Here is a 57,409-nt window from a genome sequence, read left to right as displayed (position 1 = left end):
GCTGATCTTCTTCTGGCTCTCGCCTATCACCTACGCGTGGTCCTTCGTCGTCCAGACCGTGCCGGGCTGGCTCGAGCAGATCTACCTGCTCAACCCGATGACCAACGCGATGCTCGCCTTCCAGCGGGCGATCTGGGGCCCCGGCTCGCGGGAGACCCAGGTCGAGCAGGCCGACGGCAGCTTCAACACCGTCGCCGGTCAGCCGTGGCCGGCCGACATGGCCCTCCACCTCTTCATCGTCTTCCTGGTCGGGGTCGTGCTCGTGTGGCTCGCCCACCGCGTCTTCCGCCGCCTCGAGGGCAACTTCGCACAGGAGATCTGATCCCATGACGCTCGAGTCCGAGGTCGCCCTTCCCGAGTCGACCGAGATGCCGACCATCATCCGCGTCCAGAACGCCTCCAAGCGCTTCGTGATCCGCAAGGACAAGAGCGTCAAGGAGCGCATCGTCAACTTCGGCCGCGGCAAGCAGCACCGCGACGACTTCTGGGCGCTGCGCGACATCGACCTCGAGATCCCGCTCGGCTCCACGGTCGGCCTGATCGGCGCGAACGGCTCCGGCAAGAGCACGCTGCTCAAGCTCATCGGCGGCATCATCCAGCCCACCACCGGGACCGTCGAGCGCCGCGGGCGCCTCGCGGCGCTGCTCGAGCTCGGCGCGGGCTTCCACCCCGACCTCACCGGCCGCGAGAACGTCTTCCTCAACGGCGCGATCCTCGGGCTCTCCCGCCGGGAGCTCGAGGAGAAGTTCGACTCGATCGTCGAGTTCTCCGAGATCGTCGACTTCATCGACACGCAGGTGAAGTTCTACTCCTCCGGCATGTACGTGCGGCTCGCCTTCGCGATCGCCATCCACACCGACCCCGACCTCCTGCTGGTCGACGAGGTCCTCGCGGTCGGCGACGAGCCGTTCCAGCGCAAGTGCATGGACCGCATCCGCGCCTTCCAGCGCGCGGGCAAGACCATCGTGCTGGTCACCCACTCGCTCGAGCAGGTCGGCGAGCTCTGCGACCGCACGGTCGTCCTGCAGCACGGCAACGTCATCTACGACGGCGAGACCGCCCGCGGCCTCGAGGTCCTGCGCAACGGCTTCGAGAACTCCCGCCAGGAGCGCGTCGAGCGCGAGACCGCCGAGGCGATCGTCGAGGCGGAGGAGGCCGGCGAGGAGCCCGAGCCGCTGCCCGCCGCCGAGATCGTCAGCGTCGAGCTCCAGGGCGGCACGGTCGAGGAGGGCAACCGCACCCTGCGCCCCGGCGACGACCTGACGGTGTCGGTGACCCTGCGCCCGCTCAGCGGCGCCCCGGTCGAGAACTGGTTCGTCGGCATGGGCGTGGACACTCCGCTCGGCCAGGTGGTCTTCGGCACCAACACCATGCGCCTCGGCTTCGAGCACCCGCCGCTCACGGAGCAGACGACCATCACGTTCTCCCTCCCGGACATCCGCTTCGGCGGCGGCACCTACGCCGTGCACGCGTCGGCCTCCACGCTCGGCAACGGCGAGTTCGTCCGCGTGCCGGTCGGCGCCCGCTTCACCGTCGAGCGCAGCGACAAGCGCGTCGGCCTCGTGAGCGTGGCCGCCTCGGCCACCGTCGACGGCGTCACCCGGGCGTGACCGCACGCCCGGTGCGGCTGCTCGTCGACGCGAGCCCCCTCGCGGCCGAGCGGCTCACCGGGGTCGGGCACGTGCTGCTGGAGACGCTGCGCGCCCTCGGCGAGGAGCGCTTCCGCCGCGAGGTCGAGGTGGTCCTCTTCGCCCCCGCGTCCGAGACCGCCGCGATCACCCGGCACGGGCTCGGCTTCCGCGTGCGCGGCATCCCGCTCCCCCGGCGCCTGGTCGGCCTGCTGACCCGGACGCCGCTGCCGATCGACCCGCTGGTCGGCCGCGGGGTCTATTTCTTCCCCAACTACCGCAACTGGGCGCTCAGCCGCCGCTCGCGGGCGATCACCTTCGTGCACGACGCCTGCTTCGCCGTCGCGCCCGAGCTCGTCCCGGCGGCCCGCCGCGCCCTCCTGCAGGCCCGGATGCCCGGCTGGCTGGCCCGCTCCGACCTGGTCGCCACCGGCACCGCCTCCGCGGCCGGCGAGATCGAGCGGCACCTCGGCGTCGCGGGCGAGCGGCTGCGGATCCTGCCGACGACGGTCGACGCGGCGGACTTCCGTCCCCGACAGGCCGACGAGGTCGCCGCCGTCACCGCGCGCGTCGGCGTCGAGCGCTACCTGCTCTACGTGGGCGCCGTCGAGCCGCGGAAGAACGTCGCGGCGCTCGTCCGCGCCTTCGCGGCCGCCGACCGCCCGGCCGGCTGCACCCTGCTGATCGTCGGCGCGACGGCCTGGGACGACGAGGACGTCCGCGAGGCCGTCGCCCGGGCCGCCGCGGCGGGCGCCGACGTCCGGCTCTCGCCGGTCTTCGTCGAGGACGCGGAGATGCCCGCCCTGATGACCGGGGCCGACGCGCTCGCGCTCGTCTCGCTGCACGAGGGCTTCGGCCTGCCCGCCCTGGAGGCGGTCGCCACCGGCACGCCCGTCATCGTCTCCGACATCCCGGGGATCCACGACGCGCTCCGCGGGCACGAGGCGGCGGCGACGTTCGTCCCGGTCGGCGACGAGGACGCGCTGCGGAGCGCGATCGAGACCGCTCTCGCGCGCCCCCGACGGGTCGAGCCCGGGCGGATCGCCCCGTGGGGCGACGCCGCCGAGGCGCTCGTGCGCGCCGCGCGGGAGCTCGCGGACCGCTGAGCCCGCGGACGGCGAGCGCCCGCGGGCCCGAACTCAGAGCGTCGAGACGCCCGCCGGTGCGACGGCCGTGACGTAGGTCCAGACCTCGTCGGCGTACTCGGTCCAGGTGCGGTTGACCCGGGCGCGCGCCTCGGCGGTGAGCCGGGCGTGCACCTCGTCGTCGGTCAGCAGCGTCACGAGCGCGTCGCGGATCGAGTGGTCGTCTCTCGGGTCGACGAGCAGCGCACCGCCCTGCTCCGCGATGTCCCTCATGCTGCCGAAGCCCGAGGTGATCACCGGCGTGCCGACCGCGAGCGACTCGGCCACGGGCAGCCCGAAGCCCTCGTTCAGCGAGGGGAAGATCGTGCAGGTCGCGCTGCGGTAGGCACTCCAGAGCAGCTCGTCGGTGATCGCCGAGAAGGAGTCGACGTGACGGCCCTCGTCCTGGAGCGCGTGCATCCGCCCCTGGAACTCCTCGCTGCTCCAGGCGTTGCCGCCGATGAAGGCCAGCGTGAACTCGACGCCGGAGCGCCAGGCCAGCTCGGCCGCGTGCAGCACCGCGAGGTGGTTCTTGCGCGGCTCGTGGCTGCCGATGCAGACCACCAGCGGCTCGTCGCCCACGGCGCCGAGGGTCAGCCGGGTCGCGGCCTCGTCGAAGTCGTCGTCGCCGCCGGCCGAGGCGGGCAGCGGGATCGCGTCGATCTCCGGCCCCTTCTCGCCCTCGAGCATGCCGCGCCAGCCGCGGTACTCGGTCTCGGAGGCACGGGAGACCGTGGTCACCCGGTCCATGTGCGAGACGGCGACGAGCGTCCGCGGGAACTGGCCGCTGATCCCGCCGTGCGCGGTCTCCGCGGTCGTCAGCGGTACGCAGTCGTGGCCGATCATCGTCGTCGCGTTGCCGCTGAACTCGGTGAAGGCGGCGAGGCGTCCGCTGCGCTCGTCCTCGATCGCGAGCTCGGGGAGCACGTAGAGCGACTCCCACGGGACGACCACGGGCGCGTGCGCGTCGAGCTTGGCGTCCGGCGCGGAGCCGTAGAGCGCGTTCGTCCGCAGCTCGTTGCCGACCTCGCGGAAGCCCGTCATCGCGTCGTCCCAGACGATCAGGCCGATGTCGTGCCGGCTGTTCCACTCGACGATCGTGGTGCGGACGACCCGCTGGATCCCGGTCGCGAGGCCCGTGCGCGCGGTGTGGTGCACGTCGACCAGGACGGCGTGCCGGGCGATCACGACGGTGCTCGGCGCGCGGACGGCGTCGAGCACGCGGGAGGCCGGGGTCGGCCGGAGCAGCCCGGTCAGCAGCGCGGCGACGCCGTCGAGACGGGCGCTGCGGCGCGACTCGACGACCTGCTCGCGCACCGGCAGCTCGGCGTTCACCACCGCGAGCATGAGCCAGGTCTGCTCGAAGCTCGGCTCGCCGACCGCGTCGGCGACCTGCTGCACGAGCGCCGGCACCTCGCGCGAGGGCGCGGTGGTGGGCTCGAGGGTCTCGAGCAGCAGCGTCAGGCGCTCGAGGGCGGTGGACTCACGCATCGTTCTCCTCCTGCTCGCTCGAGGCGGAGGGCACGAGGGCCGCCCACAGCTCGGCGGAGTAGTCGTTCCAGGTCCGCTTCGGGCGCGCGTGCGCCTCGGCGGTGAGCTCGGCGACCCGCTCGTCGGAGTCGAGCAGCTCGCGCATCGCGGCGGTGAGCTGGTCGTCGTCGTACGGGTCGACCGTGATGCAGCCGCCGTCGGCCGCGATCTCGGCGAGCGAGCCGCGGTCCGAGGTGATCGCGGGGATGCCGAGCGCGAGCGCCTCGGCGACCGGGAGCCCGTAGCCCTCGTGGGTGGAGGGGAAGACGAAGAAGCGCGCGTTGCGATAGGACGAGAGCAGCACGTCGTCGCCGGCCCCGCGGACGACCTCCACGGTGCGACCGCGGCGCTGGGCCTCGCGGATCCGGACGTCGAAGACCTGCGTGGCCCACGGGTTGCCGCCGCCGATGAAGCGCAGGCGGAACCGCTTGCCCTCGCGCCAGAGCACCTCGGCGGCGAACAGGATCGCGAGGTGGTTCTTCCGCGGCTCGTGGCTGCCGACCGAGAGCACCAGCGGGAGGTCGTCCTCCTCCTCGAGGTGCTCGCCGTCCAGCGGCGGCGCCTCGACCGGGAGGGAGACCGTGGAGAGCTCGGGGCCCTCGAGGCCCTGCGCGGGGAGCGCGGCGTTGAAGCCCGCGAACTCCTGGGTCGCGGCCTCGCTGATGCCGGCCACCCGGCTGGAGTGCTTGACGACGGTGAGGTAGTTGACGAAGCGCAGGCTCTCCTGCGGCGGAACGGTGTCGGCGCTCACGACCGGGATCGCGTCGTAGCCGATCAGGCTCACCGTGTTGCCGGAGAACTCCGCGAGCGCGGCGAGCGGCGCGCAGATCCCCATCACCGGGACCTCGGGCAGGACGAGGGTGGAGCGGAACGGCACGATGAAGTCGACGCTCTCCGGGCGGCCCGGATCCCACTCCCGGGTGCTGCTCGTCTCGAAGTCGATCACGCGCTCGAGCTCGCCCTCGCCGAGGCGGCGCAGGGCCATCGAGCCGTGCTCCCAGGCGGTGAGGATCGGGTCGTGGTCGCGGTGCCAGCGCTTCATCGTCTGACGGACGACGCGCTGGATGCCGGTGGCGTGCGAGTTCCGCGCGCAGAAGTCGACGTCCACGACGACGGCGCCGGTGACGACGGAGAGCGTGGTCGAGAGGTCGTGGTAGCCGGTCGAGGCGCGCGTGCCGGCGACGAGGAAGACCCGCATCGCCTCGTGCGGCTTCGCGAGCTGCAGCGAGCGCTTGAACCAGCTGAACAGGTGCGGCACCGGGTAGACGCCGAGGAACGCGGTGAGCGACAGCCAGGTCAGGTCGTCGGCGTCGCGCCGCTGGACGGTGCGCGCGATCTCGTCGAGGAACGGGCCGGGACCGCGGAGCGCGAGATCGGCGGTCTGCTCGGGGTCGTCGAGGACGAAGGGGGCGATCTGCTCGAGTCGCTGCACCACGAAGGCGCGGCGGGCGTCACGGCCCGCGAGGTCGGCGGCGTTCACCGGCTGCGACCGCCGAAGCGGCGCTGCGCGTAGCGGATCGAGTGCTGCACCGCTCCCGGCAGGCCGAGCTGGCCGACCCGGATCTGGAAGGTGCGCGCCGCGCGGAGCGGGCGGGTGACCCGCCACGAGAGCGTGCTCTCGAAGTCGGCGACGTAGTGGGCGCCACCGCCGAAGTGCATGTTCGCGGCCCACTCGTCGAGCGGGTCGTTCAGCAGCTCGTCGAGGCGGGCGCGGAGCTCCTCGACGGTCTCCGGCGTCCGCGACTCGGACGTCGGAGCGTCCGGAGTCGTGGCGGTCGGAGCCGCGGTCATCGGAACCGAGGCGTCCGGAGCCGTGGCGTCCGGGCCGTCTCCGGCGGGCGTGAGGGCAGTCGTCTCTTCAGGCACCCCGCCATTGTAGGCGGGCACGTCAGCGGAGCTTGATCGACGCGGTGTCGTTCGCCGCCGCGGCGTCGTCCTCGAACAGCGCCGCCGCCGCCATCTGCGCCTCGCGCTTCTCGACGACGCCGCCGGAGCGGTGGTGGCCGAAGACCCAGAAGCGGTAGAGCACGAACCGGAAGGCGGTCGCGAGCAGGAGGCCGATCACGTTCGCGGAGATGTTGTCGGCGACGAGGTTGTCGAAGCCGAGCACGTAGTGCGAGATGTAGAGCGGCAGCAGGTTCACCAGCATGCCGGCGACCGCGACGACGCTGAACTCGGCGAGCTCGAGCAGGTAGTTGGCGCGGCGGTGCTCACGGAAGGTCCAGTAGCGGTTGCCGAACCAGGTCACGACCGTCGCGGCGGCCACCGCGACGACCTTCGCACCGATGGGCCCGGAGAGGAGGTGCTCGCCACCGATTCCGCCGACGCGCAGCAGGTTGAAGACGGTGACGTCGACGACGAGGCCGAGGATCCCGACGACGCCGAACTTCAGCACGTACGAGATCAGGCCGCTGTACAGCGCCTTCGCGAGCGCGACGGGACCCCTCCTGGCCATCGGCTCAGATCCCCGCGGTCTGCGGCGGACGGGTGCGCGAGCCCTCGCGGACGCGGATCTTGAGGAGGATCCAGAGCGCCTCGAAGCCGTCCTTGACGGTGATCTTCTTGCCCTCCTCGCGGGTGCGGGCCTTATAGCTGATCCCGACCTCGTAGGGGCGGTAGCCGCGGGCGAGCAGCTTCGCGGTGACCTCCGCCTCCATGCCGAAGCCCTTCTCCTTGATCTCCAGCGAGCGGTACAGGCTCAGGGGCATCAGCTTGAAGCAGGTCTCGACGTCGGAGACGTAGGCGTTGAAGAGCACATTCGTGATCAGGTTCACGCCCTTGTTGCCGATGACGTACCAGTAGGAGAACGAGGTGTGGCTGCCGAAGGTGCGGCTGCCGTAGACCAGCTGCGCCTCGCCGTCGAGGACGGGCTGCAGAAGCGAGGGGATCTCGCTGGGCCGGTACTCCTCGTCGGCGTCGCAGATGATGACGTAGTCGCCGGTCGCCTCCTGCACGGCCCGGCTGATCGCCGCGCCCTTGCCCTGGTTCACCGGCTGGTGGAAGACGCGGATGCGGGGATCGTCGAGCGCGTCGAGGATCTGCTTCGTGCGGTCGCGGCTGCCGTCGTTCACGATGACGAACTCGATCTCGACGCCGTCCTGGAACCGGATCGCGAGGACGCGGTCGACGGCCTTCTGGAGGGTCGCCTGCTCGTTGTAGACGGGCATGAGGATGGAAAGCTTCACGTCGGGATTCTCTCTCGTACGGCGCCGGGCGGGCTGCGGCGCGCGGTGGGGTCAGGGCGCGAGGGGTTCGGGGCGCGAGGGGTTCGTGGCGCGGTGGAGGGCAGGGTGCGGCGGCCTACGGCGCGGCGACGACGGTCGCCTGGAACCAGGCGATGGTCCGCGCCAGTCCGTCCTCGAGCGGGATCGTCGGCTGCCAGCCGAGGATCTCGCGCGCCTTCGTGATGTCGGGCTTGCGGCGCTCCGGGTCGTCGATCGGGCGCGGCTCGTAGTGGATCTCCGAGTCGCTGCCGACGAGCGCGACGATGCGGCGGGCGATCTCGCCCAACTCCAGCTCGTCGACGCTGCCGAGGTTGATCGGACCCGAGTCCTTCGAGTCGGCCATCCGCAGGATCCCGTCGACGAGGTCGTCGACGAAGAGCAGCGAGCGGGTCTGGGTGCCGTCGCCGTGCATCGGGATCGAGGTGCCGGCCAGCGCCGCCTTCACGAACGCCGGGACGGCGCGGCCGTCGTCGATGTCCATGTTCGGGCCGTAGGTGTTGAAGATGCGCACCACGCCGGTGTCGACGTCGAAGTACCGGCGGTAGGCGAAGGTGATCGCCTCGGCGTAGCGCTTGGCCTCGTCGTAGACGCTGCGCGGCCCGTTCGGGTTGACGTTGCCCCAGTAGTCCTCGTGCTGCGGGTGCACGTGCGGGTCGCCGTAGACCTCCGAGGTGGAGGAGACGACGAAGCGGGCGCCGTCGCGCTTGGCGACCTCGAGCAGCGCCTCGGTCACGGTCGAGCCGGCGTGCAGCGTCTCGATCGGGTGCGCCAGGTATCGCGGCGGCGACGCCGGCGAGGCGAAGTGCAGCACGACGTCGAACGGACCGGGCACCGCGAGCGCGTTCGCCGCGTCGTCCTGGACGAAGCTGAAGCACGGGTGGGCCAGCAGCGGACCGATGTTGCGGGTGGACCCGGTGATCAGGTCGTCGATCACGACGACCTCGTCCCCCCGGCGGAGGATCTCAGCGGCGAGGTTCGAGCCGAGGAAGCCCGCCCCGCCGGCCAGGAGGAAGCGACGCGATGCGGTCACGGCTGCCTTTCGATGGAGGGGAGGGAGGGGTCGCCCGTCGGACGGGCAATCGGAGAGATTAGCACGGGGCCGATCCAGGGCCCGGAGGCCGGCGCGCGACGACGGTGCCTGTCACCCGCATGCACTAGATTCTCTGCGGCTGCGATCCGTCGGCCCGGGCGCCCAGGGAGCTGACGATGACGACCGAGGACGCGCCGGCTCCCGGTCGCGGCACCCGCACGCTGCGCCGGCTCGGCGCCCACTCCGCGGGTCTCGTGTTCTGGATCCTCGCGGCCGTCGGCCTGGCTCTGCGGGTCCTCTTCATCGTCAGTCCCGCGCACACCTTCGACGCCGATCACGCGGTCGTCTACCTGATGGCCAAGCACGTCGCGGACGGCGAGCTCCCCGCCTTCTTCTGGGGCCAGTCCTACGGCGGCACGCTGCTGCAGACCACGGCCGGGCTGGCGATGCTCGTCTTCGGCGCGCACATCGAGGTGCTCGCGATCGTCTCCTCGCTCTGGTTCCTCGGGGCGGCCGTCCTCCTGCGCGTGATCGCCCGGCGCCTCGCCGGTCCGGTGGCGGGCGCGACGGCCGGCCTGCTGTTCTGGTTCCCCGGCGTCGTCCTGCTCCAGGTGTCGACCAGGGACCCGGGCTTCTACGGGCCGAGCATCGTGGTCGCGCTCGGCGTGATCGCGGTCGCCACCGCGTCGCTGCGGCGACCGCTGCTCTCCTGGATCGCCGCGGGCGCGCTCAGCGGTCTCGCGCTCTGGACCTCGCCGATGAGCGTCGCGCTGGCGGCCCCGGCCGTCCTCGCGCTGGTGATCCGCGACATCCGGCGCCCGCTGCACTGGCTGCTGGGCATCGGCACGGCGGTCGTCGCCGGCTCGCCGTGGCTCCTGGAGGCGCTGCGCAGCTCGAGCGCGACCGCGCCGCTCGGCGCCGGCACCACCGACTGGGAGCCGACGATCGACAGCGTCACCGCGCTCTTCCACGACATGCTCCCCGTCGCGTTCACCGTCGCCCCGGGCGAGCCGGCCGACTCGATCGTCGGCTGGACCGCGGTCGTCCTGCTGGCCGGGCTGGTCCTCGTCGGCGCGGTCCGGCGGCGTCTCGCCCCGGTGCTGGTCGGCACCGGCACGCTGCTGCTCTGCGCCGTGCTGATCCTCGGCGCCGGGCTCGACCTCGACTACGACTCGGTGCGGTACAGCGTCTTCCTGATGCCCGCGTTCGCCCTGGCGGGCGCGTGGCTGCTCGCGCGCTGGCGACCGGTCGCCCTGGTCGCGGTGCTCGTCGCGGCGGCGCTGACCGTCTCGGGAGTGTGGGACCGCTCGGAGGGGTTCCGGAGCGACACCTCGAACCGCTTCGACGGCGGCTACCGCGCGGTGGTCGAGCTGCTCGAGCGCCGCGGCGCCGAGCACGTCTGGGGCGACTACTGGCTCAGCTACGCGATGACCGCGTCCACGAACGAGGAGGTCACGGTCGCCGCCCTCGTCACCCGCCGCTACCCCGGCTACGACGCCCTGGCGCAGGCCGACGGCCCGCCCGTGATCGTCGTCACGACCGGCGACTACAACGACCAGGAGCTGCGGACCTCCACCCTTCTGCCCCCGCACGAGCGCATCGTCCGCGGCGGCTACACCGTCTACTTCTACGACGAGCCGTTCGCCGTCACCTCGCAGCCCTGGGGCCTGTACTGACGCGACCGGTCATGCCGGTAGAAGCTCGCAGGGCCCCCATGCTGGTCGAGTAGCCGCGCAGCGGCGTATCGAGACGCACCCACCGGACGACGGTGGATCTCGATACGCCCGCTCCGCGGGCTACTCGATCAGCATGGAGTGCAGCCCGCTCCCCGAAAACAGCGAGGCCCCGCAGGGCCCTTTCATGCCGGCAGCCCCGCAGGGTCCCCTCCATGCTGGTCGAGTAGCCGCGCAGCGGCGTATCGAGACCCGCCCCGTCAGCCCTCGACGGGGAAGACCAGCCAGCGTCCGGACGAGGACTGCGCGATCGGGGTGAGCGAGCCGCTCGCCGCGAGCACGTCGCCGTACCAGGCGCCCTCGCGGCCGACGTAGGCCGCCGTGTCGACGTACACGGCGCACGCGCCGCTCGCCTCGACCGCGGCGGCGAAGTCCTCGGGCGTGCTCGCCCCGCCAAAGACGTCGAACCCGGTGGTGCCGCGGACCGCGCCGTAGCTCCACTCCAGGTTCGCGCCCTCCGTGTAGAGGTAGGGCAGCGCCTCGTCGTAGTCGGCCATCCGCCCGACCGACCCGCTGTCGGGGAAGCTCTTGATCGGCAGCTGCACGACGCCGCAGCCGTCCGGCAGCGCCGCGTCGGCCTGCGCGACGAAGGCTGTCATCTCGGCGTCCTCGGTCGGCGCGATCGGCACCATCCGGGCGACCCCGGCGAGCTGGTCGAGCACGCCGACGACCACGACGAGCGCGACCACCGCGATCCGGATCCAGCGCCGGCCGATCCGCGCGAGTCCGATCGCCACGACACCGAGCGCCAGCAGCGCCAGCACGATCGACAGCCGCGACCAGGCCCGGATGGTCGACCCCGCGATCAGCGCGACCGCCATCCCGAGGCCGGTCACCACGTAGAACAGCAGCGTCCACAGCGCCGCCACGGCGAGCACCCGCACGTGCTCGTCCGAGACGAAGCGGCCGAAGGCGGTGACCCGGAGCGCGCGCCCGCCGACCAGCCCGAGCAGCGGCAGGCTGACCAGCAGCAGGCACAGCCCCGCGATCGCGATCAGCGGCAGCCCGGGCGGCTCGGTGTTGACCGCGACCGCCGTGGTCACCTGGTAGATGTTCGTCAGCGCGCCGATCTTGGGCACCTCGGTGCCCTGCCACGGCAGGAAGAGCGAGAGGATCTTGCCGGCGAAGTCCTCCGACTCCCCCACCCCGCGGCTCTCGAAGTACGGCGCGTAGCGCTCCCCCCAGTCGCCGCCGAGCAGCACCAGCTCGATCGCCACCAGGACGCCGAGCACGCCCAGCGGCAGGACCCGCGCCAGCACCGCGCGCAGCGGCACCCGGGTCGCGAGCCCGGCCAGTGCGCCGAGCAGCCAGACGCCGCCGAGCACCAGCACGCTGAAGACGTAGTAGTAGCCGCCCGTCGTCGCGATGAGCAGCGGCAGCACCACCACCGGGACGGCGCCGCGCAGCAGCCGCGCCCGGCGGGTCGCCCCGCGCAGCCGCCAGGCCCGGAACGGATCGGTGCGCTCCCCCGCCACCACCAGGATCAGGATGCCCAGCAGCGGGATCGCCCAGTAGTTGGCGAGGAAGGCGTGCCCCGCCCCGATCCGCTGGAAGTGGTACGGCGCGAGGCTGAAGACGACGGCGACGAGCGCGCTCGTCCAGGCCGGCACGCGCAGGCAGCGGAAGAAGGCGTAGCCGGTCAGCGCGACGAAGGCGAAGGTGAGCAGGTAGAAGACGTTGAGCAGCAGGAAGCCGTCGTGGATCACCAGCGCGAGGGCCGAGGCGGTCAGCGCGGACGCGACGTCGAACTGCGCCGTGTAGAACGAGTTGTAGCCCGAGGGGAAGGCGAGCGCGCCGTTCTCGGCGAACGGGAAGGCCTGGGTGGCGCTGCGGAACAGCAGGTAGTGCAGGATCTGGTCGTCGCCGCCCGCCCGCCAGCGCTCGGCGAGCGAGCCCGGGGTCGCGCCGAGGGCGATCATCGCCGCCAGCACGCTCACCAGCGCGGCGGCGGCGGCCCAGCCGAGCTCGCGCCCGATCCGCCGCAGGCGGGGGCGGGGGGCGGCCCGCGTCTCAGAAGCCACGCTCGGCGCTCGCCTTCTCGATGCTGGCGCCGACGATCGCGTTCAGCGCGGCCTCCCCGGGGGTGCCCGCGTAGTCGTAGACGTCGAAGGTCGGGCAGGCGGTGATGGCAGCGGGCTCGCCCAGGTGGCCGAGCGCGAGCTCCGCCCAGTCCGGCTCCCGGTCGGCGAGGACGTAGCTGAAGTCCTTGCCGCGGTAGGACGCGGCGTTGTTCATCCAGAGCTGCGCCGTGAAGTCGAAGTTCACCTGCTGCACGTCGACCGACGCGTCCCCGTAGAGCTCCAGCGGACGCGTGCTCCAGAACGAGCCGACGCCGGAGAGCTCGCGACCGTCGAGCCACTGCTCGAGGCAAGCGCGCTCCGGCGTGCTGCCGGCCTGCTCCGCCGCCGCCCGCACCGCGGGCCCGGCGACGACGCCCGCTGCGACGACCACGAGCGCCACGGCACCGGCGAGCGCCGCGCGCACGCCGGTGGAGAAGCTGCGCGGCCGGAGCAGCGGGACGCGCGCGGCGAGACGGCGCGGGATCCAGTCCTGGGAGGCGGGCAGCAGCATCAGCGCGGGGAAGACCGCGAGCGGCAGCAGATAGCGGCTGACCAGGCTGCCGGTGACGATCTGCCCGAGGACGAGGGAGGCGGAGGCGACGAGCACGAAGGTCGCCAGGACCACGCTCGAGTCCGCGACCGCCCACGGCGTCTCGGGCCGCACCTGGGTCGCGACGGCGAGGACCAGGGTGACCAGCGCGGCCAGCAGCAGCACGCCGACGATCAGGATCTCGAGCTTCCCGGTGGGAGCCGACCCCACGTCGCGCAGCTGCAGGAGGAAGCCGTCGACCGCGGCACCCGCGCGCTCGAGGTGCACGTACGTCCCGGCGTCGACGGCGACGAACCGGGCGACCGCGTCCCGGGCCGCGTAGCCGATCCCCGCGCCCGCGACCAGCGCGGCGGAGATCAGCAGCGCGCGCCGCCACGACATCCGCCGGAGCACGAGCACCGCCAGCAGCGAGACGACGGCCGGCGCGGTGAACTGGAGGGCGAAGAGCGGATTCGAGAGCGTCGTCGCCGCGGACACCAGGACCGCCCCGATCAGCGCCCACGTCGTGCGGACCCGCGACGGCGGCCGCGCGGGATCGAAGCCGCCGCTCGCCTCGGCCATCAGGGCGAGGGCGAGCACGGCGGCCAGCGCGACCCCGGAGTAGTAGGTGGTCAGCAGGATGCCGCTCGCGAAGGCGCCCGAGTTGATCAGCCCCCGGCCCTCGGTGGCGGCGAGCACGACGACGGTCCCGGTCGCCAGCGCGGCGGCGCTCACCCGCCACGGCCGGGTGCGCCCGGCCAGCACCCGCGCGGCCAGCCAGCGCACGCAGCCGTAGAGCGCGGCGGCGTTGACGAAGGCGTTCACCACGAGCGCGCCGACGACCGATCCGCCGGCGAGCGCGAGGCTCACCAGGTAGAGCGGCAGCTCCGGGAACAGCAGGAGCTGACTCGTCATCACCCACTGGAACGGCTCGCCCTCGGCGACCGAGCGCACCAGGAGCGGGAGCGCCAGCGAGTCGCCGTCCGACAGCAGGTACTCCCACCACGGCGTCGACGACAGGCGGCCGAGCACGAGCAGCGTCGCCGCGAGGACGAGGAGCAGGCCGGCCGCCTCGAGGACGACGGCCCAGCGGCGGGAGGGAGCGGTGGCGACCGCCGTCATCGCGACCCGTCGCGTCCGAGGCGGATGCGCAGGACGAGCAGGAGGCTGCGGAGCAGGGTGTTGCCGGGGATCTTCGAGGTCCCCTCCGTGCGATCGAGGAAGACGATGGGGATCTCGCGCACCCGCCGCGCGGCGGTGAGCGCGCGGTGCTTGAGCGCGATCTGGAAGCCGTAGCCGGTGGCGTCGACGGTCTCGAAGTGGATCCGCTCGAGCAGCTCGCGGCTGAAGAGGTTGAAGCCGCCGGTCCAGTCGGTGAGGCGGGAGCCCAGGATCGCGCGGGCGTAGATGTTGCCGCCGCGGCTGAGGATCTTGCGGTCGAGCGTCCAGTCCGGGGTGCCGCCGCCGGGGATGTAGCGGGACGCGACGACGAGGTCGGCGCCCGCGCGCACCTCGCGGAGGAAGTCGGCGAGGTACTTCGGGTCGTGCGAGAGGTCGGCGTCCATCTGCAGGATGCAGTCCGGGGCGTCGTCGGCCTCGAGGATCCGCTCGAACGCCCAGAGGTAGGCCGCGCCGAGCCCCTCCTTGGTCGCGCGCTCGAGCACCTGCACCGAGTACGACGGGGTCTCGAGCTCGGCCGCCAGGGCACGCGCCTTCTCCGCCGTCCCGTCCGGCGAGGAGTCGTCGACGACGACCGAGCGGACGACGACGTCGGTCTCGCGGGCCACAGCGGCGGCGACCCGGCGCAGCAGCTCGGCGATGTTGTCCGCTTCGTTGTACGTGGGGGTGACGATGGTGAGCGAGAGCATCTGGTTCCGATTCGGGCGGGGACGTGGACGGTCCGCCGGGGCGGAGGCGGTGGAACAGTATCAGCGTGCACCATGCCGTCCTGTGTGAGAGGAAGCAGGACGTCGCGTCGCGGTTCTCAGGTTCAGTTCCCCCTACGGAGGGTTCCAGTACAGATCGGCCGCGTACTCTCGCCCTCATCGCTCCCGCCCGGGTCGCGAGGACCCCGAGGAGCACCGTGTCGCGTCAGTCGAGTCCGTCTGCGGGGAGAGCGGCGCGCCTGCTGGAATCGCAGAAGGTGCGGTTCCTCGTCGCCGGCTCGCTCAACACCGCCCTCGACTTCCTCATCCTCAACGCGCTCGCGCTGCTGGTCGGCCTGCCGACCCTGGTCGCGAACGTCGCCTCGGTGACCGTCGGCATCTCGATCTCGTACTTCCTCAACCACTTCTTCGTCTTCCGGCACCCCGACCGGCCGACCGTGCGCACCTTCGCGCAGTTCTTCCTGGTCACCGGCTTCAGCTCGCTCGTGCTCCAGTCGCTGATCATCTACGGCTTCGAGGTCTTCTTCGACACCCGGTTCGGCACCTCGCTCCTCTTCCTTCCCAGCGCGGGCGAGAAGGCCTTCCTCGCGATCAACGTCGCGAAGGCCGTCGCGGTGATGGTCGGCCTGGTCTGGAACTTCTGCCTCTACAAGTTCGTCGTGTTCCGCGCGCCGTCCGCGGCCGTCGCCCCCGAGCTGGGCGAGGTCGTCGACGAGGTGGAGTCCGCCGCGCGCTGAGCGCCGGAGCCCCGCTCGGGGCCCGTGCTAGCCTCGTCGAGTTCTTCCGACGGTGCCCCCGCCCGTCGACGCCGCTCCCCCGGAGGCTCTCATCGCCCGCTCGACGTTGCCCATCGCGGTCGTCGTCGTCACCCACTTCTCGGGTGAGGTCCTCCGCGCCTGCCTGGAGTCGATCCCGGAGGCGACCGAGCACGACGTGCGCGTCGTCGTCGTCGACAACGCGACCACCGACGACTCCGTCCGCCGCGTCGTCGAGCGCCGCCCCGAGGTGCTCTTCCACGAGACCGGCGAGAACCTCGGCTACGGCAGGGCGATCAACTACGCGGTCGACCGGCTCGGCCCGGAGATCGAGTGGATCCTGGTCACGAACCCGGACACGGTCTTCCTCCCCGGCTCGATCGACGCCCTCTACGCGGCGGCGACCGCCGACCCCGGGATCGGCTCGATCGGCCCGCGCATCCTGGACTCGGACGGCACGATCTACCCCTCGGCCCGCGCACTGCCCTCGCTCGGCACGGGCGTCGGCCATGCGCTGCTCGCGCACGTCTGGCCGGGCAACCCCTGGTCGCGCCGGTACCGCCGCTCGCGCGCGGTCGAGACGATGCAGCACGGCAGCATGACGGCCGGCTGGCTGTCTGGCGCCTGCGTGATGGTGCGGCGCACCGCGTTCGAGCAGATCGGCGGCTTCGACGAGCGCTACTTCATGTACTTCGAGGACGTGCAGCTCGGCGACTCGCTCGGGCAGCGCGGCTGGTCGAACGTCTACCTCGCCGACGCGGTCGTGTCGCATCTGGGCGGGCACTCGACGCGACTGGCCTCGGCGCGGATGCTCGCGGTGCACCACCGCAGCGCCTACCTCTACCTCGCGCAGAAGTACGACGCCTGGTACCAGGCGCCCGTCCGCCTGGCGGTCCGCCTCGGCCTCGGCGTGCGCGTCGCGCTGATGCGCCTGCGGCCCAGCCGCTGACGCCGGGATCTCGATACGCCCGCTCCGCGGGCTGCTCGATCAGCATGAGAGCCATGCTGGTCGAGTAGCCGCGCAGCGGCGCATCGAGGCCCGCCGCGTCAGCGACCGAGCTCGAGCAGGCGCTGCAGGTACGCGCCGTAGCCGCTCTTCACCAGCGGGGCGGCGAGGTCCGCCAGCGCCGCGTCGTCGATCCAGCCGTGGCGCCAGGCGATCTCCTCGATGCAGCCGATCTTGAAGCCCTGGCGCTGCTCGATCACGCGGACGAACTCCGTGGCCTCGATCATCGAGTCGAACGTCCCGGTGTCGAGCCAGGCGGTGCCGCGGTCCAGCACCTGCACGTTCAGCGTTCCGGCCTCGAGGTAGCGCTCGTTGACCGTCGAGATCTCGAGCTCGCCGCGGGCGGAGGGCTCGATCGTCTTGGCGATGCCGACGACGGAGTTGTCGTAGAAGTACAGTCCCGGCACCGCGTAGTTGCTCTTGGGCTTCGCCGGCTTCTCCTCGATCGAGAGCGCGTGGAACGCGTCGTCGAACTCGACGACGCCGTAGGCCCGCGGATCCGCCACCTGATAGGCGAAGATCACCGCGCCCTCGATGTCGGTGTTCGCCGCGAGTGCCGTGCCGAGCGCCGTGCCGTGGAAGATGTTGTCGCCGAGCACCAGAGCGACGGAGTCGTCGCCGATGAAGTCCTCGCCGATCAGGAACGCCTGCGCGAGGCCGTCGGGCGACTCCTGCACCGCGTAGGAGAGGGTCATGCCCAGGCTCGAGCCGTCGCCGAGCAGCGCGCGGAACTGGTCGTTGTACTCCGGGGTGGTGATGATCAGGACCTCGTCGATCCCGGCCATCATCAGCGTCGACAGCGGGTAGTAGACCATCGGCTTGTCGTAGATCGGCATCAGCTGCTTCGAGATGCCCTTGGTGATCGGCCAGAGCCGCGAGCCCGAGCCGCCGGCGAGGATGATGCCCTTCACGAGTGCGCTCCGTCCAGCTGGGCGTAGAGCGCCTTCGCCTCGGCCCAGGTCGGCAGGATGCCCTGCGCTTCGGCCTCGGCCAGAGTCGGCGCGTCGGTGTCCTTCGGCGAGAGCAGCGGCTCGCCCGCCTCCGGCGGGAAGCGCAGGCCGATCCGCTCGTCGAGCGGGTCGATGCCCTTCTCGCGGATCGGGTCGTACGTCGAGGAGACGAGGTAGGAGACGACCGCCCCCTCCGTCAGCGCGACGAACGCGTGGGCGAGGCCCTCGGCGAGGTAGACCGAGCGGCGGTCGACGTCGTCGAGCAGCACCGAGTCCCACTGCCCGAAGGTCGGCGAGCCGACGCGCACGTCGATGATGTAGTCGAGCACCGCCCCGGAGAAGCAGGAGACGTACTTGGCCTGCGACGGCGGGATCTGGGCGAAGTGGATGCCGCGGACGGTGCCGCGCTTGGAGACCGAGGTGTTGCCCTGCTGCAGCGACAGCGGGTGCCCGACCTTCTCCGCGAGGCGGTCGAAGCGGTAGAACTCGTAGAACACCCCCCGGTCGTCGGGGAACTGCCGCGGTGTGACCTCGTAGGCGTCGGGGATCTCGAGCTCTCTGATCTGCACGGTCACGAGTGTACTGAGCGCTCGGCGGCCCGCCGACGCCCCGGTGGACCGTCGCCGCCGGTGCGCCGGGGGTCCGCACGTCGGAGGCCTCCGGCATGATGAGCGGGTGACCTTCCTCCTCACGGGCGCCTCCGGCATGCTCGGCACCGACCTCCGCTCCTCCCTCGGCGATCGCGCCGTCACGGCGCTCGGCCGCGCCGACCTCGACGTGACCGACCTCGACGCGGTCCGCGCCGCGGTCGCCGGCCACGACGCGGTGCTGAACTGCGCGGCGTACACGCGGGTCGACGACGCGGAGAGCGACGAGGAGGAGGCCCGCCGCGTCAACGCCCTCGGCGCGCAGAACCTCGCGATCGCCACCGCCGAGATCGGCGCCGCGATCGTCCAGGTCTCGACCGACTACGTCTTCGACGGCTCGGCCACCAGCCCCTACGCCGAGTCCCACCCCCGCGGCCCGATCTCGGCGTACGGCCGCACGAAGGCCGAGGGTGAGGAGCTCGTGCTCGCCGCGAACCCCGAACGGGGCTACGTCGTCCGGACGGCCTGGCTCTACGGCGCGCACGGCGGCAACTTCGCCAAGACGATGGTCCGCCTCGCCGGCGCGCACCCCACGCTCACCGTCGTCGACGACCAGCGCGGGCAGCCCACCTGGACGGGCGACCTCGCCGACCGCCTGATCGCGCTCGTCGACGCCGCGGCTCCGGCCGGGATCTACCACGGCACGAACGCCGGCGAGACGACCTGGTTCGGCTTCGCCCGCGCCGTCTTCGAGAAGGCCGGGCTCGACCCGGAGCGGATCCGGCCGACCGACAGCGGCAGCTTCGTCCGCCCGGCCCCGCGGCCCGCCTACTCCGTCCTCGGCCACGACGCCTGGGCCGCCGCCGGTCTCGCGCCGATGCGCTCCTGGCAGGACGCGCTGGCCGCCGCTCCGCTCGAGGCGGTCACGCCGTGACCACCACGCTCCGGGTGGTCGTCGACCAGATGCTCGCCCGCGTCCCCGGCGGCATCGGCCGCTACACCGAGGAGCTCACCCGCGAGCTGATCCGCACCGCCCCGCGCGACTGCGAGGTCGAGGCGGTCTTCTCCGCGCATCCGCCGGAGAAGGAGGAGGATCTGCGGCTGCGCCTGCCCGGCCTCGCCCGACTGCACCGCCTGCACCTGGGCCGCCGCGAGCTGTCCCGCGCCTGGCAGTACGGCATCGGCATCCCCTCGGGCGGCGGCATGATGCACGCTCCGAGCCTGTTCGCCCCGCTGCGCAGTCACGAGGGCCGCGAGGGCGAGCAGATCGCCGTCACCATCCACGACACGGTGCCGTGGACGCACCCCGAGACGCTCACCCCGCACGGCGCCAAGTGGCACCGCGCGATGGCGAAGCGCGCGCAGAAGTTCGCCGATGCCGTCGTCGTCCCGACGCACGCGGTCGCTCAGCAGCTCTCCCAGGTCCTCGACTTCGGCGACCGGATCCGCGTGATCGGCGGTGCCGTCGGCTCCGGGCTCGTCCTTCCTGACGACGCCGACGAGCGCGCGGAGGCCCTCGGGCTGCCGGCCGAGTACGTCCTCAGCGTCGGCACGCTCGAGCCGCGCAAGGGCCTGGTCTCGCTGATCGCGGCGTTCGGCGAGGCGTCGGCTCCGGAGCTCCCGCTCCTGATCGTCGGGCCGACCGGCTGGGGCGAGCTCGACATCGCCTCCGTCGCGGACGAGCAGGGCCTCGGCGAGGAGAGGGTGCGGGCGCTCGGCGTCCTCAGCGACACCGACCTCGCGCTCGTGCTCAGCCGGGCCACCCTGTTCGTCTACCCGAGCATCGCCGAGGGCTTCGGCCTGCCGGTGCTTGAGGCCATGCACTTCGGCGTGCCGGTCGTGCACTCGGACGACCCGGCGCTGCTCGAGGTCGCGGCCGACGCGGGTGTCGCCGTCGAGCGCGCCGACGCCAAGCACTACCCGGAGCGGCTCGCGCTCGCGATGAGCAGCGTGCTCTCCGACACCGGCCTCCGCGAGCGCCTCTCGGTCGCCGGCCGCGACCGCTCCCGCGCCTTCAGCTGGCGCGACTCCGCCGAGCGCGTCTGGGCCCTGCACGCCGACCTCTGAGGCATGCGGGGTCGGCAGACCCTTCTCCTGGTGCCAATGGATCTCGATACGGCCGCTCCGCGGCCTACTCGATCAGCATGAAGGCGAGCAATCGCATCGGCCGGTCGCGCAACCCCGCGGGGCCCGACCATGCTGGTCGAGCAGCCCCGCAGGGGCCGCGCTCATGCTGGTCGAGTAGCTCCGCAGGAGCGTATCGAGACCCACCGTCATCGAAAGGGCGGGCCTGCAGACCCGACTCCGGACACCGGTGGATCTCGATACGCCCGCTCCGCGGGCTACTCGATCAGCATGAAGGAGACCCGCGCCCGCCGGCACAGCGGCCCTCGGGACGCCGACGCTACTGCGCCGTGGCGTCCGGGAAGAGGCCCTCGTGCACGAGGGAGCGGACGACGTCGTAGTCGGGGTCGCCGTCGACGTCGACCGCGGGCGGGACGAGCTCGACGACGCCGACCGGCTGGGACTTCGTCTTCAGGCCCAGCTGCACGAAGTAGCCGAGCATCCCCTGCGGGACGTCGGTCTTGATCACCTGGGAGCCGGCGGCGGCGACGTCCTGGAACTTCGAGAGCACATTGGCCGGCTCGAACTGCTCGAGCAGCGCGGTCTGCACCTGGCGCTGCCGTGCCATCCGGTCGTAGTCGCTCGTCGTGTAGCGCGAGCGGGCGTAGGCGAGCGCCTGCTCGCCGTTGAAGTGCCAGGGACCGGGGTCGATCCACTGGTTCACGCCCTGCATCACGCCGTCGGAGTCGGGGAGCCCGCCGAGCGGCAGGGGCTCGGTGCCCTGGTAGTCGACGTCGATGCCGCCGAGCGAGTCGATCAGCTGGGCGAAGCCCTCCATGTCGATCAGCGCGTAGTACTGGATCGGGATGCCGAGCATGCCCTCGACCGCGTCGCGGGTCGCCTCGATGCCGGGCTCGCTGCCCTCCGCGACCGCGTCCGGGTAGAGCTCGGGGTGCTTCAGCTCGACCTCGGTGTAGATCGAGTTGAGCTTGCAGACGTCGACGGCGCAGTTGTCGGTCGTGTAGCCGTCCGGATACAGCTCGTGCATCGGGCTGTCCTCGGGGAACGGGATGTTCACGAACTCGCGGGAGACGCCGATCGTGGTCGCGGCGCCGGTCGACGCGTCGATGCTGACGACCGAGATGCTGTCCGGACGCAGGCCGTCGCGGTCCTCGCCGGCGTCGCCGCCCAGCAGCATGATGTTGTAGCGGCCGTCGATCGGCGCCTCCATCGCCCCGCCGCCGAAGATCGAGGACAGCGTGCCGCGGGTGATCCCGATCAGGTAGGTGCCGTAGGCGGTCGAGCCGACCGAGACGGCCATCAGCGCGATCGTCGCGAAGGCGAGCACGGCCCGCATCCGCGGCCGCGCCCGCACCAGCCGGATCAGCCGGAGGGTGTCCAGGGTGAGCACGAGCCAGACCACGCCGTAGACGACCAGGGCCGCCTGCAGAGCGAGCATCGACAGATCGAAGGTCGCGAGCGTGTAGAGGCCCGTCGGGAAGACGAAGTAGAGGAGGACGGCGACCAGCAGCGCCGTCCAGAGCGCCAGGGTGAAGCCGAGGCCGAGCCGCCCGAGGCGGCGGTTGCCCGCGAGCACCTGCGCGGAGCCGGGAACGAGCAGGTTGCCGATCAGCAGCCACCAGGCGCGCCGGGTCATGAACGAGCTCGAGCGGACGTCCGGATGCCGCAGCGGCAGCGTCATCGCCGTCACAGGCCGGCCACCAGAGCGTCGTTCTTGGCGGCGACCTGCGCCTCCAGGTCCGCCGCGAAGGCGTCGAGGCGCTCGGACAGCGCGTCGTCGCCGATCGCGAGCATCTTCACCGCGAGCAGTCCCGCGTTGCGCGCGCCCCCGATCGAGACGGTGGCGACGGGGACGCCGGCCGGCATCTGCACGATCGAGAGCAGCGAGTCGAGGCCGTCGAGGCGCGCGAGCGGCACGGGGACGCCGACGACGGGGAGGGAGGTGACCGCGGCCAGCATCCCGGGCAGGTGGGCGGCTCCGCCGGCGCCCGCGATCACGACGCGCAGACCCCGTGCACGCGCCCCGCGGCCGTAGTCGATCATCGCCTGCGGGGTGCGGTGGGCCGAGACCACGCGGACCTCGTGCGCCACGCCGAACTCCGAGAGGGTCGTCGAGGCGGCCTGCATGACCGACCAGTCGGAGTCCGAGCCCATCACGACGCCGACGAGCGGAGAGGGACCGTTGACGAGCGCGTCGGCGCTCACGGGGCGGTACCGGCGGGGGTGGCGGAGGGCGTGGGGCGGGTCACGGCCACCATGGTACGTCTCAGTCGGTGAGAACGGCCGCCGCGGCACGCGCCTCGTAGACGACGAGCTCGAGCTCGTCGCCGGTGGCGTTGACGTGCCCGACCTTGCGTCCCGGACGCGGCTCCTTGCCGTAGTTGTGCACCTTCACCGACGGGTGCGCGGCGAGCACGAGCGGGTAGCGGTCGGTCAGCGACTCCCCCACCGGACCGCCGAGGACGTTCACCATCACGGTCCACGGATCGCGGCAGCCGGTCGCGCCGAGCGGCAGGTCGAGCACCGCGCGCAGGTGCTGCTCGAACTGCGAGGTGGTCGAGCCGTCCATCGTCCAGTGCCCGCTGTTGTGCGGGCGCATCGCCAGCTCGTTGACGAGCAGGCGGTCGTCCGTCGTCTCGAACAGCTCGACCGCCAGCACGCCGGTGACGCCGAGGCTCTCGGCGATCGTTTCGGCGATGTCGGCGGCGGCGTCCGCGAGGCGGCCCGCCGAGGCGGGCGCGGGAGCGAGGACCTCGGCGCAGACGCCGTCGCGCTGGATCGACTCCACCACCGGCCAGAGGACGCTCTCGCCCGAGGGGCGCCGGGCGACGAGCTGCGCGAGCTCTCGGCGGAAGCCGACCAGCTCCTCGACGAGCAGCGCGCCGCCGCGGCCGTCCTCGGCGAGCGCCGCGAACCAGTCGTCGGCCTCGTGCGCGCCGTGGACGACGCGGACGCCCTTGCCGTCGTAGCCGCCGCGCGCGGTCTTGACCACGCCGCGGCCGCCGTGCTCGTCGAGGAACGCGGCCAGCTCGTCGGCGGAGGAGACCGCCGCCCAGTCGGGCACGGGGACGCCGAGCTCGGTGAGGCGCTGCCGCATCATCAGCTTGTCCTGGGCGTAGAGGAGGGCGTCCGGGCCCGGGTGCACGGCCACGCCCTCGGCGACGAGCCGGCGCAGGATCGCCTGCGGCACGTGCTCGTGGTCGAAGGTGACGACGTCGACGGTGCGGGCGAATCCGAGCACCGTCTCCTCGTCGCGGTAGTCGCCGACGCGGGTCGCGGCGAGGCCCGCGGGAGCGCCCTCGGCCTCGGCGAGCACCGCGATCTCGAGGCCGAGCTCGACCGCCGCGGAGATCATCATCCGGGCGAGCTGGCCGCCTCCGATCACACCGACGCGCATGACGATCCTCCTGGTTCCGCCCGCGGGCGCGGGGCGGCTCCATGGTAGCGAGGGGCGCGGACGCGGCGAGGGCTCCGTCGCGGACGCGGCGGTCAGAGCGGGTCGGGCGCGGGCCAGTCGGGCAGCGGCATCGGGATCGCCGCGATCGCGTCCCGCAGCAGCTCGGCGACGAGCTCGGGGTCCTCCACGTCGCGCAGCACGAACGCCTCGGCGCCGTCCCGGGTGATCCGCACGTCACCGCAGCGGGCGACGCGCTGGCTCAGGCTCCGCGAGACGCCGACCGCCATCCGCGGGTCGAAGTCGAGGTCGGCGCGGCGCACCGACAGGACGCCTCGGCGGGCGTGCAGCCCGCGCTGCGTGATCCGGTAGCGGATGCTCGCCCAGCCGGCGATGCCGGGCACGCAGAGCAGCAGCACGAGCACGGCCGTGCCGAGGGCGATGATCCAGCGCTGCAGCTCCAGCTCGAACTGCGCGGCGAAGTAGAAGCCCGCCCAGGTGAGCAGGAGGAAGCCGGCGACCGGCGCGACGGCGCGGCGGGCGCGCGGCGTGAGCCGGGCGAGCTCCCGGTCCCCCTCCGCGAGCCGGTCCCGGCCGCCGGCGCTCACTGGCGCAGGTGGGTGACGTCGCCCGCGGAGAACGAGCGCCGGGCGCCGTCCTGCTCGAGCACGAGCGAGCCGTCGTCGTCGAGCGCGACCGCGGTGCCCTCCTCGACGGAGCCGTCCGGCAGCTCCACCCGGACGGAGCGGCCGAGGGTGCCGAGGTGCGCGCGCACGACGGCGGCCGACCCCGCGGAGTCGGCGTCGCCGAGCGCGAGGAGCGGCGCGAGCAGCGCCGAGAACTCGGTGAGGAAGGCGGCGAGCACGGCGTCGGCGCCGGTCGTCGCCGCGCCGGCCAGGGCGAGGGAGGTCGCCGTCGGCACGGGCAGCTCCTCCTCGCTCAGCAGCAGGTTGATCCCGGTGCCGACGATCACGCGGCCGTCGGCGAGGCGCTCGGCGAGGACACCCGCCGTCTTCCCCCCGTCGATCAGCACGTCGTTGGGCCACTTGACCTCGACCGCGGCGCCGACCAGCGGGGCGAGCGCCCGCGCGAGGGCAGCGCCGGCCAGTAGCGGCAGCCAGCCGACCGCCGCGGCGGGGAGGGCCGCCGCGTCCACCAGCGTCGAGGCCGCCAGCGTCCGCCCGGCGGGCGCCTGCCAGACCCGCCCCAGGCGTCCGCGGCCCGCGCGCTGGTCGTCGGTCGCCACGACGGAGAGGTGCGGCCAGGCTGCGGGCTCGGCCGTCGCGCGCTCGCGCAGCTCGTCGTTGGTCGAGCCCGCGCTCTCGAGCCAGAGGACCTGCGGCGACACGGAGAGGGAGAGCGGGAGCTGCATGCGGCCACGCTACCGGCGGGCCCCGCGAGAAGCCCCGGAGCCGGTCGCCGGCGCCGCGGCTTGTGCGGACCCTCCCACCGGACCCGCCGCTCCCTGTGCGGGTGCGACAACGGAGGGGTCCATCCGCGCCGATAAGGTGGGCGAGTGACCGCGAACATCGAACGTCCCGCGCCCGATCTCTTCACGACCGCGGGGAAGATCGCGGACCTGAAGGCCCGCTACCACGAGGCGGTCACCGCCAGCGGTGAGGCCGCGATCGAGAAGCAGCACGCCAAGGGCAAGATGACCGCCCGCGAGCGGATCGACACCCTCCTCGACCCCGGCTCGTTCGTCGAGCTCGACGAGTTCGTCCGCCACCGCACCCACGCGTTCGGCATGGAGAAGAAGCGGCCCTACGGCGACGCCGTCGTGACCGGCACCGGCACCATCCACGGCCGCCAGGTCGCCGTCTACTCGCAGGACTTCACGATCTTCGGCGGCTCGCTCGGCGAGGTGGCCGGCGAGAAGATCATCAAGGTGATGGATCTGGCGCTGAAGACCGGCGTCCCGATCATCGGCATCCTCGACTCCGGCGGAGCGCGGATCCAGGAGGGCGTCGTCGCCCTGGGCAAGTACGGCGAGATCTTCCGCCGCAACACCGCGGCGAGCGGCGTCATCCCGCAGATCTCGATCATCTGCGGCCCCGCGGCCGGCGGCGCGGTGTACTCCCCCGCCCTCACCGACTTCGTGATCATGGTCGACAAGACCAGCCAGATGTTCGTCACCGGCCCCGACGTGATCAAGACCGTCACCGGCGAGGACGTCGGCATGGAGGAGCTCGGCGGCGCGCTCACCCACAACAAGATCTCGGGCGTCTCGCACTACCTCGCCAGCGACGAGAACGACGCGCTCGACTACGCGCGCACCCTGCTCTCCTTCCTCCCCGACAACAACCTCTCGCCCGCGCCGGTGTTCGACAACGAGGTCGACCTCGAGACCACGGACTCCGACCGCTTCCTCGACACCGTCATCCCCGACAGCCCGAACCAGCCGTACGACATGCGCGCCGTGATCGAGCACATCGTCGACGAGGGCGACTTCCTCGAGGTGCAGCCGCTCTTCGCGCCGAACATCGTGATCGGCTTCGGCCGGGTCGAGGGCCGCTCGGTCGGCATCATCGCCAACCAGCCCAGCGCGATGGCCGGCACCCTGAACATCGAGGCCGGAGAGAAGGCCTCGCGCTTCGTCCGGTTCTGCGACGCGTTCTCGCTGCCGATCCTCACGCTGGTCGACGTCCCCGGCTACCTGCCCGGCACCGACCAGGAGTGGACGGGCGTCATCCGCCGCGGCGCGAAGCTGCTCTACGCCTACGCGGAGGCGACCGTGCCGCTGGTGACCGTCATCCTGCGCAAGGCCTACGGCGGCGCGTACATCGTGATGGGCTCCAAGCAGCTCGGCGCCGACATCAACCTCGCCTGGCCGACGGCCGAGATCGCGGTGATGGGCGGCCAGGGCGCCGTCAACATCCTCTACCGCAACGAGATCCGCAAGGCCGAGGAGGCCGGCGAGGACGTCGCGGCCGTCCGCACCCGGCTGGCGAACGAGTACACCTACAACGTGGCGAGCCCGTTCCTCGCGGCCGAGCGCGGCGAGCTGGACGGGGTCATCGAGCCGTCAGCGACCCGGGTGTCGGTGATCAAGGCGCTGCGCGCGCTGCGGACCAAGCGCGCGAACCTGCCGGCCAAGAAGCACGGCAACATCCCGCTCTGAGCCGCGGTCAGCCGGCCGTCGGCGCCTTCTCGGGCCTCGGCGCCGTCGGCTTCTCCTGCGCCGGCTTCGCGGCGCCGGGCTTCTCGGCGGCCGACTTCTCGCTGCCGGACTTCTCGGCAGCGGGCTTCTCGTCACCGGGCTTCTCGGCACCGGGCTTCTCCGCACCCGGCTTCTCCGCGGGCGGTGCCTTCTCCTCCGGGCGCGCTCCCAGCGCCCGGGCGAAGGCGAGCGCCTCGCGCGGGGAGACGTCCGGCAGGTAGGCGCGCCCGATCGCCGCGCCGATCCGCGGCAGCTGCAGCGCGTCCGGGTACGCCATCCACAGCCCCTCGTAGCGCGGGTGGAACTTGGCCTTGAAGCGGAACAGCGAGGTGAAGCCGTAGGCCGGCTCCAGCGTCCGCGCCAGGAACTCGAGCAGGCCCGAGAGCGCGGTCGGCTCGGGCGGCTGCTCCCCCTCCGGCACGGGCGCCGTCGCGAGCGGCGCGCCGGACAGCGAGACGAACTCCGCGCCCTGCTCCTGCGCACGGAGGGCGGCGGACGCGATCAGGAACTCCATGATCCCGGGCATCGCCTCGTCCGAGCGGCGCATGAAGTCGAGCGTCCAGCCGACGATCCGGCCGTCGCGGTGCACGGGCAGCCAGCTGGTGATCCCCTGCAGCACCCCGTCCGGGCCGACGGCGAGCAGCAGCGCGACGTCCGGGTCGCGCGCCTCGTCGATCCCGCCGAGCGTGAACCCCATCTCCGGCAGCGCCTTCTCGGACACCCACTTCTCGGACAGGTCGACGATCTGGCTGGCCATCCCCAGCGACAGCTCCGGCCAGCTCGTCCAGACCGGCTCGATGCCGAGCTTGATCGCGCGGGTGAGCGGGTAGCGCACCTTCTGCCAGCGCTTCCCGGTCAGCTCGAAGCCACCGAGCTCGATGATCGTCTCCTCGCCCACCGAGATCCGCGACCAGCCGAGGCCGTCGAAGACCGGCAGCAGCTCGTCGTGGACGCTGTAGAAGACAGGCGTCCAGCTCCGCTCGTCGCAGAAGGCGACGAAGCCGGCGACCACCTCCGCGCGCCGCTCGGGCGCGCAGGCCGGATCGGAGAGCGTGATCGCGACCCCGCCCACGACCCGGTAGGCGACTCCGCCCTCGCCGTCGGGGGCGATCCAGTGCTCGTTGCCCTGCCAGGTGCCCTGGTGGCCGAGGCTGCCGGCGCCGTGGCGCACGAGCAGCCGGCGGTAGACCGCTTCGTCGCCGCGCACGCCCTGCACGTCGGTGGCCCGCAGGAGCGCGATCACCGCGACGACGACGAGGAGCCAGAAGACCGGCCCGACCCACTCGAAGCCGAGGCGGGCGAGCGGCTCCCGCGGCACCGCCAGCAGGCCGTGCCCACCGAGGAAGCTCGACGGCACGAAGCGCAGCAGCCCGTCGAGGAGGAGCCGGCCGATCCCGAGCACCGGCTCGAAGCTGGTCCGGGTCGAGGCCGAGAGCGCGAGGTAGCCGCCGAGCGAGACGACGAAGCCGATGCCGACCACCAGTGACCAGCGGCGCGCCGACTCCCGCGGAGCCCGGATCCGGAAGTGCCTGCTGCCGACCGCCAGGAGGACGATGACCGCGACCGGGACGACTACGGTGGTGGCCACCCAGAGCAGGTACTCGGCGTAGTACTGGAAGTCGGGGTGCCGCGCCGCGCGCTGCAGAAGGACGATGTCGAGGATCGCGATGGCTGCGTTGACGCCGATCGCGAGCAGCAGACCGAGACGGCGCCCGGAGCGCATCCCGTACGCCGCGACGAGCAGCAGGATCATCGGGACGAAGGTGAGCAGGATCGGCCCGGGCGAGATCAGGTTCAGCCGCACGTGGTGCGCGCAGTGCCGGACCGTGGCGCCGCAGGGGTCCTCGAGATCGGCGGCGCCGGTGAACGCGCTCTGCAGCAGCCGGCCGAGGAACGAGAACGGCCCGTAGCCCGAGTCGGAGAGCACGGCGACGAGCGGACCGAGGGCGGTGACCGCGACCACCGCGGCGAGCAGGGCGCGCGACTCCCGGTGCGAGCTCGGCGCGGGGCGCTGCGGGCGCAGTCCGCTCACCCCGTGCGCCAGCACGGCCCCGATCGCCAGGCCGGCGATGCCCGCGAGGAGTCGGTACACGTCGGCGGAGTCGCCGGCGTAGAGCACGAACATCAGGACCACCGCGAAGACGGTGACGCGCAGGCGCCGGCGCCAGAGGCCGCCCATGAAGGCCGTCGCGGCCAGCAGCGCACCGACGCCGCCGATCAGCGGGTCGAAGGTGTGGTCGCCGACCGTGTCCCCGGCCCACCACTCGCCGACGGAGGCGCCGACGCTCTGCAGGGCCGCTCCGACCGTCGTTCCGAGCGCCCCGGTGAGCAGGAAGGCGAGGACCAGCCGGCGCGCTCCGAGACGGCGCTCGGCCGCGATCAGCAGCGGCAGGAGCAGGAGGACGACGAGGAGCAGCGCGGGCGGGCCCGACGCGATCAGCAGGCCGGTCACCGCGGCCCAGGGCCGGCCGCCGAGGATCGTGCCGGCGCCGGCCGCCCACCAGGCGCCGGTCTCGTCGCTCGCCGGGGCGAGAAGGGTGCCGGCCGCTGCGCTGGCGAGCAGGACCGCTGCGGTCGTCGCGAAGGCCGCGGGCGAGGACCGGAGGACCGCGGCGACGCGACGGGCGGAGGCGCGGCCGCGCTTCAGGGACCACGACGGCATGCGGTGACACTCCTGTTCGGACGGAAGGGGCGTCGCTCCGGCGGCGTCCGGCGTCAGCATAGTCACCGGCCCGCACGCGGGACCGTGAACGGCATGCGGTACCGTCGCGGGATGAGCGCAGCCGACTCCGCCCCCACCGTCGTCATCACCACTCCCGGCCTCGATGCGCGCGAGATCGCCGCCGTGACCGCGGTCGTGACCGCGCTCGCCGCGCAGTCGCACCCGGTCGCCGAGGTGCCGGTCGTCCCCAGCGGCGGCTGGAGCGACCGCGCCGCCGCCGTCCGGGCACCGCTGCAGCCGGCTCCCGGAGCCTGGCGCTCGTTCTCCGGCTGAGCGCTGCGGGAGGCCCGTTCGGGCCGGAACGACGTGGAACGCGGGTTTTGTACCCCGATTAGTCCCCTAAAGTGCCGACTACCCGGCCCTCGCAGTCCTCGGCATAGTTATGCGTGTTAGGTGCTCACTCCACGGAGGGGGCATCGCCAATCACTCGCCGACCAGGGTAAGCAGGCGGGTGTTTTGGGGGCGAGTGAGGGTGACATTCGGGTTGTCACCCTCACTCGGGGTTTGACGGCGGGCTGGGCCCCCTCTTCGGAGGAGTGGACAGCCCGCCGCACTCTTTTAACGGCGCGTCCGCCGCAGGGTCGCTCGGCGCGCCGGGGATCCGCAGCGCACCGACCGGCGCGGACGGCTCGGTTCAGTCCTCGAGGACGCCCTGCTCGTCGCGCCGGATCTCGACCCAGGCGTCCACCTCGTCGCCCGCGTCGTCCGAGCCGAGGGCGCCCGCGCTGCCGTCGCCCGCGGTCCGCAGGCCCACGACCGTCACCGCCGACGGCGAGTCCGCCGACGCCGTGCGGACGACGACGCGGTCGACCCCCTTGCCGATGCCGCCGAGCGCCCGGGCGAGTTCGCGCAGCACCCGCCGGCTCTCCTCCTCCGTGGTCCGGTCCAGCCCGCCGTCGTCCAGCACCGATACCGTGACGCCCCGCCGCCGCGCGTCGAGCACCAGCCGGCGGACGTCGTCGTCCAGCAGCCGCCTCCCCCGGATCTCGTCCCGGACGGACGCCTCCAGCAGGGCGCACTCGCGGCGCTCCTCATCGGTGAGGCCCACCGGGCTGGTGGCGATGCGCAGCAGCATCTCGGAGGCGATGGTGCGGGTCTGCTCCAGCCGCACCTCCCGCTCGGAGAGGTGCGCCTCCTCCGCCGCGCGCCACGACGCGGCGGCCCGCTCGGCGGCCTCGAGCACGCGCGCCTCGGAGCCGGCGCGGCCGAGCTCGATGATCAGGAGCTGCGCGATGCCGACCCAGGCGATGCCGCCGACGACGCCGAGGGTCGCCAGAGCGACGGGACCCGCCCAGACCGTCGTGTGCACGATCAGGAACGCCATCCCGGTCCACGCCGCCAGGGGGCGCCGACGGGCGCAGACGATCGTCATGAGCGTGCCGACCGCCGCGATGTACCAGGTGGAGTAGCCGTTGGAGGCACCGGGGTCCAGCGACGGCGAGACGAGCAGCGGCAGCCCCACCGCCACTCCCGCCATCGCCCACGCGGTCACCGCGTTCATCCGCGTGGTCGAGCTCGGCAGGAGGGCGATCACGGTGGCGGCGATGTAGACGGCGACGGCCGTCAGATCGGCGGGAGTCGCGGGTGTCAGCCGGTAGGAGAAGAAGGCGAGGACGACGTGGTAGAGCGAGAAGCCCCCGCCCAGCGCGTAGAGCAGCGGGCGCGGGTAGGCGATCACGATCGGCCCTTCGCGGCGGGCCAGAGGACGACGACCCGGGTGCCCTCCCCGGGGACGGTGTCGACGCGTGCCGAGCCCTGCACCTGGTGCACCCGGTCGAGAATCGAGAGCCGGATGCCGAGCCGCTCGCGCGGGACGTCGGCGAGGAGGAAACCGCGGCCGTCGTCCTCGACGACGACCTCGACGGAGCACGCCGAGAGCTGCCCGCGCACCGATCGCCGGACGGCGTCGCTCGGACCGGCGTGCTGGACGCTGTTGGTCAGGGCCTGCCAGACCGCGCCGAGGACGGCTTCCGCGACCGGTCGCGGCATCGTCGTCGTCCGCGGGTCGACGTCGCCGTCGAGGACGACCCCGAACTCCGCCACGAAGGTCGAGGCCGCGTGCGACAGCTGCCGCTCGAGCAGCTCCAGCGGCACCTCTCCTGCGTCGAGGTCGGCCTCCTCGTCCGGGAGCAGCACCGAGAGCGTCTTCCGCGCCATCGAGGAGACGAGGGCGCGCTCGGCGCCCGACTCGGCCGTCGCCGCGGCGAGCAGGGTCGCGAGCACGTTGTCGTGCACGAGGGCGTCGACCTCGACCCGCTCGACCTCGCCGGCGTGCTGGCGCATCGCCCCCTCGTACTGCTCCATCGCGGTGCGCTGCGCACGGTCGACCCGGTCCGCCGACTGCCGGAGCACGGTGATCAGCACCAGCATGACGAAGCCGACGATGCCCACGTAGACGGCGTCGAGGGCGGCGCGGGTGGGCGACGCTCCGCCGCCCGAGGGGAGGACGCGCAGGACGCCGAACAGGATCGTGGTGACGGAGGCGTACACGATCGCCAGCCGCAGCGGCGCGACGATCGTGCAGAAGGCCGTGCCGATCGTCAGCAGGTACCAGATCCACGGCGTCTCCTGGGGGACGGCGTCAGGGCGGATCGTCAGCGGCCAGGTCAGCAGCGCGAGCAGGAGCGACGCGGCGACGACGGCGCCGCTGACCTGCGTCCCGCGCCGTGCGACCGCGGTGACCACCGAGGCGCCGAGCGCGCCGAAGACGACGACCAGCACGGGCCAGGCGACCTCGGGCCGCAGGACCGGGAGCTGACCGAGGATGGGCGGCACGGTCTGCAGCGCGAAGCCGAAGCCGAAGAACGAGACGACCGTGCTGATGATCCGGTCGATGCGCTCGCGGTTCGCCGGAGCGCGCGCGGGGACGACCTCAGCGCCCGGCATCGCCGTCGTCCGGATCGATGCCCGGCAGGATGCCGTCCTCCACGGCGCGGCGCAGCAGATCGACCTTCGTCGGGGCCGGCCGCCCGATCTCGACGTACTTGTCGCGGATCCGGTCGAGGTACTCCTTGGCCGTCGACACCGAGATCTGCAGGCGGTCGGCGACGAGCTTGAGCGGCAGGCCGGAGGCGTAGAGGTGCAGCACGTCGCGCTCGCGGCGCCCGAGCACCGCGCGGGCGAAGTCGTCGTCCGCGTCGATCGCCGACGCCCACTCGAGATTGTTCAGGACCTCGCCGCGCGCGACGGTGCGGATCGCGGCGACCACGGTCGACATCGGAGAGGACTTCGGGATCACTCCGGCGGCGCCCGCCGCGAGCGCCTCGCGAACGGCGACCACGCGGTCGGCGATGCTGTGGACCAGGACGGCCGAGCCGCGCACCTGGCCCCACTTGACGTTCGCCGTGATGCTCGATCCGTCGTTCAGGGAGAGGTCGAGGACGAGCACCTCGATCTCCGAGCCGCCGAGGACCTCCTCGAGCGCGCGCACCGTCTCGGCCGCGGCCACCACCTGCATCCCCGCGGCCTCGACGGCGGCGGCGACACCCAGGCGGACGGACTCGTGGTCGTCCACGATGGCGACCCGCACCCTCGGCGCGGCAGCGGACTCAGCGGTCATCGGTGGTCTCCCTCGGGCTCATGCTGGCGACGCCGCGCTCAGGTGTCTCGGCGCACGAGGCGGGCGACGGCCTCCACGTGCGAGGTGTGCGGGAAGAGGTCGAAGCCGTCGAGCCGCTCGAGCTCGTAGCCGCCCGCGGAGAGCGCGCCGACGTCGCGGGCGAGCGCCACCGGATCGCAGGCGACGTAGACCAGCTGCGCGGGCGCGAGCTCGACGAGGGCGTCGGTCACGGCGCGGCCGGCTCCCGCCCGGGGCGGATCGAGGACGACGGTGGCGGCCCGCCAGCGCTCGCGCTCGCGGGCGTCGGCCTGGGCGAGCGCGTCGCGGAGGTAGCGGTCGACCCGGGCGGTCACCGCGCGGGCACCGACCTGATCGGCGAGGTTCTCCAGGGCGTGCTCCGTGGCCCGCGCGTCGCTCTCCACGCTCGTGACCCGGACGCCGGCGCCGAGGTGGTCCGCGAGCGCGGCGGCGAGCAGCCCCACTCCGCCGTAGAGGTCGTGGTTCGCGGCGCGGACGTCGGCGACGCCGGCGTCGACGGCGGCCTGCACCGCGTCGAAGAGGGTCGCCGCGGCGCCGCGGTGCACCTGCCAGAAGCCGGAGCGGTCGACGCGGAAGGTGCGGTCGGCGACGAACTCGGAGACGACCGTGCGGTCCCTCCTGGCGCGCTTGTCGGACGGGTCGTGCACGAGCACGGCCGCGCCGTCCGAGCCGGCGGCGTCGACGAGGTCGACGACGGAACCCGGAGCCAGACGCTGGTCGAGCGGGGCCGCGGCCGAGGAGGCGGCGGTCGCGAGCGGCAGGCCCTCGACGTCGACGACGTGGTGACTGCGCGCGGCGTAGGGACCGACGCGGCCGGAGTCGTCGACGTGCAGGCGGTTGCGGGTGCGCCAGCCGAGGCCGCCGGACTCGTCGTCGCCCGCGACCGGTGCGACGACGACGTCGACCTCGCGCCGGGCGAAGCGGGAGAAGGAGTCGACCAGCACGGCGCGCTTGAGCTCGCGCTGGTACTCGAGCGCGGCGTGGCCGAACTCGGCGCCGCCGACGCGCTCCTCGGGGCGGCGGTCGATGCCCGCCTGCGCCCAGACGTGCTCGACGCGGTGCGGCGACGCCTCGAGCACCTCGAGCGCCTCACCGCGCCAGAAGCTGTCGTGGCGGATCTCGCTGACCCGCACGCGGACCCGCTCGCCGGGCAGCACATCGGGGACGAAGACGACCCGGCCCTCGTGCCGGGCGACGAAGACACCGCCGTGGGCGACGTTGCTAATGTCGAGCTCGATCTCGGTCCCGAGTGCCTCGCCGGTCCCCGCGGCTCGGTCGGACGCGCGGGGCGGGGTCTGTGCCATCCGTCGAGCATCCCACAGCGTGGGCCCGATCGCAGGGAGCCCTCGTGCGCCTCCACCTCGCCTCCACCTCCCCCGCCCGCCTGGCACTGCTGCGCGCCGCCGGGATCGAGCCCGTGGTCGTCCCCTCGGAGGTCGACGAGCCGGCCGCCGTCGCCCGGGCCGAGCGGGAGCGCGGAGCCGCGCTGGACGCCGACGCGACCGTGGCGCTGCTCGCCCGCGCCAAGGCGACGGCCGTCCTCGGGCCGGAGATCGACGGCCTGGTCCTCGGCGGCGACTCCGCCTTCGTGCTCGACGGCGTCGTGCACGGCAAGCCGCACGAGCCCGAGCGCGCCCGCGAGCGCTGGCGGGCGCAGCGCGGGCGCACCGGCCGCCTGCACTCCGGCCACTGGCTGATCGACCACCGCGGCGGGCGGATCGTCGCCGAGACCGGAGCGGTCACCTCCGCCGCCGTCACCTTCGCCGCGGACGTCGAGGACGACGAGATCGACGCCTACGTCGCGACCGGGGAGCCGCTCGAGGTGGCCGGCGCGTTCACGATCGACGGGCGCGGCGCCGGCTTCATCACGGCGATCGAGGGCGACCCGTCGACGGTGATCGGGATGTCCGTGCCGACGCTGCGCTCGCTCGTCCGCGAGCTCGGGGTGTCCTGGCCGTCGCTCTGGAACCGCTGACACCCTGGAACCGCTGACACCGCCCGCTCCCGGCCGCCCTTGTGCGGAACCGACGAAGCGCTCGCCCTTCTTTGTGGTGAGCCGCGCCGGGCATCCGCGGGCCGCCCTCTAGGGTTGGGGACCATGCCAGGTATCACGAAGGTGCTCATCGCCAACCGAGGCGAGATCGCCGTCCGCGTCGTCCGGGCCGCCCGTGACAGCGGCATCGCCTCCGTCGCCGTCTACGCCGACCAGGACCGCGACGCCGTGCACAGCCGCCTCGCCGACGAGGCGTACGCGCTCGGCGGCACGACCAGCGCCGAGACGTACCTCGTCATCGAGAAGCTGCTCTCGGTCGCCCGCCGCTCCGGCGCCGACGCCGTGCACCCCGGCTACGGCTTCCTCGCCGAGAACGCCGACTTCGCCCGCGCCGTCATCGACGCCGGACTGGTCTGGATCGGCCCGTCGCCGGAGGCCATCGAGCGCCTCGGCGACAAGGTCTCGGCCCGCCACGTCGCCGAGAAGGTCGGCGCTCCGCTCGCGCCCGGCACCCTGAACCCCGTCTCGGGCGCCGCCGAGGTGCTCGAGTTCGTCGACCAGCACGGGCTCCCGGTCGCCATCAAGGCGGCCTTCGGCGGCGGCGGCCGCGGCCTCAAGGTCGCCCGCGAGCGCGACGAGGTCGAGGAGATGTTCGCCTCCGCCACCCGCGAGGCGATCGCCGCCTTCGGCCGCGGCGAGTGCTTCGTCGAGAAGTACCTCGACCAGCCCCGGCACGTCGAGACCCAGTGCCTCGCCGACGCCGACGGGAACGTCGTCGTCGTCTCCACCCGCGACTGCTCGCTGCAGCGCCGGCACCAGAAGCTGGTCGAGGAGGCGCCCGCGCCGTTCCTCACCGACGAGCAGAACACCGAGCTCTACCGCGCCTCGAAGGCGATCCTGCGCGAGGTCGGCTACGTCGGCGCCGGCACCTGCGAGTTCCTGATCGGCAAGGACGGCACCGTCTCCTTCCTCGAGGTGAACACCCGTCTGCAGGTCGAGCACCCCGTCTCCGAGGAGGTCACCGGCATCGACCTCGTCCGCGAGCAGTTCCGCCTCGCCGAGGGCGGCCTGCTCGACTACGACGACCCGCAGCCCCGCGGCCACTCCTTCGAGTTCCGCATCAACGGCGAGGACGCCGGCCGCGGATTCCTGCCCGCCCCCGGCCCGGTGCACGTCTTCAAGGCGCCCGGCGGACCGGGCGTGCGCGTCGACTCCGGCGTCGTCGCCGGCGACGTGATCTCCGGCTCGTTCGACTCGCTGCTGGCCAAGCTGATCGTAACCGGCGCGACCCGCGCCGAGGCCCTCGAGCGCTCGCGCCGCGCCCTCGCCGAGTTCGAGGTCACCGGCCTGCCCACCGTGCTGCCGTTCCACCGCGCGATCGTCGAGGACCCGGCCTTCGCCCCCGCCGGCGACGAGCCGTTCTCGATCTACACCCGCTGGATCGAGACCGAGTTCGACAACACCATCGAGGCGTGGAGCGGCGAGCCCGGCGCGATCGACGGACCGGCCGCCCGCCAGAGCGTCGTGGTCGAGGTCGACGGCCGCCGCGTCGAGGTCACCCTGCCCAGCGACCTCGTCGGCTCCGGCCCGTCCCGCGGTCCCGCTGCCGCCGCCCCCAAGCGCCGCGGCTCCGCCTCCGTCAGCACCGTCACCGGCGACTCCGTCACCGCCCCGATGCAGGCCACCATCGTCAAGGTCGCCGTCGCCGAGGGCGACACCGTCGTCACCGGCGACCTCGTCGTCGTCCTCGAGGCCATGAAGATGGAGCAGCCCCTCACCGCCCACAAGGACGGCGTCGTCCGCTCCCTGAACGCGGAGGCGGGCACCACGGTCTCCTCGGGCCACGTGCTGCTGTCCATCTCCTGAGCCGCTCCCCGCGCGGCTCAGCGCGGTCGGCCCGTTCAGGTGGCGCGTTCCGCAGAGCGGGTCGCGTCGCGCGGCCGAGAAACGCTGACACGCGTTTCTCGGTCTCGCGCTCTGCCCGACGCTGATCGTGGGCGAGCCGGGCCGCTCCACGCAGGCCGGCTGAGCCGTTGCTCGCGGGAGGGCTCGGCGGGTTCATGCTGGTCGAGGAGCCGCGCAGCGGCATATCGAGACCCTCCCTCGATCAGCAGTGCGGGTGAACGCCGCTCCCACCACAGCTGACGCCGCGCCTCGGGCAGCGTCGGATCTCGATACGCGCGCTCCACGCGCTACTCGATCAGCATGGACGGCCGATGCGCGACCGCAGGAACCGCGTCCGCCCCATGCTGGTCGAGTAGCCGCGCAGCGGCGTATCGAGACCCTCCCTCACTCCACAGCTCGGTCGGATGCCGCCTCCCCCACCACAGCTGACGCCCTGCCCCGGGCAGCGCCGGATCTCGATTCGCGCGCTCCACGCTCTACTCGATCAGCATGGGTCGGGCACCCGCCGGAGCCGCTCGTACGCAAGGTAGAGCGCCGCGACCGAGAAACGCGTGCCAGCGTTTCTCGGCAGCGCGACGCGAGACGCTCTGCAGAACGCACCCCGTCGCGAAGCCGACCGCGCTGAGCCGCGCAGGGAGCGGCTCAGAACGAGCACAGCCGCGTGCCAGCGACTCGAGGCAGCGCGACCCGGCCCGCTCTGCGGAACGCACCCCGTCGCGAAGCCGACTGCGCCGGGCCGCGCGGGGAGCGGCCCGGAAATGAACACTGCCGTCGGCTTTCAGCCGACGATGTGCATGGCGCGCGCCGCCTCCGAGATGGAGCCGGTGAGGCTGGGGTAGACGGTGAAGGCGCGGGCGACCTGGTCGACGGTGAGGCGGTGCTCGACGGCGAGGGCGAGGGGGAAGATCAGCTCACTGGCCTTGGGGGCGACGATGACGCCGCCGATGACGGTGCCGGAGCCGGTGCGGGCGAAGACCTTCACGAAGCCGTCGCGGATGCCCATCATCTTGGCCCGGGGGTTGGCGGCGAGGGGGAGCTTGTAGATCTCGCCCTGGGCGAGCCCCTCCTCGATCTCCTTCTGGCTCCAGCCGACGGTCGCGATCTCGGGCTGGGTGAAGATGTTCGCCGCGACGTTGCGCACCTCGGTGGGGTTCACCGCGTCGCCCATGGCGTGGAAGACGCCGGTGCGGCCCTGCATCGCGGCGACGGAGGCGAGGGGCAGGAAGGTGGTGCAGTCGCCGGCCGCGTAGATCGAGGGGACGCTGGTGCGGGCGACGCGGTTGACGCGGATGTGGCCCGACTCGGTGAGCTGGACGCCCGCCTCCTCGAGGCCGATGCCGGCGGTGTTCGGGATCGAGCCGACGGCCATCAGGCAGTGCGAGCCCTCGACCACGCGGCCGTCGGACAGCACGGCGCGGACACCGGTCTCGGTGCGCTCGACGCGGTCGGCGCGCGACTTGGACAGCACGACCATGCCGTTGCGCTTGAAGACGTTCTCGATCACGGCGGCGGCGTCGGCGTCCTCGCCGGGGAGGACCTGGTCGCGGGAGGAGATCAGCGTGACCTTGGCGCCGAGCGCGCGGTAGGCGGAGGCGAACTCCGCGCCGGTGACGCCGGAGCCGACGACGATCAGGTGCTCGGGCACGGTCTTGAGGTTGTAGAGCTGGGTCCAGCTCATGATCCGCTCGCCGTCGGGCGCGGCGGACGGCAGGATGCGCGGGCTGGCGCCGACGGACACGACGATGGTGTCCGCCTCGATCCGGTCGAAGTCCATGCCCTCGTCGCCGGGCGCGGTCGCGACGATCAGCGCGTTCGAGCCGTCAAGGCGTCCGTCGCCCTGCACGATGCGCACGCCGTGGTGCACGAGGTTCGCGCGCATGTCCTCGGACTGCTGGCGGGCGAGCCCGAGGAGGCGCTTGTTGACCGTGGCGAGGTTGACCGCGACCTCGGGGCGGACCGGCTTGTTCGTCTGCTCGTGGCGGGTGAAGAACTGCACGCCGAGGTCGGCGGCCTCGCCGATCGCATTCGTGGCCTCGGCGGTCGCGATCAGCGACTTCGACGGCACGACGTCGGTGATGACGGCCGAGCCGCCCACTCCGACCCGCTCGACGAGGGTGACCTCGGCGCCCAGCTGGGCTCCGGCGAGGGCGGCCTCGTAGCCGCCGGGTCCCCCTCCGAGGACGGCGATCCGCTGCGTGCGCTCGAACTCGTAAGGCATGCCTCCCATTGTCCTCCCGTGCTGGGAGTTCGCCCAATCGACGCGGGTCCGGGAGGGTCCGCGGGCCTCGCCCGCCCCCGCGTCGCGCGTGGATAGGGTGGGGGAATGGCTGACCAGACCCCCAATCCGCTCGACTCCGCCGACGCCGATCCCTTCGCGATCGCCGCCGAGGCCGCCGCTCAGATCATCGAGGCGACCGGCGTCGAGAAGCACGACATCGCCCTCACGCTCGGCAGCGGCTGGGGCAAGGCCGCCGACGCGATCGGCGAGACGACCGCGACGGTCCCGGCGACCGACATCGTCGGCTTCACGAAGTCGGCCGTGCACGGCCACGGCGGGAGCCTCCGCTCCGTGCTGCTGCCGACCGGCAAGCGCGCGCTGATCATCGGCGCCCGCACCCACTACTACGAGGGGTACGGCGTGCGCCGGGTCGCGCACAGCGTCCGGGTCGCCGCGGCGACCGGCGCCTCGGTGATGATCCTGACCAACGGCGCGGGCGGCATCAAGGAGCACTGGACGCCCGGCACCCCGGTCCTGATCAGCGACCACATCAACCTCACCGCGGACTCCCCGCTCGAGGGCGCGACCTTCGTCGACCTGACCGACCTCTACTCGGCCCGCCTGCGCGCGCTGGCCCGCGAGACCCGCGCCGACCTCGACGACGGCGTCTACGTGCAGTTCCGCGGCCCGCACTACGAGAGCCCGGCCGAGGTGCAGATGGCCCGGATCATCGGCGGCCACATCGTCGGCATGTCGACCGCCCTCGAGGCGATCGCGGCGCGCGAGGCGGGCATGGAGGTGCTGGGCATGTCGCTGATCACGAACCTGGCGGCGGGCATCCAGAAGACGCCGCTGAGCCACGAGGAGGTCCTCGAGGCCGGGCGGAACGCCGAGGACGACCTCGCCCGCCTCCTCGCCGGGATCACGGGCGCGCTGTGACGGCGGACGTCCGCGCGCGCGCCGAGGACTGGCTCGCCCAGGACCCCGACCCGGAGACGCGGCAGGAGCTCGTCGATCTGCTCACCGCCGACGCGGCCGGCGACCCGGTTGCCGCGGCCGAGCTGGCGGACCGCTTCCGCGAGCGCCTCGCCTTCGGCACCGCCGGGCTCCGCGGGGCGATCGCGGCCGGGTCGAACCGGATGAACCGCGTCCTCGTCTCGCAGGCGGCCGTCGGGCTCGCCGACCATCTGCGCGCGCAGGGCCTCGAGCGCCCGCTGATCGTCATCGGCTACGACGGGCGGAGGAACTCCCGCGTCTTCGCCGAGGACTCGGCCGCCCTGATGGCCGGCGCGGGTGCCGACGCCGTGCTGCTCCCCCGCCTGCTGCCGACTCCCGTGCTCGCCTTCGCCGTCCGCCACCTCGGCGCCGACGCCGGAGTGATGGTGACGGCGAGCCACAACCCGCCGCAGGACAACGGCTACAAGGTCTACCTCGGCGGCGACGACGACGGCTCGCAGATCGTGCCGCCGGTCGACTCCGCGATCGCCGAGCGGATCCTCGCGGTCGCGACCGAGCGCCGCGTCACCGAGCTGCCCCGGGGCGAGTACCGCGTCGCCGACGAGTCGGTCGTCGACGCCTACATCGCCGCGACGGCGGCGGTCGGCCGCCAGTCGGCGCCGCTCCGCGTCGTCTACACGGCGATGCACGGCGTGGGCTGGGAGACCGCGCACCGCGTGCTCTCCGCCGCCGACTTCGACGAGCCGGCCGTGGTCGTCGAGCAGATCGACCCCGATCCCGCGTTCCCCACGGTGGCGTTCCCCAACCCCGAGGAGGCCGGGGCGCTCGACCTCGCCTTCGCGACGGCCCGCTCGGGCCGTGCTCAGCTGATCGTCGCCAACGATCCCGACGCCGACCGCTTCGCCGCGGCGATCCCGGACGCGTCGCTCGAGGACGGCTTCCGCCGGCTCTCCGGCAACGAGGTGGGCGCGCTGCTCGGCTGGCGCGCCGCCGAGCGCGCCCGCACCGCGGGCCGGGCGGGCGGCGCGCTGGCCTGCTCGATCGTCTCCTCCCCCGCGCTCGGAGCGGTCGCCCGCGACTACGGTCTGGAGTTCGCGGAGACGCTGACCGGCTTCAAGTGGATCTCCCGCGTCCCGGACCTCGTCTTCGGCTACGAGGAGGCTCTCGGCTACCTCGTGAACCCGGAGACGGTCCGCGACAAGGACGGGATCTCGGCGGCGCTCGCCTTCCTCGATCTCGCCTCCTCGCTCGCCGCGGAGGGCCGCACGATCGCCGACGAGCTCGACGCCTTCGCCGAGCGCTTCGGCCTGTTCGGCTCGGAGCAGATCTCGCTCCGGGTGACCGATCTCTCCGAGATCGGCCGGATCATGGCGGGGCTGCGCAGCGCTCCGCCCGCCGAGATCGGCGGCCTCGCCGTGCAGCGCACGGAGGACCTGCTCGCGGCGGGCGGAGCGCTGCCGCCGACGGATGCGCTGCGGTTCACCCTCGACGGCGCCCGTCTGATCGCGCGGCCGAGCGGCACCGAGCCCAAGGTGAAGCTCTACCTCGACGCCTGGTCGCACGAGGTCGACGCCGACGCCCGCCGCGGCGCGGTCGCCGCCCGCCTCGACGCCCTGCGGACAGGAGCCGCCGAGCTCCTGCGCTGAGCGGCGGTCAGCCGCGATCGGGAGCGTCCGCCAGCCCCGGGTCGGTGTCGCCGGTGTAGATCGGCTGCGCCCGGTCCAGGAGGAAGTCGGACACGGCGGCGAGGCTGCGCTCACGAGCCCGCACCCAGGGGGCGTGCCCGCCCTCGGGGATGAAGACCGTCTGCGCGCCGGGGATCGCCTCGGCGAGGGCGTGCTGGCCGCGCCAGTCGACGAAGTCGTCCTGCGCCCGCACGACCAGCGTGGGCACGTCCACCGTGTGGAGTTGCTCGAGCGTCATCGCCCAGTGCGCCAGGAAGTCGTCGGTCAGCAGCAGGTTCGAGTAGAAATTGATGCCGCCGGGTTCGCCCAGCGACGCCGCCGCCACACGCCTGCCGGCGTCCTGCGGGAGCAGGTTCACGGCGGCGTCCGGGCCGACCGACCGCAGAAGCGCCACTCCGGCGGCCGCGCGCAGCTGAGCGCCCAGCGGGAGAGGAGCGGGCTCCTCCGCTGCGGGCTCCGCCCGCTCTGCCGGGTCTTCGACCGGCCGCGCATCGGCTGCCGCCTGCGCCTCGGCGACCGCGCGCCGTCCGTCCTCCGACGGGTCGTAGGTCCCGGAGGAGAGGAGGACCGCCTTCTCCACGTGCTCGGGGTGCTTGGCGGTGTAGGCGGCGGCGAGGTAGCCCCGGCCGAGTGGCCGACGAGGATCACGCGATCCGCGCCCGTCTTCACCGGACGGCGTCGATGTCGGCGACGGACCGCTCCAGCGAGTAGTCGTGGATCGGCAGGTCGTCGGAGTAGCCGGCGCCCGGCTGGTCGAACAGGTAGACGTCGTGGCCGGTCTCGGCGAGGGCGGGCAGGAAGTCGAAGTCCAGGGCGGCGACATAGCCGCCGGGGCCGCCGTGCACGTACACGATCGGGACCTCGGATCCCCCGGGAGTGGGAGCGGGGGTCTTCCAGTACGCGACGTGCGAGCCGGTGGAGAGGTCCCAGTACTGCGGGGCCACCGGGCCGAAGCCGACGGACGACCCGCCGATCGGCGCGAGCACGGTCCCGCCGGCGAGCGCGCCGATGGCGGCGGTCGCGACCGCGGCGACGATCAGCGGGGTGCGCAGGCGCACCGACCGGCGGACCGGCCGAGGCCGTCGCGGGAGCAGGCGCTGCACGGCCGAGACCAGCAGGAAGACGAGAAGCAGGGACAGGACCACCCACACGGCGATCGCGAAGGGCAGGGACGCGGCGAGCGCGAACGCCGCCGCGACCGTCGACAGGGTGAGCCCGAGGACGACGGCGACGGCCGTCGCGAGGACGGACAGGAGTCGGCGGAGCAGCGGACGCGGACGCCGCGAGGCGTGCCGGAGACCGGGTGAGGAGGGGTCGGACGGGATCGAGGACATGGGTGGGCGGCTCCTGGGAAGGGGGCGGGCGGAGAGGACGGATGCAGCGAAGGACGAGCGACACGGACGGCGAGGACCGGGTCCGGGGCACGCCGCAGCGCCGCCCCACGGGTCGGCGGGGCGGCGCAGCGAACGGGCGGGGGTCAGCCGGCGCGGTTGACGACCGCGGCGAACGCTCCTGACGGGATGGCCGTCCCGGAGCCCAGCGGAGACACCACGCCCACGGTGGAGGGCGTGTCCCGGTCGACGGACCAGTGGTGCAGTCCGGCGAGGCCCTGCGTCTTCACGAAGGCGGCGATCGTCTCGAAGTCCGCGACGGAGGTGACCTCCTCGGTCACGTCGTTGACGCCGATCATCGCGGTCAGCTCGAGCTTCGAGTAGGGGATGCCGTGCTTCTCGTGCACGTTCCGAGCGGCCTGGACGGCGGACGCCCCCATGTCGGTCCTCCCGGTCGTCGAGTCGATGACCGCGTTCGCGGCGGTCGGCGACCCGTAGTCCATGGCCATCAGGTTGACGGTGTAGTGCTGCACGCCCGAGGCCTTGATCGCCTCGACGGTCGTGACTCCGACGTCGGTCAGGCTGTACCTCGATCCGTCCGACGCCGCCGCGGTGGGCAGGGTGAACTGGAACCGGAGGTCCGGGTACTTCACCTCGGCCGCGGCAGCGGCGTCGGCGAGCTCCCGGATCTGCGCGGCGGTCTGCCCGCGCTCGATGTCGAAGTCGATGCCGATCAGGTTCTTCGAGGCGTAGCGGCTGATGAAGGAGTCCAGCTGCGCGGCGTTCGCGGTGAACACCGCCGAGGCTCCTCCGGTGGCGAGCACGTAGTCCACGTCCGCGGCGACCAGCTGGTCGATCGAGCTGCGGAACTCGTCCGCCGTGACGCCCGCCCAGTTCGGGGCGTCCCCGGTGCCGGAGGCGAAGGCGAGCGTGACCGCGCTGCTGCCGGTCCGGCTCGCCCAGGAGTCCGGACCCACGAGCGGGACGATGCGGCCGTCGACCGCGGTGCGCAGCTGGTGGGTGTTCCAGTCCATGCTGATCGTGATGTCCTTGTAGCCGGAGCGCAGGACGGCGGGGGACGTTCCGGTGACGGGCACCGCCGAGGGTCCCGGAGCCTTCCCGGGATCGGTGGCCGGCGAGGGCGCGGGCGACGGGGTCGTGGTGCTCGCCGGCGTCGGAGTGACCGCAGGAGTCGGCGCCGGTGCCGGAGTGACCGCGCCGGCCGGCTGCCAGACCCTGCCGGAGCCGATCGGTCCGGAGGCCTCGCGGGGGTCCGCGCCGCTGGTCCACCAGCCGGCGGTGTACAGCTTCCCGTCGCGCACGACCTGCTGGCCGCCGGTGTACGTCGCCGACGCGCTCCACTCCGCGACACCGGGGAACGGGTTCGACGCGGGGGCGGCCGGCGCGAGGCTCGCGGACGGCGCCGGGACGGTGACGGACGCAGGAGCGCGGGTCGGTGCGGGAGCGGCGGTCGGCGTCGGCGCGGCGGTGGGGGTCGGCGCGACCGTCGGCGCGGTCACGCCCGCGGCGGGCTGCCAGACCTTGCCGGTCCCGACGGCCCCCGAGACCCGCAGCGGGTCCTCGCCGCTGGTCCACCAGCCGGCGGTGTAGAGCCTCCCCTGGCGGGTGACCTGCTGCCCGCCCGTGTAGGTCGCGGTCGCACTCCACTCCGGAGCGGCAGTGGAGGTGGCTGTGGCGGTCGACGCGGCGGGTGACGGGGTCTGAGCGAAGGCGGGCCCCGCCCCCAGAACAGCGCCTCCCGCCAGGAGCCCGAGGGTGGTGAGCCCGGCGATCGTGCAGCGGATGCGAGTGCGCACTTCAGTCCTCTCGATTCGGTGAAGAGGCTCGGAGACGGAGCCAGGTCGGAGAATCGCACGGACGTCCCGACCCTGCCGCCCTGGCGCGGGCTCTGGCGCACCACGTCGTCAGCGCGAGGGACGACTCCCGAGCTGCTCGCCGCGCTTCCAGAGCCACTCGACCGGGCCGACAGCGAAGCGGCGGAGCCAGAGATGCGCGGCGAGCACGACGATCGACGCGATCAGGACGAAGGCGCCGATCGTCACGGGTACCCGCCACGGCGCCACGGTGACCGCGAGCCCGAGGCCCCAGCCGTAGAACAGAGCGCCCCCGAGCAGGTTCTGCAGGAGATAGGCGCTCAGAGCGACCCGGCCGACCTCGCGAGCGCGACGCGCGAGCCAGCCGTCGCTGCCCCGGCGCAGGCCGAGCTCGGCGAGGAGGGCGAGCAGCCCGAGCGCCACCAGCGGAGCGACGAGATAGCGCTCGGCCAGCAGACCGGCCGCGCTCCCGGTGAGTCCGAGCGCCAGATCGACCGGAGCGGCGACCGCACCGAGGACCATCAGCCGCCGCCGCAGCAGTCGCCCCTCCTCCGCGAAGAGGCCGGCGCGCAGCAGCTGAGCACCGAGCAGGAACATCGCCAGGCTCAGGAATCCGATCAGCAGGGGTTCGGCACGGAAGACTCCCGTGTTCTGCAGCCGGAAGACGGCGAGGCCGAGGAAGGAGGCGTCAGCGTAGGGGCTGCGACCCGTCGGACCCTGACCGGCGGCACCCGGCTGCGTCGCCACGAGCGCCACGAGCGCCGAGATCAGCAGGACGTGCAGCGCCCCGAGGACGACCACAGTGCGCCGCTGCGTCCGCGGCCGGGTGAGCAGCAGCCAGGCCACGACCGCTCCCGTCACCGCGTAGCCCATCAGCACATCGAACTCCGCGATCAGCACGTAGTTGACCGCGCCGTCGAGCAGGAGCAGCGTCGCCCGCCAGAGGTAGCGGCCGGGCCAGCGCCGACCCCGGCGGACCGCCGACGCGTGCTGGATCGCCAGCCCGATGCCGAAGGTGAGCGAGAGCAGGGCGAGGAACTTCCCCTGTGCCAGAGCCATCAGCACCAGCTGCACGGTCTGCGCGCCCGGGGACGTCCCGGGCGTCACCGGCTCGCTGAGCATCCCGAGCAGTCCCCAGGGGTGGGAGAACAGCCAGATGTTGGTGCCGAGGGTCCCGATGATCGCGACGCCGCGGACGACGTCCAGCGAGTCGATGCGCGCTCTCGCCGTCTCGGCGATTGGCAATACAGTCGTATTGGTCATGGTCGAGAGCGTAGCCTGCTCGAGCGGACGGATCGAGGGGAGTGCACGTGGCCGATCGGCGCGAGAGCAGGAGCGACATCCTCTCGGCGGTCGTCACCGTCCTCTCGACGCGCGGAGCCGATCAGCTCAGCATCCGGACCGTCGCCGCTGAAGCAGGCGTCTCGGCAGGCGCCGTCCAGCACCACTTCCCGACGAAGCAGGCGCTGCTGACCGGCGCGATGGCAGCGGTGGAGGAGCGGTTCCGCCGACGGATGCTCGACCTGCGGGAGGAGGAGCCGTCGGCGGACGCTCGTCTCCGCGCCTTCTGCGAGGCGATCGCCTGCGTCGAGGACGCCGACGTCCCCGACGCCGTCGTCTGGACCGCGTTCGCCTCACGCGCCGGCACCGACCCCGAGATCCGCGCCCTGCACACCGCCGGCTGGTCGCGCACGGAGGACGTCGTCCTGGAGCTGCTGCACGCCGCGCACCCCACGGCGCCGCTCGGCCCCGACGACGCCGCGCTCCTCCTCGCCGTCCTCGACGGCATCGCCGTCGCCCGCGCCGCCGAGCAGCCGACCCGCCTCTCCCCCGCCCGCGCCCGAACCCTCCTCACCCGCACCCTCACCCTGCTGGCCCCCTGACCCGCCGCCCCGCCGCCCGCCTCGCGAGATGCCACTTGTGCAAGCCTCCCCCGGCGTGTCGCGCACACAAGTGGCATCTCGCGACCCGGACCACCCTCGCACCCACCCAGAACGAGCACCCTCAAGGCAGAGCGCGCTGTCGACAATCGCGTGCCAAGCGATTCTCGACAGCGCGACGCGACCGCTCCACGGAACGCACCACCTCGAGAAGCCGACCGCGCTGAGCCGCACAGGGAGCGGCTCAGAAAACGGCACCACGGGTCAGGAGCGAGCACCCTCAAGGCAGAGCGCGCGATCGAGAATCGCGTGCCAAGCGATTCGAGACAGCGCGACGCGACACGCTCCATGGAACGCACCACGACGAGAAGCCGACTGCGCTGAGCCGCACAAGGGGCGGCTCAGACGACGGCACCGCGGATCAGCCGAGCGCGCGCTCGATCTTCGCCGTGATCTCGGTCTGGTCGAGGTAGTTGTCGATGACGACGACCTCGGCGAAGGTCTTGCCGATCCTGTCGATCAGCTCGCTGGAGGTGAGGATGACCTGCGCGTCGGCGGCGAGGGCGTCGACGGAGGCGAGGTCGGAGGCGACGACCTCGGCCTCGAGGTCGAGGGCCTCGAGGGCGCGCTCGGCGCCGAGCTTGAGGATGGCGGAGGTGCCGATTCCGGCGCCGCAGAGGGTGACGATCTTCATGCGCTTCTTCCGTGGTGCGGGGTGTCGTCGGTGAGGACGGCGTTGATGCTGCGGACGGTGCGGGCGGCAGCGAGGGCGGCGACCGCGTCCGGCTTGCTGAGGACGTCGGCGAGGCCGGAGACGAAGCCGACGTGGCCGTGCGCCTGGGTGGCGGCGATGCCGATGACGACCGAGACCGGGTCGTTGGTGCTGTGGCCGAAGGCGACGGGCTCGGCGAGGGTGACCACCGAGATCCCGTCCTCGAGCACGTCGTTGCCCGGGCGGGCGTGCGCGAGGGCGAGGCCGGGGGCGATCACGATGTAGGGGCCGAGCACGTCGACCTGCTCGACCATCCGGCGAGAGTAGGCGGGGTCGACCGCGCCGCAGCGCTCGAGGGCGCGGCCCGCCTCCATGACCGCCTCGCGCCAGCTGGCAGCGGGATGGCGCAGGGCCACCGCGGCGTCGGAGAGCGGGTCGAGCGGCATGCTCAGGCCGCCTCGAAGCCGGCGCTGATGGTCTCGATCAGCTCGCGGCGCTCGTCCAGCGGCAGGAAGCTCGCCTCGGCCGCGTTGACCTGGAACGCCTCGAGGTCGTCGAGGTCGTAGCCGAACGCGTCCGAGAGCAGCGCGAGCTCGCGGCTGAGCGTCGTGCCGCTCATCAGGCGGTTGTCCGTGTTGACGGTGACGCGGAAGCCGAGCTGGTAGAGCAGGTCGAACGGGTGGTCGGCGAGGTCGGTGCCCCACGCGGCGATCGCCCCGGTCTGCAGGTTCGAGGACGAGCTGAGCTCGAGCGCGATCCGCCGGTCCTTCACCCACTCGGCGAGCTCGCCGAGCGTGACGTAGCTGGCGTCGTCGTCCTGGCGCTCGACGCGGATGTCTTCCGCGAGCCGGACGCCGTGGCCGAGGCGCAGTGCCCGGCCGTCGAGGAGCGCCGAGCGGATGCTGTCGAGGCCGTCCGCCTCGCCCGCGTGGACGGTCGTCGGGAAGTGCGCGGCGGCGAGGAGCTCGAACGCGGGGCGGTGCCGCGACGCGGGGAAGCCCGCCTCCGCGCCGGCGATGTCGAAGCCGATCGCGCCGCGCTCGCGGTGGCGCAGGGCCAGCTCGGCGATCTCGAGCGAGCGGTCGGTGTGCCGCATCGCGGTGATCAGCTGGCCGACGCCGAGCCGCGAACCGTGCGCGGCCGCCTCCTGGACGCCCTGCTCGAGTCCTTCCTGCACGGCCTCGACGGCCGCGTCGAGGGTGAGACCAGCGCGGAGGTGCTGCTCGGGCGCCCAGCGGATCTCGCCGTGCACCACGCCGTCCGCGGCGAGGTCGAGCACGAACTCGCGGGCGACGCGCTCGAGCGACGAAGCGGTCTGCATGACGGCGATCGTGGTCTCGAAGGTGGCGATGTAGTCCTCGAGCGAACCGGAGTCGGCCGTGGTGGTGAACCACCGCTCGAGAGCCTCGGGGTCCTCGGCGGGCAGGGCGACGCCGGTCTGCGCGGCGATGTCGACGATCGTCTCGGCGCGGAGTCCGCCGTCGAGGTGGTCGTGCAGTGACACCTTGGGCAGGTCGTCGATGAGGATGCCCTCGCCCGGGAGGAGGTACTCCTCGTGGCTGCTGCCGGTCTCGGTGCTGTCGGTCACGGTGCTCCTCCGGTGGGACGACGGTTCGCCGACCACCTTACGGTGCCGCCCGCGCCGGCCTCCGCTGGGTCCACCACCCCGTCCGGGTCAGGCCGGGTGCGCGAGCAGGCCGGGCCACCTCCGGCATGCGGAACGACCTCCGGCACGCCGGAACTCGCGAATCCCCCGAGCCGGGCTGATTCCACGAGCCGGACATCCTCTGGGCCCGCTCCCGGCACGCGGAATCACCTTCGGCACGTCGGAACGCGCGCCTTCCACGAGCCCAGGCCGGTTCCACGAGCCGAAGCTCCTGCCTGCCCATCTCCGGCACGCGAAACCGACTCCGGCACGCTGAAAGCTGCGGATCTTACGAGCCGGGCGCGGTTTCACGAGCCGGACGTCCACCCTCACCTCCGGCACGCGGAAGCAGCTCCGGCACGTCGGAATCCGCAGATTCCGCGTGCCGGAGGCCGTTCCGCGAGCCGGAGGTCGACCCGAGCGGCGGCAAGGGTCAGGCGATGCGCTCCGCCACCAGCGGGCCGCCGTCGAGGATCGCGTCGCCCTCGTCGCCGATGCGGTACGCGCCGTCCAGCGCCTCGAGCGCGCGGGAGAAGCGGGACGGCTCGTCGGCGGAGAGCGTGAAGAGCGGCTGACCGGCGCGGACCCGGTCGCCGGGCTTCGCGTGCAGGTCGATGCCGGCGGCGTGCTGCACCGCGTCCTGCTGGCGCGCGCGCCCCGCGCCGAGGCGCCAGGCCGCGATGCCGAAGGGCAGCGCCTGCTGCTCGACCAGGACGCCGTCGCGCTCGGCCAGGACGACGTGCGTCTCGCGGGCGACCGGCAGCGCGCCGTCCGGGTCGCCGTCCTGGGCGCGGATGACCGCACGCCAGGTGTCCATCGCCGCGCCGCCGTCGAGCGCACCCTCGACGTCCGCGTCGGGCTGCCCGGCCAGCGCCAGCATCTCGCGGGCGAGCGCGAGGGTCAGCTCGCGGACGTCCGCGGGGCCGCCGCCGGCGAGCACCTCGACGGACTCGCGGACCTCGTTCGCATTGCCGATCGCGAGGCCGAGCGGCACGTTCATGTTGGTCAGCAGCGCCGTGGTGCGGACGCCGGCGTCGTTGCCGAGATCGACCATGGCGCGGGCCAGCTCGCGCGAGCGCTCGATGTCGGTCATGAACGCGCCGGAGCCGAACTTGACGTCGAGGACCAGGGCGTCGGTCCCCTCCGCGATCTTCTTCGACATGATCGAGGAGGCGATCAGCGGGATCGCCTCGACGGTGCCGGTGATGTCGCGCAGGGCGTAGAGCTTCTTGTCCGCCGGAGCGAGCCCGGAGCCCGCGGCGCAGATGACGCCGCCGACCGTCCGCAGCTGCTCGAACATCTCCTCGTTGCTGAGGTCCGCGCGCCAGCCGGGGATCGCCTCGAGCTTGTCGAGCGTGCCGCCCGTGTGGCCGAGGCCGCGACCGGAGAGCTGCGGCACCGCGACGCCGAAGGAGGCGACCAGCGGCATCAGCGGCAGCGTGATCTTGTCGCCGACCCCGCCGGTGGAGTGCTTGTCGACCGTCCGCTTGCCGAGGCCGTCGAAGCTCATCCGCTCGCCGCTCGCGATCATCGCGAGGGTCAGGTCGCGGATCTCGTCGCGGTCCATCCCGTTGAGCAGCACGGCCATCGCGAAGGCGGCCATCTGCTCGCCCTGGACGTAGCCGCGGGTGTAGGCGTCGATCAGCCAGTCGATCTGCGCGGTCGAGAGCGTGCCGCGGTCGCGCTTGGTGCGGATGACGTCGACGGCGTCGAACGCCTCGACGGGGGTGGACGGGGTCATGCGAGGTCCTCGGTTCAGGAGTGGGAGCGGGAGGCGGCGGCGCTGCACGGCCGCGGAGGGCCGTCGGCGCCGCGGAGGGCGTCGGCGGGGCGGGACTACTCGGCCGCGTACGCCTCGAGGGTGCGCGGACCGAACGCGTCGGGGATGACCTCGTCGATCGTCTTCACGCCCGACACGGTCTGCAGGAGCATCCCGTCGGCGGAGTGCTCGAAGAGCAGCTGACGGCAGCGCCCGCAGGGCATCAGCACGCCGCCCTTGCCGTCCACGCAGGTGAAGGCGACGAGCCGGCCGCCGCCCGTCATGTGCAGCGACGACACCAGCGCGCACTCGGCGCAGAGGGTCAGGCCGTAGGAGGCGTTCTCGACGTTGCAGCCGGAGATCACTCGGCCGTCGTCGACCAGCGCGGCGACGCCCACGGGGAACTTCGAGTACGGCACGTAGGCCTTGCCCATCGCGTCGAGCGCGGCGGTGCGGAGCGCGTCCCAGTCGATGTCGGTCATCGGATCCGTCCTCACGATTTGAGATAGGGCTTGCCGGCGGCGGCCGGACCCCGCGACTGCCCGACCAGGCCGGCGACCGCGAAGATCGTCACCACGTAGGGCAGCATCAGCATGAACTCGCTCGGCACCGGCGAGCCGATGACGCCGAGCACGTTCTGCAGGTTGGTCGCGAAGCCGAACAGCAGCGAGGCGAGGGTGGCCTTGATCGGGTCCCAGCGGCCGAAGATGACCGCCGCCAGGGCGATGAAGCCCGCGCCCGCCGTCATCTCCTTGCCGAACGCGCCGACCGCGTCGAGCGTGTAGTACGCCCCGCCCATGCCCGCGATCGCGCCGGCCAGCGAGACGTTCCAGAACCGCGTCCTGGCCACGTTGATGCCGACGGTGTCCGCGGCCTGGGGGTGCTCGCCGACCGCGCGGAGCCGCAGGCCCCACTTCGTCTTGAAGAGCCCCCACCACACGGCGAAGATCGCGAAGTACATCAGGTAGACGATGATCGTCTGGTTGAACAGCACCGGTCCGAGGATCGGCACCTGGCTGAGTCCCGGGATCGGCAGCCGGTCGAACTTGACCGGCGAGTTGAAGACGGCGGCGTCGCTGGTCAGCACCTGCGAGTAGAGGAAGCTCGTGAGCCCCGTCACGAGGACGTTGAGGACGACGCCGACGATCACCTGGTCGACCAGGTACTTGATCGCGAAGGCGGCGAGCACGAACGAGACCAGCACGCTCGCGATCATCGCCGCGAGCAGGCCGAGCACGGGCTGGCGGGTCAGCGAGCCGACCATCGCCGCGGTGAAGGCGCCGGCGAGCAGCTGGCCCTCGATCGCGACGTTGACCACGCCGACGCGCTCCGAGATGACCCCGCCGAGCGAGCCGAAGATCAGCGGCGTCGCGAGCCCGACGGTGCCGAGGAGCAGCCCCGGCAGCGGCAGCGTCGCGCCCGCGGACGCCCAGACCAGGAAGCCGACCAGGAAGACGAGCGCGAAGAGCGCCGAGAGCCAGAGCGGCAGGCGGCGGGCCGAGCGGGTGAACGCGACGGCGACCGCCGTCAGACCGACCAGGACGACCGCCACGACCACGCCGGTGGCGCGGGTCGGGAACGGCAGGTCCGGCAGGGCGAAGAAGTCGTTGCCGGAGGCGAGGCGGAACGAGCTGGTGCCGTCGCGGCCGAGGGCCACGAACAGGATCACGGCCAGCAGCGAGAAGATCCCGAACGCGATCGGGGCCTTCCAGCTGCGGACGGCGACCCGGGACGCGGTCCCGGGGGCACGGGAGACTGCGGTGGTCATGCGGACACCTCCGTGGTGCGGCGCGTGCGGCGCTTGGGGGCGACCCCGGGCGTCGGGAGACGGAAGATCGCGCGCACCAGGGGCGGCGCGGCGATGAAGAGGACGATCAGCGACTGCACGACGAGGACCACGTCGATCGGCACGCCCTCGGCGGCCTGCATCGAGTAGCCGCCGGCCTTGAACGCGCCGAAGAGGATGCCGGCGAAGAACACGCCCCAGGGCCGCGAGCGGCCCAGCAGCGCGACGGTGATCGCGTCGAAGCCGATGCCCGCGTCGATCCCGGAGGTGAAGCCGGTGGTGACGGTGCCCATCACCTGCGCGCTGCCGGCGAGGCCGAGCAGGCCGCCGGAGAGCAGCATGGCGTACACGTAGCTGTTCTTGACGTCGATGCCGGCGACCCGGGCCGCGTGCGGGTTCTCGCCCACCGCGCGGAACTTGAAGCCGATGCTCGAGCGGTTGAGCAGCCACCAGACGAAGACGGTCGCGAGGATCGCGACGACGAAGCCGAGGTTCAGCGAGTATCCGGAGCCGAGGAGGTCGGGGAAGACCGCGGTGTCCTTCATGCCTGGCGACTTGGGATTGTTCGAGCCCGGCGCCTGGAGGGCGCCCGGCGTGCGCAGGAGGTAGGAGACGAAGTAGAACGCGACGTAGTTGAGCATGATCGTGAGGATCACCTCGTGCGCGCCGGTCCGCGCCTTGAGCAGGCCGACGAGGCCGCCCCAGAGCGCGCCGCCCAGGATGCCCGCGGCGAGGGTGATCACCAGGTGCACGCCGAACGGCAGGTCGAAGGAGAAGCCGACCCAGCCGGCGCAGGCGGCGGCGATCAGCATCTGGCCGCGGCCGCCGATGTTGAAGAGCCCGACGCGGAAGGCGAGGGCGACGCCGAGGCCGCCCGCGATCAGCGGCGTGGCGAAGGCGAGGGTGTCGGTCAGCGGCTTGATGCCGTTCGCGAAGCCCTCGCGGCGGAAGTTGTAGACCGAGCCCTGGAAGAGCGAGGAGTACGCCCCGGCGACCGACTGCCAGATCGCCTGCAGCGTGTCGAGCGGCCGGGCGAAGAAGTAGCCCGAGGCCGACTGGACCTCGGGGTCGGTGGCGGCGATCAGCACGCCGCCCGCGATCAGCGAAAGCAGGACGGCCAGCACCGACATCAGCGCGGTCCCGGAGAGGATCTCGCGGAGGACGCGCGAGGCCCCGCTCTCGATCGGGCCGGGCCGCGCCTCCTGACCCGGCTTCTGGCCCGGCTCGAGACCGGTCGCCCTCTCGGACTCGGCGTCCGGATCGACGGCGGGCAACTGCGCGTCGCTCATGCGGCCGCACCCTTCTCGGCGGGCGACTGCCCGGCCATCATGAGCCCCAGGGTCTCCCGGGGAGTGTCGGCGGGGACGATCCCGATGATGCCGCCCTTGTACATGACCGCGATGCGGTCGGCGAGAGCCGCGACCTCGTCGAGCTCGGTGGAGACGACGATGACGGGCACGCCGGTGTCGCGGGTCTCGACGATGCGCTTGTGCACGAACTCGATCGAGCCGACGTCGATGCCGCGGGTCGGCTGGGCGGCGATGAACAGCCGCAGCTCACGGCTGAGCTCGCGGGCCAGGACGACCTTCTGCTGGTTGCCGCCGGAGAGGCGGCCGACGTGGGTGGTGATGCCCTGCGCGCGGACGTCGAACTCGCGGACGCGCTCCTCGGCGAACGTCTCCAGCGCCTTCAGCTGCAGGCCGAGACCCTTGACGAACGGGCCGCTGTCGCTGCGGTCGAGCATCAGGTTCTCCGCGATGGTGAACTCGGCGACGAGGCCGTCCTCGGTGCGGTCCTCGGGGACGAAGCCGACGCCGGCGTCGAGCACCCGGCGGACGGAGAGGCCGTCGAGCCGGCGGCCGTCGAGGGTCACCGTGCCCTCCACGCGCTCCTGCAGGCCCATGATCGCCTCGGTCAGCTCGGTCTGGCCGTTGCCCTGCACGCCGGCGATGGCGAGGATCTCGCCGCGGCGGACCTCGAACGAGACGTCGTCGACGACGGCCTGCCCGTTCGCGTCCCGGACGGTGAGGTTGCTGACGACGAGGGCCTCGTCGCCCGCCCGCGCCGGCTCCTTCTGGACGGTGAGCTCGACGGCGCGGCCGACCATCAGCGAGGCCAGCTCCGCGTTGCTCGCGGTCGGCGAGGCCTCGCCCACGACCTGGCCGAGGCGGATGACCGTGATGCGGTCGCCCACCTCGCGGACCTCGCGCAGCTTGTGCGTGATGAAGACGATCGCGGTCCCGGAGGCACGCAGCTGCCGCATGATCGCGATCAGCTCGTCGGTCTCCTGCGGGGTCAGCACGGCGGTCGGCTCGTCGAAGACGAGGACCTTCGCGTCGCGGGAGAGCGCCTTGATGATCTCGACCCGCTGCTGGACGCCGACGGGCAGGTCCTCGACGATCGCATCGGGATCGACGTCGAAGCCGAAGCGGTCGGAGATGTCGCGGACGCGGGCGCGCGCGGCGGCCAGGTCGAGCCGGCCGCCCGACTTCGTCTCCTCGTGGCCGAGCATGACGTTCTCGGCGACCGAGAAGACCGGGACGAGCATGAAGTGCTGGTGCACCATCCCGATCCCCGCCTTCATGGCGTCGCCGGGGCCGGAGAAGCGCTGGACCACGTCGTCCAGCAGGATGTCGCCCTCCTCCGCCTGGTACAGCCCGTACAGGACGTTCATCAGCGTGGACTTGCCCGCGCCGTTCTCGCCGAGGAGGCAGTGGATCTCACCGGGTTCGACGGTGAGGTCGATGTGATCGTTGGCCACGAGAGCGCCGAAGCGCTTCGTGATGCCCCGCAGTTCGAGCTTCATGGGTCCAATCTAACTTTCGGTGCGGGGTGCCAGCGCGCGGGAGCCGGCGGGACAGCCGACGAGAGGCCGGTGGGCCCGAGCAGAACTCGGGCCCACCGGCCTCTTCGTCAGTGCGCTGCGATCGATCCGGAGATCAGGACGCGGCGGGCGCGGACGGCGACTCGACGGTGATCGAGCCGTCGATGATGCCCTCCTTGATGGTGTCCAGCTCGCCCTGCAGGTCGGCCGAGACCTTCGACTCGAAGTCGTGGAACGGCGCGATGCCGACACCGTCGTTCTCGAGCGTGCCCACGTACGGGGTCGCGTCGAAGGCGTCGGCGCCCGCGGTGGAGGTGACGTCGGTCGTGCCGGCCTCAATGCCCTTGAGGATCGAGGTCAGGTACAGGTCACCGCCGTCGGGGTAGGTCTCGTACAGGTCGGCGTCGACACCCACCATGGCGATCTCCTTGCCGGAGTCGCGGATGGCCTCGATGGCCGACTGGAAGATCGGGCCGCCGACCGGGAGGATGACGTCGGCGTTCTGGTCGATCAGGGACTGCGCGGCCGACTTGGCCTCGACACCGGCGGCGAAGCCTCCGGTGAACGAGCCGGTCTGCGCGGCGACGTCCCAGCCGACGACCTTGACGTCGGTGCCCTTCTGCTCGTTGTGGTACGCCACGCCGTCCGCGAAGCCGTCCATGAAGATGGTGACGGTCGGGAACTGCTGGCCGCCGTAGGTGCCCACGACGCCCGTCTTCGAGTACGAGGCCGCCGCGTAGCCGGCGAGGAACGCCGACTGCGAGGTGTCGAAGGTGATCGGCTTGACGTTCGGCAGGTCGATCGACGCGTCGTCGATGATGGCGAAGTCGATGTCGGTGTTCTCCTCCGCCGCGGCCGAGGTGGCCTCGGCGAGGGCGAAGCCGACGGTGATGATCAGGTTGCAGCCCTGGTCGACGAGGCTCGTCAGGTTGGGCGCGTAGTCGGTCTCGGACTCCGAAGTGACGGTCTTCGGGGTGACGCCGAGGTCCTCGGACGCCTTCACGAGGCCGTTGTAGCCGAGCTCGTTGAACGACTTGTCGTCGAACCCGCCCGCGTCGGAGACCATGCAGGGCAGGAAGTCGCCACCGGCGGCGGCGCTCGAGCCGGTCTCCTCGGGGGCGGAGGCGCAACCGGCGAGAAGCGCGGTGACGCCCAGAGCGGCGAGACCGCCGAACGCGGCCTTACGCGTGGTGATAGTCAAGATTCGTCCTCCAAGATTCGGCCCCGCGCGCACGATCGGCACTGCAGGGCATCGATGACCTCACGTTACCCAAGGTGTCGGAACGCTCAGCCGCCGCGGAGGGCCAACTCGGGAAGCGTTACACAGTGTTGATCTTGGGGAGGAGCCGCGAGCGGCTCCTCCCCCGCGGTCGGCCACCTGGAGTGGTGCGTTCCGCAGAGCGGGTCGCGTCGGGCTGGCGGAAATCGCTGGCACGCGATTTCCGCTCGCGGCCCTCGACCCTGCGGGCGAGGGGGTCCGGGACGCGGCGCTCCCGGACGGCTCTGCGACCAGCAGGTGAGGGCACGACTGCCTCCGGGCGCGCATCCACCCCATGCTGATCGAGTAGCGCGCGGAGCGCGCGTATCGAGATCCGACCACGCCAGAACGTGAGCCTGCAGAGCCGCCCTGCTGGGGACGGCGGTCTCGATACGCCGCTGCGCGGCTACTCGACCAGCAGGGGAAGGACGCGGCTCCGCTCAGACATTCGGTCGTACGACCCTGCTGATCGAGTAGCGCGCGGAGCGCGCGTATCGAGATCCACCTCTCCCGGGAGGGCGGATCTCGCGACGATCGGCTAGATGTAGTTCCTCGGGACGTTGTGAACGGGTGACGTAGAAGAAGACCTCCGGGACGATGTGGGTTACCACACACGCATC

49 protein-coding genes and 1 pseudogene (1 of these 50 cut by a window edge) are annotated in these 57,409 nt (G+C 72.6%); 15 read left to right on the top strand and 35 right to left on the bottom strand.

The annotated features are described in order from the left end of the window. The 3 genes in view from MT351_RS13495 to MT351_RS20350 are tightly spaced (at most 4 nt apart) and all read left to right on the top strand, a layout consistent with a single transcriptional unit that may run on beyond the window. On the top strand, positions 1-322 hold the final stretch of the coding sequence (locus MT351_RS13495) for an ABC transporter permease (protein WP_123735234.1). Its footprint begins 650 nt before the window's first position; only the last 322 of its 972 coding nucleotides appear in the window; its start codon lies off the left edge, out of view; its stop codon occupies positions 320-322. Positions 323-326: 4 nt separating this feature from the next. Beyond that, complete coding sequence (locus MT351_RS13490) at positions 327-1,610, top strand: ABC transporter ATP-binding protein (protein WP_243582407.1); 1,284 nt, start codon at positions 327-329, stop codon at positions 1,608-1,610. Next, positions 1,607-2,734: a glycosyltransferase family 1 protein gene (locus MT351_RS20350; protein ID WP_132435853.1), complete on the top strand. Its 1,128-nt coding sequence runs from the start codon at positions 1,607-1,609 to the stop codon at positions 2,732-2,734. Before MT351_RS13490 ends, MT351_RS20350 begins: the two co-directional genes overlap by 4 nt. Positions 2,735-2,767: 33 nt before the next feature. Here the strand turns inward: MT351_RS20350 and MT351_RS13480 are convergent, their stop codons facing one another. The 6 genes from MT351_RS13480 to MT351_RS13455 form a co-directional block, all read right to left on the bottom strand. After that, positions 2,768-4,243 carry a glycosyltransferase family 1 protein gene (locus MT351_RS13480; RefSeq protein ID WP_123735232.1) on the bottom strand — a complete coding sequence of 492 codons (1,476 nt, stop codon included), beginning with the start codon at positions 4,241-4,243 and terminating at the stop codon, positions 2,768-2,770. Then, complete coding sequence (locus MT351_RS20345; RefSeq protein ID WP_132435854.1) at positions 4,236-5,762, bottom strand: glycosyltransferase family 1 protein; 1,527 nt, start codon at positions 5,760-5,762, stop codon at positions 4,236-4,238. The genes MT351_RS13480 and MT351_RS20345 overlap by 8 nt, the downstream gene beginning before the upstream one ends. Then, positions 5,759-6,148: a hypothetical protein gene (locus tag MT351_RS13470; protein WP_132435855.1), complete on the bottom strand. Its 390-nt coding sequence runs from the start codon at positions 6,146-6,148 to the stop codon at positions 5,759-5,761. The genes MT351_RS20345 and MT351_RS13470 overlap by 4 nt, the downstream gene beginning before the upstream one ends. Positions 6,149-6,170: 22 nt before the next feature. After that, positions 6,171-6,737, bottom strand: coding sequence for a GtrA family protein (locus MT351_RS13465; protein ID WP_123735229.1), 567 nt, complete (start codon positions 6,735-6,737; stop codon positions 6,171-6,173). A 4-nt stretch (positions 6,738-6,741) separates the two neighbouring features. Further along, a complete protein-coding gene (locus tag MT351_RS13460) occupies positions 6,742-7,467 on the bottom strand; it encodes a glycosyltransferase family 2 protein (protein ID WP_132435856.1) in 726 nt (241 codons plus the stop codon). A 115-nt stretch (positions 7,468-7,582) separates the two neighbouring features. Further along, the gene (locus MT351_RS13455; protein ID WP_132435857.1) at positions 7,583-8,536 is read right to left on the bottom strand and encodes an NAD-dependent epimerase/dehydratase family protein; all 954 of its coding nucleotides are present in this window, start codon (positions 8,534-8,536) and stop codon (positions 7,583-7,585) included. 176 nt (positions 8,537-8,712) lie between these two features. Here MT351_RS13455 and MT351_RS13450 point away from each other — a divergent pair, with 176 nt between their 5' ends. Next, positions 8,713-10,212: a glycosyltransferase family 39 protein gene (locus MT351_RS13450; RefSeq protein ID WP_243582404.1), complete on the top strand. Its 1,500-nt coding sequence runs from the start codon at positions 8,713-8,715 to the stop codon at positions 10,210-10,212. Positions 10,213-10,469: 257 nt separating this feature from the next. Here the strand turns inward: MT351_RS13450 and MT351_RS13445 are convergent, their stop codons facing one another. From MT351_RS13445 to MT351_RS13435, 3 genes are read right to left on the bottom strand one after another with little or no spacing between them, the layout of a single operon-like run. Continuing rightward, the gene (locus tag MT351_RS13445; protein WP_132435859.1) at positions 10,470-12,290 is read right to left on the bottom strand and encodes a hypothetical protein; all 1,821 of its coding nucleotides are present in this window, start codon (positions 12,288-12,290) and stop codon (positions 10,470-10,472) included. Further along, positions 12,280-13,980 carry a hypothetical protein gene (locus tag MT351_RS13440; RefSeq protein WP_132435860.1) on the bottom strand — a complete coding sequence of 567 codons (1,701 nt, stop codon included), beginning with the start codon at positions 13,978-13,980 and terminating at the stop codon, positions 12,280-12,282. Before MT351_RS13440 ends, MT351_RS13445 begins: the two co-directional genes overlap by 11 nt. After that, the gene (locus MT351_RS13435) at positions 13,977-14,726 is read right to left on the bottom strand and encodes a polyprenol monophosphomannose synthase (RefSeq protein ID WP_123735223.1); all 750 of its coding nucleotides are present in this window, start codon (positions 14,724-14,726) and stop codon (positions 13,977-13,979) included. Before MT351_RS13435 ends, MT351_RS13440 begins: the two co-directional genes overlap by 4 nt. A 275-nt stretch (positions 14,727-15,001) precedes the next feature. Between MT351_RS13435 and MT351_RS13430 the strand changes: the two genes are divergently transcribed. Both MT351_RS13430 and MT351_RS13425 read left to right on the top strand, forming a co-directional pair. Continuing rightward, positions 15,002-15,481: a GtrA family protein gene (locus tag MT351_RS13430; protein WP_243582402.1), complete on the top strand. Its 480-nt coding sequence runs from the start codon at positions 15,002-15,004 to the stop codon at positions 15,479-15,481. Positions 15,482-15,533: 52 nt separating this feature from the next. Continuing rightward, entirely contained in the window at positions 15,534-16,448 is a 915-nt protein-coding gene (locus MT351_RS13425) for a glycosyltransferase family 2 protein (RefSeq protein WP_243582400.1), read from the top strand. Positions 16,449-16,546: 98 nt separating this feature from the next. Here MT351_RS13425 and rfbA read toward each other — a convergent pair whose 3' ends face one another. Then, the gene (gene rfbA, locus MT351_RS13420) at positions 16,547-17,416 is read right to left on the bottom strand and encodes a glucose-1-phosphate thymidylyltransferase RfbA (protein WP_132435862.1); all 870 of its coding nucleotides are present in this window, start codon (positions 17,414-17,416) and stop codon (positions 16,547-16,549) included. Further along, the gene (locus MT351_RS13415) at positions 17,413-18,024 is read right to left on the bottom strand and encodes a dTDP-4-dehydrorhamnose 3,5-epimerase family protein (RefSeq protein WP_132435863.1); all 612 of its coding nucleotides are present in this window, start codon (positions 18,022-18,024) and stop codon (positions 17,413-17,415) included. The genes rfbA and MT351_RS13415 overlap by 4 nt, the downstream gene beginning before the upstream one ends. A gap of 106 nt (positions 18,025-18,130) precedes the next feature. Between MT351_RS13415 and rfbD the strand changes: the two genes are divergently transcribed. After that, positions 18,131-18,976, top strand: coding sequence for a dTDP-4-dehydrorhamnose reductase (gene rfbD, locus MT351_RS13410; protein WP_123702613.1), 846 nt, complete (start codon positions 18,131-18,133; stop codon positions 18,974-18,976). After that, entirely contained in the window at positions 18,973-20,109 is a 1,137-nt protein-coding gene (locus MT351_RS13405) for a glycosyltransferase family 1 protein (protein WP_243582398.1), read from the top strand. The genes rfbD and MT351_RS13405 overlap by 4 nt, the downstream gene beginning before the upstream one ends. A 337-nt stretch (positions 20,110-20,446) precedes the next feature. Here MT351_RS13405 and MT351_RS13400 read toward each other — a convergent pair whose 3' ends face one another. The 5 genes from MT351_RS13400 to MT351_RS13380 form a co-directional block, all read right to left on the bottom strand. Next, on the bottom strand, positions 20,447-21,808 hold the full coding sequence (locus tag MT351_RS13400; RefSeq protein WP_123735595.1) for an LCP family protein: 1,362 nt from the start codon (positions 21,806-21,808) through the stop codon (positions 20,447-20,449). Positions 21,809-21,813: 5 nt separating this feature from the next. Next, positions 21,814-22,281, bottom strand: coding sequence for a 5-(carboxyamino)imidazole ribonucleotide mutase (purE, locus tag MT351_RS13395; protein WP_123445392.1), 468 nt, complete (start codon positions 22,279-22,281; stop codon positions 21,814-21,816). A gap of 112 nt (positions 22,282-22,393) precedes the next feature. Further along, on the bottom strand, positions 22,394-23,524 hold the full coding sequence (locus MT351_RS13390; RefSeq protein WP_279398334.1) for a 5-(carboxyamino)imidazole ribonucleotide synthase: 1,131 nt from the start codon (positions 23,522-23,524) through the stop codon (positions 22,394-22,396). A gap of 92 nt (positions 23,525-23,616) precedes the next feature. Further along, entirely contained in the window at positions 23,617-24,129 is a 513-nt protein-coding gene (locus tag MT351_RS20340) for a PH domain-containing protein (RefSeq protein ID WP_132435865.1), read from the bottom strand. Then, complete coding sequence (locus tag MT351_RS13380; protein ID WP_123735217.1) at positions 24,126-24,893, bottom strand: biotin--[acetyl-CoA-carboxylase] ligase; 768 nt, start codon at positions 24,891-24,893, stop codon at positions 24,126-24,128. The genes MT351_RS20340 and MT351_RS13380 overlap by 4 nt, the downstream gene beginning before the upstream one ends. Before the next feature lie 144 nt (positions 24,894-25,037). Here MT351_RS13380 and MT351_RS13375 point away from each other — a divergent pair, with 144 nt between their 5' ends. Beyond that, positions 25,038-26,642 carry an acyl-CoA carboxylase subunit beta gene (locus MT351_RS13375; protein WP_243582397.1) on the top strand — a complete coding sequence of 535 codons (1,605 nt, stop codon included), beginning with the start codon at positions 25,038-25,040 and terminating at the stop codon, positions 26,640-26,642. A gap of 7 nt (positions 26,643-26,649) precedes the next feature. Here the strand turns inward: MT351_RS13375 and MT351_RS13370 are convergent, their stop codons facing one another. Further along, on the bottom strand, positions 26,650-29,343 hold the full coding sequence (locus MT351_RS13370; RefSeq protein ID WP_132435866.1) for a DUF2156 domain-containing protein: 2,694 nt from the start codon (positions 29,341-29,343) through the stop codon (positions 26,650-26,652). A gap of 111 nt (positions 29,344-29,454) precedes the next feature. Here MT351_RS13370 and MT351_RS13365 point away from each other — a divergent pair, with 111 nt between their 5' ends. Beyond that, positions 29,455-29,676, top strand: a complete 222-nt coding sequence (locus MT351_RS13365) for an acyl-CoA carboxylase subunit epsilon (RefSeq protein WP_123445310.1) — start codon at positions 29,455-29,457, stop codon at positions 29,674-29,676. A gap of 361 nt (positions 29,677-30,037) precedes the next feature. Here the strand turns inward: MT351_RS13365 and MT351_RS13360 are convergent, their stop codons facing one another. From MT351_RS13360 to MT351_RS13345, 4 genes are read right to left on the bottom strand one after another with little or no spacing between them, the layout of a single operon-like run. Next, positions 30,038-31,081, bottom strand: a complete 1,044-nt coding sequence (locus MT351_RS13360) for a hypothetical protein (RefSeq protein ID WP_132435867.1) — start codon at positions 31,079-31,081, stop codon at positions 30,038-30,040. Next, positions 31,078-32,289, bottom strand: a complete 1,212-nt coding sequence (locus MT351_RS13355) for a sensor histidine kinase (RefSeq protein WP_123735214.1) — start codon at positions 32,287-32,289, stop codon at positions 31,078-31,080. The genes MT351_RS13360 and MT351_RS13355 overlap by 4 nt, the downstream gene beginning before the upstream one ends. Beyond that, positions 32,276-32,962, bottom strand: coding sequence for a response regulator (locus tag MT351_RS13350; RefSeq protein WP_123735213.1), 687 nt, complete (start codon positions 32,960-32,962; stop codon positions 32,276-32,278). Before MT351_RS13350 ends, MT351_RS13355 begins: the two co-directional genes overlap by 14 nt. Before the next feature lie 38 nt (positions 32,963-33,000). Then, positions 33,001-34,305 carry a class I SAM-dependent RNA methyltransferase gene (locus tag MT351_RS13345; protein ID WP_132435868.1) on the bottom strand — a complete coding sequence of 435 codons (1,305 nt, stop codon included), beginning with the start codon at positions 34,303-34,305 and terminating at the stop codon, positions 33,001-33,003. A 44-nt stretch (positions 34,306-34,349) separates the two neighbouring features. On the opposite strand from MT351_RS13345, the gene MT351_RS13340 reads away from it, so the two are divergent. Then, a complete protein-coding gene (locus tag MT351_RS13340; protein WP_132435869.1) occupies positions 34,350-34,976 on the top strand; it encodes a nucleoside triphosphate pyrophosphatase in 627 nt (208 codons plus the stop codon). Positions 34,977-35,099: 123 nt separating this feature from the next. Continuing rightward, a complete protein-coding gene (locus MT351_RS13335; protein ID WP_132435870.1) occupies positions 35,100-36,860 on the top strand; it encodes a biotin carboxylase N-terminal domain-containing protein in 1,761 nt (586 codons plus the stop codon). An 817-nt stretch (positions 36,861-37,677) separates the two neighbouring features. On the opposite strand, the gene MT351_RS13330 is transcribed toward MT351_RS13335, so the two are convergent. Continuing rightward, positions 37,678-39,117 carry an NAD(P)H-quinone dehydrogenase gene (locus tag MT351_RS13330; RefSeq protein ID WP_127886072.1) on the bottom strand — a complete coding sequence of 480 codons (1,440 nt, stop codon included), beginning with the start codon at positions 39,115-39,117 and terminating at the stop codon, positions 37,678-37,680. Positions 39,118-39,222: 105 nt separating this feature from the next. Between MT351_RS13330 and MT351_RS13325 the strand changes: the two genes are divergently transcribed. Further along, complete coding sequence (locus MT351_RS13325; RefSeq protein ID WP_243582396.1) at positions 39,223-40,056, top strand: purine-nucleoside phosphorylase; 834 nt, start codon at positions 39,223-39,225, stop codon at positions 40,054-40,056. Next, positions 40,053-41,720: a phospho-sugar mutase gene (locus MT351_RS13320; RefSeq protein ID WP_243582395.1), complete on the top strand. Its 1,668-nt coding sequence runs from the start codon at positions 40,053-40,055 to the stop codon at positions 41,718-41,720. The genes MT351_RS13325 and MT351_RS13320 overlap by 4 nt, the downstream gene beginning before the upstream one ends. 7 nt (positions 41,721-41,727) lie before the next feature. Here the strand turns inward: MT351_RS13320 and MT351_RS20065 are convergent. The 4 genes and pseudogenes from MT351_RS20065 to MT351_RS13305 all read right to left on the bottom strand — a co-directional run. Next, positions 41,728-42,369: pseudogene (locus MT351_RS20065) on the bottom strand (alpha/beta hydrolase); the annotation flags it as partial. A 55-nt stretch (positions 42,370-42,424) separates the two neighbouring features. Further along, entirely contained in the window at positions 42,425-43,093 is a 669-nt protein-coding gene (locus MT351_RS20060; RefSeq protein ID WP_279398333.1) for an alpha/beta fold hydrolase, read from the bottom strand. Between the two features lie 143 nt (positions 43,094-43,236). Beyond that, positions 43,237-44,907 (bottom strand): carbohydrate-binding protein, encoded by a 1,671-nt coding sequence (locus MT351_RS13310; protein WP_243582394.1) that lies wholly within the window; start codon positions 44,905-44,907, stop codon positions 43,237-43,239. Positions 44,908-45,015: 108 nt separating this feature from the next. Further along, positions 45,016-46,188, bottom strand: a complete 1,173-nt coding sequence (locus MT351_RS13305; RefSeq protein ID WP_132435874.1) for a DUF418 domain-containing protein — start codon at positions 46,186-46,188, stop codon at positions 45,016-45,018. 47 nt (positions 46,189-46,235) lie between these two features. On the opposite strand from MT351_RS13305, the gene MT351_RS20335 reads away from it, so the two are divergent. Beyond that, positions 46,236-46,808 (top strand): TetR/AcrR family transcriptional regulator, encoded by a 573-nt coding sequence (locus MT351_RS20335; protein ID WP_123735203.1) that lies wholly within the window; start codon positions 46,236-46,238, stop codon positions 46,806-46,808. 418 nt (positions 46,809-47,226) lie between these two features. Here the strand turns inward: MT351_RS20335 and MT351_RS13295 are convergent, their stop codons facing one another. The 9 genes from MT351_RS13295 to MT351_RS13255 form a co-directional block, all read right to left on the bottom strand. Continuing rightward, positions 47,227-47,499 (bottom strand): PTS sugar transporter subunit IIB, encoded by a 273-nt coding sequence (locus tag MT351_RS13295; RefSeq protein WP_127886065.1) that lies wholly within the window; start codon positions 47,497-47,499, stop codon positions 47,227-47,229. After that, entirely contained in the window at positions 47,496-47,963 is a 468-nt protein-coding gene (locus tag MT351_RS13290) for a PTS sugar transporter subunit IIA (protein ID WP_132435876.1), read from the bottom strand. The genes MT351_RS13295 and MT351_RS13290 overlap by 4 nt, the downstream gene beginning before the upstream one ends. Before the next feature lie 2 nt (positions 47,964-47,965). Continuing rightward, a complete protein-coding gene (locus MT351_RS13285; protein ID WP_374204772.1) occupies positions 47,966-49,105 on the bottom strand; it encodes an adenosine deaminase in 1,140 nt (379 codons plus the stop codon). Positions 49,106-49,595: 490 nt separating this feature from the next. Beyond that, a complete protein-coding gene (locus MT351_RS13280) occupies positions 49,596-50,903 on the bottom strand; it encodes a thymidine phosphorylase (RefSeq protein WP_132435878.1) in 1,308 nt (435 codons plus the stop codon). A gap of 95 nt (positions 50,904-50,998) precedes the next feature. Continuing rightward, positions 50,999-51,403, bottom strand: a complete 405-nt coding sequence (locus MT351_RS13275) for a cytidine deaminase (RefSeq protein ID WP_123445294.1) — start codon at positions 51,401-51,403, stop codon at positions 50,999-51,001. Between the two features lie 11 nt (positions 51,404-51,414). Further along, positions 51,415-52,689 (bottom strand): ABC transporter permease, encoded by a 1,275-nt coding sequence (locus tag MT351_RS13270; RefSeq protein WP_123735200.1) that lies wholly within the window; start codon positions 52,687-52,689, stop codon positions 51,415-51,417. Beyond that, on the bottom strand, positions 52,686-53,996 hold the full coding sequence (locus MT351_RS13265; protein WP_123445292.1) for an ABC transporter permease: 1,311 nt from the start codon (positions 53,994-53,996) through the stop codon (positions 52,686-52,688). Before MT351_RS13265 ends, MT351_RS13270 begins: the two co-directional genes overlap by 4 nt. Next, complete coding sequence (locus MT351_RS13260) at positions 53,993-55,513, bottom strand: ABC transporter ATP-binding protein (protein ID WP_123445291.1); 1,521 nt, start codon at positions 55,511-55,513, stop codon at positions 53,993-53,995. Before MT351_RS13260 ends, MT351_RS13265 begins: the two co-directional genes overlap by 4 nt. A 133-nt stretch (positions 55,514-55,646) precedes the next feature. Continuing rightward, positions 55,647-56,732 carry a BMP family protein gene (locus MT351_RS13255; RefSeq protein ID WP_123702567.1) on the bottom strand — a complete coding sequence of 362 codons (1,086 nt, stop codon included), beginning with the start codon at positions 56,730-56,732 and terminating at the stop codon, positions 55,647-55,649. Positions 56,733-57,409 lie beyond the last annotated feature (677 nt).

The sequence above is a fragment of the Rathayibacter sp. VKM Ac-2926 genome (assembly GCF_022815565.1).
GTDB classification, from domain to species: Bacteria; Actinomycetota; Actinomycetes; order Actinomycetales; family Microbacteriaceae; genus Rathayibacter; species Rathayibacter festucae.
This window is presented reverse-complemented; position numbering and strand designations above follow the sequence as displayed.

Coding starts and splice junctions, on each gene's coding strand:
- MT351_RS13490 (WP_243582407.1), top strand. CDS start 327: ATGACGCTCGAGTCCGAGGTCGCCCTTCCCGAGTCGACCGAGATGCCG.
- MT351_RS13480 (WP_123735232.1), bottom strand. CDS start 4,243: ATGCGTGAGTCCACCGCCCTCGAGCGCCTGACGCTGCTGCTCGAGACC.
- MT351_RS13465 (WP_123735229.1), bottom strand. CDS start 6,737: ATGGCCAGGAGGGGTCCCGTCGCGCTCGCGAAGGCGCTGTACAGCGGC.
- MT351_RS13450 (WP_243582404.1), top strand. CDS start 8,713: ATGACGACCGAGGACGCGCCGGCTCCCGGTCGCGGCACCCGCACGCTG.
- MT351_RS13440 (WP_132435860.1), bottom strand. CDS start 13,980: ATGACGGCGGTCGCCACCGCTCCCTCCCGCCGCTGGGCCGTCGTCCTC.
- MT351_RS13435 (WP_123735223.1), bottom strand. CDS start 14,726: ATGCTCTCGCTCACCATCGTCACCCCCACGTACAACGAAGCGGACAAC.
- MT351_RS13400 (WP_123735595.1), bottom strand. CDS start 21,808: ATGACGCTGCCGCTGCGGCATCCGGACGTCCGCTCGAGCTCGTTCATG.
- purE (WP_123445392.1), bottom strand. CDS start 22,281: ATGGGCTCGGACTCCGACTGGTCGGTCATGCAGGCCGCCTCGACGACC.
- MT351_RS13390 (WP_279398334.1), bottom strand. CDS start 23,524: ATGCGCGTCGGTGTGATCGGAGGCGGCCAGCTCGCCCGGATGATGATC.
- MT351_RS13380 (WP_123735217.1), bottom strand. CDS start 24,893: ATGCAGCTCCCGCTCTCCCTCTCCGTGTCGCCGCAGGTCCTCTGGCTC.
- MT351_RS13370 (WP_132435866.1), bottom strand. CDS start 29,343: ATGCCGTCGTGGTCCCTGAAGCGCGGCCGCGCCTCCGCCCGTCGCGTC.
- MT351_RS13365 (WP_123445310.1), top strand. CDS start 29,455: ATGAGCGCAGCCGACTCCGCCCCCACCGTCGTCATCACCACTCCCGGC.
- MT351_RS13355 (WP_123735214.1), bottom strand. CDS start 32,289: ATGCCGGGCGCTGAGGTCGTCCCCGCGCGCGCTCCGGCGAACCGCGAG.
- MT351_RS13350 (WP_123735213.1), bottom strand. CDS start 32,962: ATGACCGCTGAGTCCGCTGCCGCGCCGAGGGTGCGGGTCGCCATCGTG.
- MT351_RS13345 (WP_132435868.1), bottom strand. CDS start 34,305: ATGGCACAGACCCCGCCCCGCGCGTCCGACCGAGCCGCGGGGACCGGC.
- MT351_RS13335 (WP_132435870.1), top strand. CDS start 35,100: ATGCCAGGTATCACGAAGGTGCTCATCGCCAACCGAGGCGAGATCGCC.
- MT351_RS13330 (WP_127886072.1), bottom strand. CDS start 39,117: ATGCCTTACGAGTTCGAGCGCACGCAGCGGATCGCCGTCCTCGGAGGG.
- MT351_RS13325 (WP_243582396.1), top strand. CDS start 39,223: ATGGCTGACCAGACCCCCAATCCGCTCGACTCCGCCGACGCCGATCCC.
- MT351_RS20060 (WP_279398333.1), bottom strand. CDS start 43,093: ATGTCCTCGATCCCGTCCGACCCCTCCTCACCCGGTCTCCGGCACGCC.
- MT351_RS13305 (WP_132435874.1), bottom strand. CDS start 46,188: ATGACCAATACGACTGTATTGCCAATCGCCGAGACGGCGAGAGCGCGC.
- MT351_RS13295 (WP_127886065.1), bottom strand. CDS start 47,499: ATGAAGATCGTCACCCTCTGCGGCGCCGGAATCGGCACCTCCGCCATC.
- MT351_RS13290 (WP_132435876.1), bottom strand. CDS start 47,963: ATGCCGCTCGACCCGCTCTCCGACGCCGCGGTGGCCCTGCGCCATCCC.
- MT351_RS13280 (WP_132435878.1), bottom strand. CDS start 50,903: ATGACCCCGTCCACCCCCGTCGAGGCGTTCGACGCCGTCGACGTCATC.
- MT351_RS13275 (WP_123445294.1), bottom strand. CDS start 51,403: ATGACCGACATCGACTGGGACGCGCTCCGCACCGCCGCGCTCGACGCG.
- MT351_RS13270 (WP_123735200.1), bottom strand. CDS start 52,689: ATGACCACCGCAGTCTCCCGTGCCCCCGGGACCGCGTCCCGGGTCGCC.
- MT351_RS13265 (WP_123445292.1), bottom strand. CDS start 53,996: ATGAGCGACGCGCAGTTGCCCGCCGTCGATCCGGACGCCGAGTCCGAG.
- MT351_RS13260 (WP_123445291.1), bottom strand. CDS start 55,513: ATGAAGCTCGAACTGCGGGGCATCACGAAGCGCTTCGGCGCTCTCGTG.